Annotated in this window: 45 protein-coding genes and 4 pseudogenes (2 of these 49 running past the window's edge); 25 read left to right on the top strand and 24 right to left on the bottom strand. The window is 69.9% G+C overall.

The window, feature by feature from the left end; translation table 11 throughout:
* The 3 genes in view from ACFT32_RS03265 to ACFT32_RS03275 are tightly spaced (at most 1 nt apart) and all read right to left on the bottom strand, a layout consistent with a single transcriptional unit that may run on beyond the window.
* On the bottom strand, positions 1–185 hold the 5' portion of the coding sequence (locus tag ACFT32_RS03265) for a biotin-dependent carboxyltransferase family protein (protein ID WP_382485231.1). 802 nt of this gene lie to the left of the window's left edge; the window shows 185 of its 987 coding nt (coding positions 1–185); its start codon is at positions 183–185; its stop codon lies beyond the left edge, outside the window.
* Complete coding sequence (locus ACFT32_RS03270) at positions 178–891, bottom strand: allophanate hydrolase subunit 1 (RefSeq protein ID WP_382485234.1); 714 nt, start codon at positions 889–891, stop codon at positions 178–180. The genes ACFT32_RS03265 and ACFT32_RS03270 overlap by 8 nt, the downstream gene beginning before the upstream one ends.
* Before the next feature lies 1 nt (position 892).
* A complete protein-coding gene (locus tag ACFT32_RS03275) occupies positions 893–1675 on the bottom strand; it encodes a LamB/YcsF family protein (protein ID WP_382485236.1) in 783 nt (260 codons plus the stop codon).
* Positions 1676–1931: 256 nt separating this feature from the next.
* Here ACFT32_RS03275 and nac point away from each other — a divergent pair, with 256 nt between their 5' ends.
* A complete protein-coding gene (nac, locus tag ACFT32_RS03280; RefSeq protein WP_382485238.1) occupies positions 1932–2849 on the top strand; it encodes a nitrogen assimilation transcriptional regulator NAC in 918 nt (305 codons plus the stop codon).
* A gap of 91 nt (positions 2850–2940) precedes the next feature.
* Entirely contained in the window at positions 2941–3948 is a 1008-nt protein-coding gene (locus ACFT32_RS03285; RefSeq protein WP_382485240.1) for a 2-hydroxyacid dehydrogenase, read from the top strand.
* Between the two features lie 27 nt (positions 3949–3975).
* Here the strand turns inward: ACFT32_RS03285 and ACFT32_RS03290 are convergent, their stop codons facing one another.
* Entirely contained in the window at positions 3976–5202 is a 1227-nt protein-coding gene (locus ACFT32_RS03290; protein WP_382485242.1) for a DUF418 domain-containing protein, read from the bottom strand.
* 211 nt (positions 5203–5413) lie between these two features.
* Between ACFT32_RS03290 and ACFT32_RS03295 the strand changes: the two genes are divergently transcribed.
* Positions 5414–6085 carry a response regulator gene (locus ACFT32_RS03295; RefSeq protein WP_382485244.1) on the top strand — a complete coding sequence of 224 codons (672 nt, stop codon included), beginning with the start codon at positions 5414–5416 and terminating at the stop codon, positions 6083–6085.
* Complete coding sequence (locus ACFT32_RS03300) at positions 6082–7206, top strand: sensor histidine kinase (protein ID WP_382485246.1); 1125 nt, start codon at positions 6082–6084, stop codon at positions 7204–7206. The genes ACFT32_RS03295 and ACFT32_RS03300 overlap by 4 nt, the downstream gene beginning before the upstream one ends.
* A gap of 25 nt (positions 7207–7231) precedes the next feature.
* Here ACFT32_RS03300 and ACFT32_RS03305 read toward each other — a convergent pair whose 3' ends face one another.
* Together ACFT32_RS03305 and ACFT32_RS03310 are read right to left on the bottom strand one after the other, a co-directional pair.
* Positions 7232–8815 carry a PucR family transcriptional regulator gene (locus tag ACFT32_RS03305; protein ID WP_382485249.1) on the bottom strand — a complete coding sequence of 528 codons (1584 nt, stop codon included), beginning with the start codon at positions 8813–8815 and terminating at the stop codon, positions 7232–7234.
* A gap of 24 nt (positions 8816–8839) precedes the next feature.
* Positions 8840–10189, bottom strand: coding sequence for an MFS transporter (locus ACFT32_RS03310; RefSeq protein WP_382485252.1), 1350 nt, complete (start codon positions 10187–10189; stop codon positions 8840–8842).
* A gap of 168 nt (positions 10190–10357) precedes the next feature.
* Between ACFT32_RS03310 and ACFT32_RS03315 the strand changes: the two genes are divergently transcribed.
* From ACFT32_RS03315 to ACFT32_RS03325, 3 genes are all read left to right on the top strand, one after another.
* Complete coding sequence (locus tag ACFT32_RS03315; protein ID WP_382485254.1) at positions 10358–11017, top strand: SDR family NAD(P)-dependent oxidoreductase; 660 nt, start codon at positions 10358–10360, stop codon at positions 11015–11017.
* A gap of 178 nt (positions 11018–11195) precedes the next feature.
* Positions 11196–11867, top strand: a complete 672-nt coding sequence (locus ACFT32_RS03320; protein WP_382485257.1) for an HAD-IA family hydrolase — start codon at positions 11196–11198, stop codon at positions 11865–11867.
* 8 nt (positions 11868–11875) lie between these two features.
* Entirely contained in the window at positions 11876–13279 is a 1404-nt protein-coding gene (locus ACFT32_RS03325; protein WP_382485259.1) for an NAD(P)/FAD-dependent oxidoreductase, read from the top strand.
* Between the two features lie 17 nt (positions 13280–13296).
* On the opposite strand, the gene ACFT32_RS03330 is transcribed toward ACFT32_RS03325, so the two are convergent.
* Positions 13297–15531: an alpha-L-fucosidase gene (locus ACFT32_RS03330; protein ID WP_382485261.1), complete on the bottom strand. Its 2235-nt coding sequence runs from the start codon at positions 15529–15531 to the stop codon at positions 13297–13299.
* Positions 15532–15731: 200 nt separating this feature from the next.
* Here ACFT32_RS03330 and ACFT32_RS03335 point away from each other — a divergent pair, with 200 nt between their 5' ends.
* Positions 15732–16436 (top strand): FadR/GntR family transcriptional regulator, encoded by a 705-nt coding sequence (locus ACFT32_RS03335; protein WP_382485263.1) that lies wholly within the window; start codon positions 15732–15734, stop codon positions 16434–16436.
* Between the two features lie 9 nt (positions 16437–16445).
* On the opposite strand, the gene ACFT32_RS03340 is transcribed toward ACFT32_RS03335, so the two are convergent.
* The gene (locus tag ACFT32_RS03340; RefSeq protein WP_382485266.1) at positions 16446–17018 is read right to left on the bottom strand and encodes a helix-turn-helix domain-containing protein; all 573 of its coding nucleotides are present in this window, start codon (positions 17016–17018) and stop codon (positions 16446–16448) included.
* 120 nt (positions 17019–17138) lie between these two features.
* Here ACFT32_RS03340 and ACFT32_RS03345 point away from each other — a divergent pair.
* Both ACFT32_RS03345 and ACFT32_RS03350 read left to right on the top strand, forming a co-directional pair.
* Positions 17139–17566, top strand: a pseudogene (locus ACFT32_RS03345) (EamA family transporter); the annotation flags it as partial.
* Between the two features lie 76 nt (positions 17567–17642).
* A complete protein-coding gene (locus ACFT32_RS03350) occupies positions 17643–18350 on the top strand; it encodes a B3/4 domain-containing protein (RefSeq protein WP_382485269.1) in 708 nt (235 codons plus the stop codon).
* An 11-nt stretch (positions 18351–18361) separates the two neighbouring features.
* On the opposite strand, the gene ACFT32_RS03355 is transcribed toward ACFT32_RS03350, so the two are convergent.
* Entirely contained in the window at positions 18362–19042 is a 681-nt protein-coding gene (locus ACFT32_RS03355) for a TetR family transcriptional regulator (RefSeq protein ID WP_382485271.1), read from the bottom strand.
* A gap of 279 nt (positions 19043–19321) precedes the next feature.
* Here ACFT32_RS03355 and ACFT32_RS03360 point away from each other — a divergent pair, with 279 nt between their 5' ends.
* From ACFT32_RS03360 to ACFT32_RS03370, 3 genes are all read left to right on the top strand, one after another.
* On the top strand, positions 19322–20644 hold the full coding sequence (locus ACFT32_RS03360; RefSeq protein WP_382485273.1) for a UDP-glucose dehydrogenase family protein: 1323 nt from the start codon (positions 19322–19324) through the stop codon (positions 20642–20644).
* 93 nt (positions 20645–20737) lie between these two features.
* Positions 20738–21946, top strand: a complete 1209-nt coding sequence (locus ACFT32_RS03365) for a glycosyltransferase (RefSeq protein ID WP_382485275.1) — start codon at positions 20738–20740, stop codon at positions 21944–21946.
* 76 nt (positions 21947–22022) lie between these two features.
* Positions 22023–23639 (top strand): MDR family MFS transporter, encoded by a 1617-nt coding sequence (locus ACFT32_RS03370; protein ID WP_382485277.1) that lies wholly within the window; start codon positions 22023–22025, stop codon positions 23637–23639.
* A 31-nt stretch (positions 23640–23670) separates the two neighbouring features.
* Here ACFT32_RS03370 and ACFT32_RS03375 read toward each other — a convergent pair whose 3' ends face one another.
* Positions 23671–24045, bottom strand: coding sequence for a hypothetical protein (locus ACFT32_RS03375; RefSeq protein WP_382485279.1), 375 nt, complete (start codon positions 24043–24045; stop codon positions 23671–23673).
* 104 nt (positions 24046–24149) lie between these two features.
* Between ACFT32_RS03375 and sigJ the strand changes: the two genes are divergently transcribed.
* Positions 24150–25067: an RNA polymerase sigma factor SigJ gene (gene sigJ, locus ACFT32_RS03380; protein WP_382485282.1), complete on the top strand. Its 918-nt coding sequence runs from the start codon at positions 24150–24152 to the stop codon at positions 25065–25067.
* Here sigJ and ACFT32_RS03385 read toward each other — a convergent pair.
* From ACFT32_RS03385 to ACFT32_RS03395, 3 genes are all read right to left on the bottom strand, one after another.
* The gene (locus ACFT32_RS03385) at positions 25064–26434 is read right to left on the bottom strand and encodes an MFS transporter (protein ID WP_382485284.1); all 1371 of its coding nucleotides are present in this window, start codon (positions 26432–26434) and stop codon (positions 25064–25066) included. The genes sigJ and ACFT32_RS03385 overlap by 4 nt on opposite strands.
* A gap of 213 nt (positions 26435–26647) precedes the next feature.
* The gene (locus tag ACFT32_RS03390; RefSeq protein WP_106434236.1) at positions 26648–26737 is read right to left on the bottom strand and encodes a putative leader peptide; all 90 of its coding nucleotides are present in this window, start codon (positions 26735–26737) and stop codon (positions 26648–26650) included.
* A gap of 37 nt (positions 26738–26774) precedes the next feature.
* Positions 26775–27674: a dihydrodipicolinate synthase family protein gene (locus ACFT32_RS03395; protein WP_382485287.1), complete on the bottom strand. Its 900-nt coding sequence runs from the start codon at positions 27672–27674 to the stop codon at positions 26775–26777.
* 174 nt (positions 27675–27848) lie between these two features.
* Here ACFT32_RS03395 and ACFT32_RS03400 point away from each other — a divergent pair, with 174 nt between their 5' ends.
* The gene (locus tag ACFT32_RS03400; RefSeq protein ID WP_382485289.1) at positions 27849–28076 is read left to right on the top strand and encodes a hypothetical protein; all 228 of its coding nucleotides are present in this window, start codon (positions 27849–27851) and stop codon (positions 28074–28076) included.
* Here the strand turns inward: ACFT32_RS03400 and ACFT32_RS03405 are convergent.
* The gene (locus ACFT32_RS03405) at positions 28054–28602 is read right to left on the bottom strand and encodes a GNAT family N-acetyltransferase (RefSeq protein WP_382485291.1); all 549 of its coding nucleotides are present in this window, start codon (positions 28600–28602) and stop codon (positions 28054–28056) included. The two genes, ACFT32_RS03400 and ACFT32_RS03405, sit on opposite strands and share 23 nt — an antisense overlap.
* Before the next feature lie 81 nt (positions 28603–28683).
* On the opposite strand from ACFT32_RS03405, the gene ACFT32_RS03410 reads away from it, so the two are divergent.
* Both ACFT32_RS03410 and ACFT32_RS03415 read left to right on the top strand, forming a co-directional pair.
* On the top strand, positions 28684–29118 hold the full coding sequence (locus ACFT32_RS03410; protein ID WP_382485294.1) for a VOC family protein: 435 nt from the start codon (positions 28684–28686) through the stop codon (positions 29116–29118).
* Between the two features lie 228 nt (positions 29119–29346).
* On the top strand, positions 29347–30531 hold the full coding sequence (locus ACFT32_RS03415) for a type III polyketide synthase (RefSeq protein WP_382485297.1): 1185 nt from the start codon (positions 29347–29349) through the stop codon (positions 30529–30531).
* An 82-nt stretch (positions 30532–30613) separates the two neighbouring features.
* Here ACFT32_RS03415 and ACFT32_RS03420 read toward each other — a convergent pair whose 3' ends face one another.
* A complete protein-coding gene (locus ACFT32_RS03420) occupies positions 30614–32785 on the bottom strand; it encodes a SpoIIE family protein phosphatase (protein ID WP_382485299.1) in 2172 nt (723 codons plus the stop codon).
* Positions 32786–32961: 176 nt separating this feature from the next.
* Positions 32962–33198 carry a hypothetical protein gene (locus ACFT32_RS03425; protein WP_382485300.1) on the bottom strand — a complete coding sequence of 79 codons (237 nt, stop codon included), beginning with the start codon at positions 33196–33198 and terminating at the stop codon, positions 32962–32964.
* 392 nt (positions 33199–33590) lie between these two features.
* Here ACFT32_RS03425 and ACFT32_RS03430 point away from each other — a divergent pair, with 392 nt between their 5' ends.
* Positions 33591–34088 carry a DUF4396 domain-containing protein gene (locus ACFT32_RS03430; protein ID WP_382485303.1) on the top strand — a complete coding sequence of 166 codons (498 nt, stop codon included), beginning with the start codon at positions 33591–33593 and terminating at the stop codon, positions 34086–34088.
* Between the two features lie 44 nt (positions 34089–34132).
* Here the strand turns inward: ACFT32_RS03430 and ACFT32_RS03435 are convergent.
* Positions 34133–35025 (bottom strand): annotated as a pseudogene (locus tag ACFT32_RS03435) (aminoglycoside phosphotransferase family protein).
* A gap of 222 nt (positions 35026–35247) precedes the next feature.
* On the opposite strand from ACFT32_RS03435, the gene ACFT32_RS03440 reads away from it, so the two are divergent.
* The 3 genes from ACFT32_RS03440 to ACFT32_RS03450 all read left to right on the top strand — a co-directional run bounded on the left by ACFT32_RS03440 (position 35248) and on the right by ACFT32_RS03450 (position 37999).
* Positions 35248–36159 (top strand): MerR family transcriptional regulator, encoded by a 912-nt coding sequence (locus ACFT32_RS03440; protein WP_382485305.1) that lies wholly within the window; start codon positions 35248–35250, stop codon positions 36157–36159.
* A 170-nt stretch (positions 36160–36329) separates the two neighbouring features.
* The gene (locus ACFT32_RS03445) at positions 36330–36968 is read left to right on the top strand and encodes an RNA polymerase sigma factor (RefSeq protein WP_382485308.1); all 639 of its coding nucleotides are present in this window, start codon (positions 36330–36332) and stop codon (positions 36966–36968) included.
* Positions 36965–37999, top strand: coding sequence for a CU044_5270 family protein (locus ACFT32_RS03450; RefSeq protein ID WP_382485311.1), 1035 nt, complete (start codon positions 36965–36967; stop codon positions 37997–37999). The genes ACFT32_RS03445 and ACFT32_RS03450 overlap by 4 nt, the downstream gene beginning before the upstream one ends.
* Before the next feature lie 306 nt (positions 38000–38305).
* On the opposite strand, the pseudogene ACFT32_RS03455 reads toward ACFT32_RS03450, so the two are convergent.
* A pseudogene (locus ACFT32_RS03455) lies at positions 38306–38470 on the bottom strand (pirin family protein); the annotation flags it as partial.
* 264 nt (positions 38471–38734) lie between these two features.
* Here ACFT32_RS03455 and ACFT32_RS03460 point away from each other — a divergent pair.
* From ACFT32_RS03460 to ACFT32_RS03470, 3 genes are all read left to right on the top strand, one after another.
* Positions 38735–39718, top strand: a complete 984-nt coding sequence (locus tag ACFT32_RS03460) for a tyrosine-type recombinase/integrase (RefSeq protein ID WP_382485313.1) — start codon at positions 38735–38737, stop codon at positions 39716–39718.
* An 873-nt stretch (positions 39719–40591) separates the two neighbouring features.
* Complete coding sequence (locus tag ACFT32_RS03465) at positions 40592–45991, top strand: hypothetical protein (protein ID WP_382485315.1); 5400 nt, start codon at positions 40592–40594, stop codon at positions 45989–45991.
* Positions 45992–46350: 359 nt separating this feature from the next.
* Positions 46351–46668, top strand: coding sequence for a hypothetical protein (locus tag ACFT32_RS03470; RefSeq protein ID WP_382485317.1), 318 nt, complete (start codon positions 46351–46353; stop codon positions 46666–46668).
* A 763-nt stretch (positions 46669–47431) separates the two neighbouring features.
* Here ACFT32_RS03470 and ACFT32_RS03475 read toward each other — a convergent pair.
* The 4 genes from ACFT32_RS03475 to ACFT32_RS03490 all read right to left on the bottom strand — a co-directional run bounded on the left by ACFT32_RS03475 (position 47432) and on the right by ACFT32_RS03490 (position 53343).
* The gene (locus ACFT32_RS03475) at positions 47432–50995 is read right to left on the bottom strand and encodes a CHAT domain-containing protein (RefSeq protein ID WP_382485320.1); all 3564 of its coding nucleotides are present in this window, start codon (positions 50993–50995) and stop codon (positions 47432–47434) included.
* A gap of 25 nt (positions 50996–51020) precedes the next feature.
* The gene (locus tag ACFT32_RS03480) at positions 51021–51563 is read right to left on the bottom strand and encodes a hypothetical protein (protein ID WP_382485323.1); all 543 of its coding nucleotides are present in this window, start codon (positions 51561–51563) and stop codon (positions 51021–51023) included.
* A gap of 381 nt (positions 51564–51944) precedes the next feature.
* The gene (locus tag ACFT32_RS03485; RefSeq protein ID WP_382485325.1) at positions 51945–52928 is read right to left on the bottom strand and encodes a tyrosine-type recombinase/integrase; all 984 of its coding nucleotides are present in this window, start codon (positions 52926–52928) and stop codon (positions 51945–51947) included.
* 241 nt (positions 52929–53169) lie between these two features.
* Positions 53170–53343 carry a helix-turn-helix domain-containing protein gene (locus ACFT32_RS03490; RefSeq protein ID WP_382487019.1) on the bottom strand — a complete coding sequence of 58 codons (174 nt, stop codon included), beginning with the start codon at positions 53341–53343 and terminating at the stop codon, positions 53170–53172.
* A 1321-nt stretch (positions 53344–54664) separates the two neighbouring features.
* On the opposite strand from ACFT32_RS03490, the pseudogene ACFT32_RS03495 reads away from it, so the two are divergent.
* Positions 54665–54778: pseudogene (locus ACFT32_RS03495) on the top strand (IS5/IS1182 family transposase); the annotation flags it as partial.
* Positions 54779–54846: 68 nt separating this feature from the next.
* Here ACFT32_RS03495 and ACFT32_RS03500 read toward each other — a convergent pair.
* Positions 54847–56055: a glycosyltransferase gene (locus ACFT32_RS03500; protein WP_382485328.1), complete on the bottom strand. Its 1209-nt coding sequence runs from the start codon at positions 56053–56055 to the stop codon at positions 54847–54849.
* On the bottom strand, positions 56052–57671 hold the 3' portion of the coding sequence (locus tag ACFT32_RS03505) for a B12-binding domain-containing radical SAM protein (protein ID WP_382485331.1). 570 nt of this gene lie beyond the right edge of the window; the window shows 1620 of its 2190 coding nt (coding positions 571–2190); its start codon lies off the right edge, out of view — the gene reads right to left on this strand; it ends in the stop codon at positions 56052–56054. Before ACFT32_RS03505 ends, ACFT32_RS03500 begins: the two co-directional genes overlap by 4 nt.

Genomic DNA, 57671 nt, shown 5'->3' on the forward strand with positions numbered 1-57671 from the left:
AAGTCGAGTGCCGTGATCTCCAGCAGCGGGGCGCGGTCGTCGTTGCCGCACAGGACGTTGGCGACGCGCGCCGAGTGCTGGTCGGCGGCTCCGCCGGCGGGCAGACCGTAGCGGGAGCGGCCGACCCGGCCGAGGTCCTGCACGGTGACGATGCCGGGGGTGCGGATCGTGAGGGTGTCAGCCATGGCAGGCCGCCAGGGAGGTGCCGGCGTGGTCGTCCCACTCGTCGGGGGTGATGGGGACGAAGCGGAAGGTGTCCCCGGGCCGGTAGGCGGTGATCGGGTCGCTGCGGAGGTCGAGGACGCGCACGGGGGTGCGTCCGAGGAGGGGCCAGCCGCCGGGCGAGGGCATCGGGCAGATGACGGCCTGCCGTCCGGCGACGGCGATCGAACCGGGATCGACGTGAGTGCGGGGCGACGCCAGCCGCGGCACGGGTTTCGGGAAGGGCGGGCCGTCCGTCATCGGCGCCCCGGCGGGCGCGCCGAGGCAGCGCACGGTGAGGTCGCTCCCGGAGTGGAGGGCGACGACCTCGCCCTCGGTCAGGCCGAGTTGACGGGCGACCTCGGGCAGGTCGGGCCCGTGCTCGCCGCCGTAGACGACGGGCACGACGAAGCGTCGTGGCGGCGTGGCCGGCGCGGGGTCCGGCCCGAGGCGGGCGGCTTCGTGCGCCACGATCCGCCGGACGGTGTCGTGGTCGGTGCCGGTGCTGTCGAACTCCACGAGCAGGGCGTCGTAGGTGGGCACCACGTCGTGGACTCCGGTGAGCCGGACCGCGTCCAGGGCGTCGGCCAGGGCGTGGACGAGCCGCCAGGCGTCCTCGGCGTCCAGGCCCACGGCCCTGGCGGTCAGGGCGGAGTCACCGCAGTCCGTGATCGTGATGTTGCCGTTCATGTCAGGCGCCCGTCCCGCTCAGCACCTTGTCGAGAGAGGTGATCTCGACACCGGCGGCGAGGAGTTCCGCGCGGATGCGGCCGGCCAGCGCGATGGCGCCGGGGCTGTCGCCGTGCAGCAGTACGGTGTCGCAGGCGACCGGGATGTCCTTGCCGCCGGCGCTGCGGATCACTCCCTCGGTGACCATGCGCAGGGTCCGCCGGGCCACCTCGTCCGGGTCGTGGATGACCGCACCGGGCTCTGAGCGGGGGACGAGGGTGCCGTCATCGCGGTAGGCGCGGTCGGCGATGCCGACGATGCCCACGCGCAGTCCGCGGGCCCGGGCGGCGTCGGCGAGTTCACCGTCCTGTGCGAGGACGATCAGCGACTGGTCGAGGGAGGCGACGGCGTCCACGACGGCACGGGCGTAGTCGGCGCGTACGGCGACCAGGTTGCCCAGGCGTCCGTGCGGGGCGACGTGCTGCACCCGGGTGCCGTGCGCGACGGCGAACGCCTGGAGGGCGCCGATCTGGTACAGCATGTCCGTGCGGACCTCCTCGGGCGTGAGGTCCATCGCGCGGCGGCCGAAGCCGACCAGGTCGGGGAAGCTCGGGTGGGCGCCCACGGCCACCCGGTTCGCCACACAGGTCCGGACGGTGGCGTCCATGATGCGCGGGTCACCGGCGTGGAATCCGCAGGCGACATTCGCGGACGTCAGCATTTCCAGGAGGGCTTTGTCGTCGCCCATTGTGTAGGCACCGAATCCCTCGCCGAGATCGGCGACGAGATCAACCATGGGGGTCATGACGTCCTCCGGGAGAATATGAGGAAGGACAATGCGAGGAAGGGAATGCGATCACGTGTCGGTGATTTCCCGAAATGCATCCTGGCTGGATGTTCCGCTCAACTTAATCCCCTGCTCGCTCGACCGCCAATATGCGTTCGATCTGGCGTTATCGCGAACCGTTATGACCTGCCTCACACCCCCGGCCTCTCTCGGGGGTGTGTTTCGAGGTGGGCCCTCCCTACGATGAGGCTCCGCTCCCCGTGGAAGGCCCCGCATGGACACCAGGCGTCTGTACTCGTTCATCAAGATCATTGACGCGGGGAGCATCACGCGCGCGGCCGACATCCTGCACATCGCCCAGCCCGCGCTCAGCCAGCAGCTGTCCGCGCTGGAGGCGCAGTTCGGGCAGCAGCTGCTGATCCGCAGCAAACGCGGGGTGGCCCCGACCGAGGCGGGCCGGGCGCTGTACCGGCACGCCCAGCTGATCCTCAGGCAGGTGGACCTCGCGCACGCCGCCGTGGAGGTCTCCGGCCGGGCCCCCGCCGGCAGCGTGTCCGTGGGCCTCGCGCCGTACAGCCTGGGCGCGGCGCTCGCGCTGCCCCTGCTGAAGAGCGTGCGCGAGCGCTACCCGGACATCCTGCTGCACGTCAACGAGAACTTCGGCGGGGTGATCAGCGAGGCCATCATGACCGGACGGATGGACATGGCCTTCATCTACGGGGCCGGCCCGCTGCGGGGTGTGCAGTTCGAGCCGTTGCGGACGGAGGATCTGTTCCTGATCGGCGCCCCCGGGGACACGGCCCCGCGCGGGGCGGGCGAGGTGGACCTGGACGAGCTCAAGGACGTGCCGCTGCTGCTGCCCAGCCGCATCCACACGATCCGGCAGGTGGTGGACGCCGCCTTCCAGCAGGCCTCGCTCCTGCCGAACGTGGCGGGCGAGGTCGAGTCCGCGCTGACGCTCGTCAACGCCGTCGACGCGGGCCTCGGCGCCACCGTCCTGCCCTGGTCGGCCGCGCGCGCCATCCTCGACGTGCGCTCCCTGTCGGTGCGCCGCATCGTGCATCCCGTGATCCAGGTGAAGCTGTCCTTGGTGACCTCGGACAACCAGCCCCTCTCGGAACCCGCGCTGGCGGTGCACGACCTGTTCCTCGATCTCATCACGGCCTTTGACGAGACACCGCACGAAGAATAAGAAACCGCAATAGCGTCACACGAAACCACTATTTGTTTCCGGTGGCAGTCACAGCTAGTTTCCTGCGAAAACCGCTGCCCTGGAGACATGAATGAAGAAGCGTGTGCTCACCACCCGTGAAAACCTGCCCGGCAACGGCCTGGACCGTTTGGCCGGGGCAGCGGATTCGGTGGCCTGGCCCGGCGACGGCAAGCCCGGCCCCTCGGACCTCGCGGCGCTCGCACCCGGAGTCAGCGGAATCCTCGCCCTGGGCAACGACCCGGTGGACGGCGCGCTGATGGACGCCGCCGGCCCCTCCCTGCGGGTCATCGCACTGGCGAGCATGGGCTTCGACAACGTCGACCGGGCCGCCGCCGCCGAGCGCGGCATCGTCGTCACCCACACCCCGCGTGTGCTCGCGGAGACCACCGCCGACCTCACCTTCGCCCTGATCCTCGCCGCCCGCCGGCGCATCGGCGCCGCCGGGGCGAGCCTGGCGTCGGGCACCTGGGGTCTGTTCCGGATGCACGACTACCTCGGTCTGGACATCCACGGCGCCACGCTCGGACTGGTCGGCTACGGCCAGATCGGCCGCGCGGTGGCCCGCCGGGCCCACGGCTTCGGCATGCGCGTGCTCCACCACGACCCCTACGCGCCCGACGACGATCTGTCGGCCTCGGTGGGACTGTCCACACTGCTGGCCGAGTCCGACATCGTGTCGCTGCACGTGCCGCTCACCGAGGAGACACGGCATCTGATCTCCGCCCGCGAACTGGCCGCGATGAAGCCCACGGCCACGCTGGTCAGCACCTCCCGCGGTGGTGTCGTCGACGAGGAGGCCCTGCTGCACGCCGTCCGGGAGGGGCGACTGCACTCCGCCGGACTCGACGTCTTCGAACGCGAGCCGATGGGAACGGAGTTGTCACCGCTGGTCGCCGAGCCGAACGTGGTCACGCTCCCCCACATCGGCTCGGCCACCGAGGCCACCCGGGCCGCCATGGTCGACCTGGCGGTCGACAACATCCTCGACGTCCTGGCCGACCGCCCCGCCCGAACGCCGCTGCCGGGGAGCGCGGCGGTGCCCGGCGCCCCGGCCGGCAGCGCCGGGGTTCGCGTTTGAGACGCCCTCCCACGTTTGCCGGCCGGCTCAGCGGACCAGTTCGGCCGGCTTGGTGGTCTTGCCGAGCAGCCACTCCAAGGGGCCTCGCCGGAAGAACCGGGACCACAGCGTCGCGAGCACGGTCACGGCGGCGATGAAGCCGAGCAGCACGTGCGGCGGTGAGCCGGGGAGTTCCCCGATGCCGAGGAACCGGATGCCGACGATGTGGAAGACGTACGCGGTCAGGGACATCGTGCCGACCGCGATCACCGGTCGGGCGAGCCGGTGGAAGCGCGGGAACGCATCCACGGCCGCGAGGCAGCCGACGAGGACCGCGATCGCCACACCGGCGTTGGCGATGACCGAGAGGGTGGTCTCACTGTGCGGGGAGGCCACCAGGAGGGCGGCCGGGGTGTCGCCGCTCGGGTAGCCCCAGGTGTCGGACCACCAGGCGGACGCGGCCGAACCGCCCTCGCCCCAGGCGGAGGCGCTGATCGCCGGCAGGATTCCGGGCACCAGGTGCAGGGCCAGCCAGGAGCCGCCGTACCCGAGCAGGGCCAGCGCGACGCCGGTGACGGCCAGGCGTATGCGTACGGCGGTGGCGGCCAGGTCCAGGCGGGCGACGGCCATGCCGGCGATGACGAAGGGGATCCAGGTCAGGGCGGGGTAAGTGCCGGTGAACAGCAGCGAGACGATGCCGTCGGCGTCCGCGGGCCAGGCCCAGATGCCGACGGGACCTTCGTTCTCGCCGGAGTTCAGGGCGCCTTGGACGACGTACAGCACCTGGGGAAGGACCAGGGCACCGGCGGCGGCGATGATCGCCAGCGGGCGGGCGCTCAGCCGGTACAGCGGCAGGACCAGCAGGAAGTACAGGCCGTAGAAGGCGAGGATCACCTCGACCGGCGTATCGGTGAGCGTGAGCGCGGTGCCCAGGACCAGCAGCACCAGCGCCCGGATCACGACCTTGGCGACCGCCTGACGGCCCGCCCGGCCCCTCTTCGGGGTGCGGCGGCCGGTGATCAGCATGATCGAGAAGCCCGCCAGGAAGGCGAACAGCGCGGAGGCGCGGCCGTGCGTCAGCTCCATGAGGAAGCCGGTCGCTCCGCCCTCGGAGGGGTCGGGGCCGACGTGGGCCGCGTACATCCCGAAGACCGCGAGCCCCCGGGCGAGGTCCACTCCGATGAGGCGTCCCGCCGAGGCGCCTCCGCTCTCGGTGGTTTCCAACCGGGCGGCGGGCGGCGCCGCGAGGGCCGTGTCGTCTGCGTTCTGGGTCATGTTTCCAGGCTCTGGAGCGGCCTGGGCCGGGACTATCCCGCACCTGTCCGGTCCGCCACCCCGGTCGGCGGGTCTGCGTCCCCCGAGTGGCGGGAGCGTCCGGCCGAACCTCCGCACGCGGCATTTCTCGTTCTACGGTGGGTCCGGTGTGCCGATCGGCACCGCCGTGCGGCCGGAGGCGTACGCACAGGGACGACGAGGCGGAGCACGCGTGATCCGGGTAGTGGTGGTGGACGACGAGGCGCTGGTGCGGTCCGGCTTCAAGCTGATCCTGGGCGCCGCGGACGACATCGAGGTCGTCGCGGCCACGGCGGGCGCGGAGGCCGTCGACAGCGTCCGGCGGGAGCGGCCGGACGTCGTACTGCTGGACATCCGGATGCCCGACGTCGACGGACTGACGGTGCTGCGGGAGGTGCGCGCCCTGCCGAAGCCGCCGGTGGTGGCGATGCTGACGACGTTCGACGCGGACGAGTACGTCCTCACGGCGCTGCGCTCCGGAGCGGCCGGATTCCTGCTCAAGGACACCGAGCCCGACCAACTCGCCCAGCTGGTGAGGACCCTGGCCGCGGGCGGCGTCGTGATGTCGCCGAAGGCGTCCCGCGCCGTGTGGCAGAGCCATCCCGGGACCACCGGGGTCGACGACGCCGAGGCAGCACGCGTGGGACGGCTCACCGAGCGCGAGCGCGAGGTGCTCGTCCTGATCGCGGAGGGACTGTCCAACACCGAGATCGGTGCCCGCGTCCACCTCAGCGCGGGCACGGTGAAGGATCACGTCAGCGCGATCCTCACCAAGCTGCGGGTCGGCAGCCGGGTGCAGGCGGCGCTGCTCGCGCAGCGGGCGGGGCTGCTCGACGGGCGACGGCCTTCGGGGTCCGGGCGATGACGACTCGCCGTGCGTGGTGGGTGCGCGTCCCCGAACCGGTCCTCGACGTCGTCATCGTCGCGATCGCGGCCGGGGACGTCTGGTTCAACTTGGACGAGGGCTCCCGCCTCGCGACGGCGGTGGCCGCCGCGGGCTGTGCCGCGCTCGTGTTCCGCCGCCGCTTCCCGCTCACGGTGTTCGCGTGCACGCTTCCGGCCAGCCTGATGCTGGACATCGTCTTCGCCCCGTTCGCCGCCCTGTTCACGCTGGCCGAACGGTCCCGCGACCGCCGTCTGCTCGTCGTGTGCGCGGTGCTGTTCGCGCTGGCGTCGGCCGCGCCCTGGCCCCTGGACGATTTCTCCTCGCTCGACCACACCTGGACCCTCGTCTACTTCTTCTACACGCTCGCCACTGCCGCCGCGCCCGTGCTGCTGGGCCAACTCGTCCAGGCGCGCCGGGATCTGGCCCGTCGTCTCGTCGAGATCGAGGAGGCACGCGAGCACGAGCGGCTGCTGCACTCCCAGGCCGTCCTCGCCCGCGAGCGCGCCCAGCTCGCCCGCGAGATGCACGACGTCGTCTCCCACCAGGTCAGCCTGATCGCCGTGCAGGCCGGTGCCCTCCAGGTCGCCGCCACGGAACCGGACTTCAAGGAGGGCGCCCGCACCATCCGCTCCCTCAGCGTGGACACCCTCGACGAACTGCGCCACATGGTCACCCTGCTCAGGGCCTCGGGCGGGCACGCCACCGCACTCACCCCGCAGCCCACCCTCGCCGACCTGCGCAAGCTCGTGACGACGAGCGGCATCGGCACCGAGCTGCAAGGCGAACTCCCGCCCGACGTAAGCACGCCCGCCCAGCGCGCCGTGTACCGCACCGTGCAGGAAGCCCTCACCAATGTGCGCAAGCACGCACCCGGCGCCACCGCGACCGTACGGCTCTGGTCTGCCGACGAAGGCGAGGCCTTCGGTGTGACCGTCACCAACACACCCCCCACCCGGCCCTCCCTGCCGCTGCCCGGGTCCCGTCAGGGCCTCGTCGGCCTGAAGGAGCGCGCCGAACTCCTAGGCGGCACCTTCGCGTCGAGCCCTACCTCCGACGGGGGGTACGAGGTGAGTCTGCGGATCCCGGCCGACCCGGGCTGACGGCCCAGGACGCGGCCCTTGAAGATCACGCCCGGCCCGGGCGGTGTCGTGCCCGTTGAGCGTCCAGGGCCGCGATCGCGACATGCAGCTGCGCCCGGCAGTCGCCGGACTCGAGGTCCGCGCGCAGGATGTCCTCGATGAGATGCAGGCGTTGGTAGAGCGCCTGCCGTGACAGGTGGCTCCGCCGGGCCGCGATCGACTTGTTGCCCGCGGACGCGAGGTAGTGGCGCAGGGTGGTCAGCAGGTCCGTGCCGTGGTCCTGGTCATGGGCGAGCAGTGCGGCCAGTTGGCGCTCGGCGTAGGCCTGGACCCGTGGGTCGTCGCGCAGCGAGTAGAACAGCTCGGGCAGGCCGATGTCCGCGATGGTGCGGACGGCCGCCGGCCCGACCGGCGGAACGGCGTCGGCGACCTGTTCCGCCTCGGCGGCGGAGCGGGCCACCTCGGACAGTTCGCCCACCTCGGCACCGACGTAGACGGGCGCACCGGCCAGTTCGCTGATGTCGGTGGCCAGCGGGCGCCAGCCGCCCGGCTCCCGGTAGGCCAGGAGCACGCCGATTCCGCGCTCTCCAAGGTCTCCCACGAGGGCGCTGCCCTCAAGCCGTGCGCGCAGCTTGTCGAGCAGCGCGTCACGGTCGGCGGCGCAGACCAGTACGACGGCGAGTCTGCGCCCCTGGGTCGGCACCCCGAGCGCGGTGATCTTCGTCCGGGTGTCGCGCCAGGACAGATGCCGCTGTTCCAGGACGTCGAGCAGCGCGTCCCGTTGGGCCTGTTCCTCCCAGCGCGTCTCATGGGTGAGCCGGGACAGGGTGAGTGCGATGGCCGCCCGCTCCAGGACCATCACATGGTCGGTGTGGAACCGCTGCTGGGCGGTGTTGCCCGGCAGCATGGCCAGCCGTCCCCAGCGCTGCCCGCGGAACTCCACCGAGGTGACCAGCCAGCCCTCCTGTCCGCAGACCTCGGTGCGTTCGGTGGGCGAGGGAGTGACCCGGGAGCGCTCCTCCCACCGGTTGAGCGCGTCCTCCACCATGGCTTCGCCGGGGGCGCAGATCAGGGCCTGGTGGGCCAGGTTCTCCAGTACGACGGCTCGGCCGGTCATCGTCGCGGCGGCCCGGACGACCTCGTCGGCTCCCGCTCCGCGCAGGGAGAGCGCGGTGAAGGTGTCGTGGACGTGCTGCGCGGCCTTGAGCGTACGGACCTGGCCGGTCAGGATCATCGCGTGCACTTCCTGGGTCACGTCGACGAACTTGATCCCACGCTGCAGCACGATCAGCGGCACGCCCCGCGCACGGCACGCGGCGACGAGTTCATAAGGCGCTTCCTGGAAGCGGCGGCCGAGTTCCAGAACCAGGGCGGCGGCACCGATGTCCGCGAATTCGGCGGCCCACTCCTCCAGCCGGTTGGGAAAGCCGAACCCGGTGGTCAGCACCAGCTCGCCGCCCCGCAGGGCCGAGGCCGGGTGCTCCCACTCGGTGACATGCACCCAGCGCACGGGCCGGTCCAGCCGGTCGTGCCCCGCGAGGATCTTCGGCAGTCCGCGGACCAGCACGGGAAGGGCCAGTACCTCGGCCACCGTCACTGTCCCGCCGTCGCTCACTCTGACAACCTGCATGCTTTCGAGCCACCACGCAATGGGTCACGGCTGCCGGACCGGCACGGCTTCGGTCTTGGTCGTGGAGGTGAGGGGGCGGTCCTTCGTCTCCGGCGCCAGGGCCAGGGAGACCACCAGGCCGACGAGTGTGATGCCCGCTCCGATCAGCAGCGTTCCGGAGTTGCCCACCCCGGCGATGAGCAGCGGCAGACAGAACGTGCCGCCGGCCGATCCGATGCGGCTCATGGCGGAGGCGAAGCCGACGCCGGTCGCCCGCAGATCGGTGGGGAAGAGCTCGCTGGGGTAGAGGAACTGCAGGGCGCTGCCGGCGGCCTCGGCGAAGTGGAACACCAGGAACAGGACGATGACCGGCAGGGCGAGGTGCAGCGGCAGCACCGCCAGGCAGAACAGCGCGACGAAGATCGCGACGAAGCTGCCGATCAGCAGCGGCCTCCTGCCGACGCGGTTGACCAGGAACAGACCGGTCGACACGCCCAGGATCGGGATCAGCATCATGACCGCGGCGCTGGTGGTCGCGTTGCCGACGCCCATCGATGTGAGGATCTGCGGCTGGAAGGTCCGGATCGCGTAGCCCGTCGCCACCTGGCACAGGAAGAACGTCGAGCAGAACACCACCTGCTTCGTGTAGCCGCGGCGGAACACCTCGCCGATGTTGCCGAGGCCCGACCCGGTGCGCCGCGGCACCCTGCTCTCCTCGACGAGTTCGTCGACCCGGACGTCGGGCCCTATGTAGCGCCGTACGATCGCCGTCGCCTCGTCGACCCTGCCCCGGCTGGCCAGCCATCGCGGTGACTCAGGGAGTCCCGCCCGCATGGCCAGGAAGATCGCCGCCGGTACGGCCCCCGAGGCCAGCATCCAGCGCCACGCGTCGTCGCCGACCCCCATCAGGGCCAGCCCGATCCAGTAGCTCACGCCGTAGCCGATCCACCAGGACAGCACCAGCCCGGACAGCGCGCTGCCGCGCAGTTTCCTGGGCACCAGCTCGGCGGTGAGGGCCGAGGCGATCGGATAGTCCGCGCCGACGGCGATCCCGATGATCAGGCGCAGCACGAAGAGCTGCCAGGCCTCGTTCACGAAGAACTGCGGGATCGACGCGGCGACGAACACCACGAGGTTGAGGACGTACATCAACCGTCGCCCGACCCGGTCGGTGATCGCGCCGAAGACCATCGCTCCGACGAACACGCCGATCAGGGCGGAACTGGCGAGCAGTCCGGACCACACGGAACCCAGGTGCAGCTGGGGGGTGATCTGGCTCAGTGCGATGGCGATGATGCCGAGCAGATACCCGTCGCAGAACGGGCCGCCCATCGCCACCGCGACCAGGCGGCGATGGAACCGATTGACGGGAACGTCGTCGAGGGTGGTTGTCATGGTGGTGCGCGCCTTTCGTCGGCAAGGCCGGGTGCAGACACTGTGGGACAGGTCACCCGGGGCCGACAGATACAGAGTGTCAGGTGGTCCCGGGCCCGGTTGACACGACGTTGCGTTCCTCGCCCGCCGGTATCGCGCGGCCTGCCGGCTGCGGTACAGCTGGTCGCCATGGAACAGAGAACCGCGCTGGTCACGGGCGCGAACCGAGGACTGGGTGCCGCCATCGCCGAAGGCCTGGCCGGACAGGGTGTCCGCGTGTGGCGCGGTGTACGAGAGGGCGGAGACACGGCACGCGACGTGCGGCTGGACGTACGGGACGAGGACAGCGTCACCGCGGCGGTGCGGCGGATCATGGACGAGGACGGGCGCATCGACATCCTCGTCAACAACGCCGGCATCACCGACGGCAAGCAGGCGCCCGCGACGGCCGACCTCGCCGTCGCGGCCCGGGTGTGGGACACCAACGTGCTCGGCGCCTGGCGGTGCGCCCAGGCGGTCGTCCCGGGCATGGTCGCCGCCGGTTACGGCCGCATCGTGAACATCGGCAGCACGCTCGGCTCCCTCGCCCTCATGGACCGCCCGACCGAACCCGGCTACCGCGTCTCCAAGGCCGCGCTGAACGCGCTGACCCGGCTGCTCGCCGCGGAGCTCGCCGGCAGCGGGGTCCTGGTCAACGCCGCGTCGCCCGGCTGGGTGCGCACCGGCATGAGCCCGACCGCGACCCGCGGCCCGGCCGAGGGGGCCGACACCCCGGTCTGGCTGGCGACCCTGCCCGACGACGGCCCCACGGGCGGCTTCTTCCGGGACCGGGAACCGCTCGCCTGGTGAGCGTACGCGCTGCTCAGAGGGCTCACCGGCCCGCGTCGACGCGACGCTGTGTCAAGCGGAACGGCGATGCGCTGACACTCTGTTCCTGTCTTGCCGCGACGCCCCGGCGCAGAGTGAGGACATCAGAGCGAAGACCACGTCCCGCCGCTCGCACGCGGCACGACACTGAGGAACGCCCATGGCTCCGAGGCCCGTCGTCTCCTTCGACTGCTACCGCACCCTGATCGACTTCGACCTCAACCGCGCCACCCTGCCCATCGTCCGGGACCGCCTCGACGAGGTCGGCGTCGACCACGAGGTCTTCCTCGACAACCTGCGCGTCATGCGTTTCCAGGGCGTCGTCCAGCCCTACCGCCGCTACCGCGAGATCGTGCGGGACAGCCTCGAGAACTGCATGCTGCTGCACGGCATCGAGTACCGCGACGAGGACTACGACCGGCTGATCGCCGCCGCCGAGAGGTTCCCGGTCTTCCCCGACGTTCCCGACGCGCTCCGCAGGCTCAAGGAGCGCTACGACATCGCCATCCTGACCAACAGCGACGACGATCTGATCCCGTATCACCTGGAGACCATCGGCGTCCCCTTCGACCATGTGGTCACCGCCCAGCAGGCAGGCGCCTACAAGCCCCGCCGCCAGGCCTTCGAGAAGCTCTTCGAGGTGCTGCCGCAGAGCAGGGACCAGATCACCCATGCCGCGCAGGGCTGGGACTACGACATCATGCCCACCAAGGACCTGGGCATCGCCCGGCGGGTCTGGGTGAACCGCTACGACCTCAAGGGCAGCGACGCCTACCAGCCCTACGACGAGATCCGCGACCTGTCCGAACTCCCCGCGCTGCTGGGGATGTGAGCACGGTCATGGACGCTGTCACCACGCCACGGGCGGATCCCGTCAACGGACACGTCTCGTTCTGGTTCGAGGCCATCGGAGGCCGGCCTCCGCTGCGCCCCGCTCTCCCCGGGGACACCACTGCCGACGTGTGCATCGTCGGCGCCGGTTTCACCGGACTGTGGACCGCCTACTACCTCAAGAAGGCCGACCCCTCTCTCCAGATCGTCGTCCTGGAGCGGGAGTTCGCGGGCTACGGCGCCTCCGGGCGCAACGGCGGCTGGGCCTCCGGGCTGCTCGCCGGCTCCCGGGACAGGTTCGCGGAGCTGTACGGCGTCGACGCGACCAAGGCGCAGCAGCGGCTGATGCACGAGGCCGTGGACGAGATCGTCGCCGTCGGCGCGGCCGAGGGCATCGAGGCCGATGTCGTCAAGGGCGGGACCCTCCGCATCGCCTGTTCCCCGTCACAGGTGCGGCGGCTGACCTCCGGGGTCACCGAGGACCACAGGTGGGGCGTCACCGAGTCCCGCCTGCTGGACGACGGCGAACTGCGTGAGCGCCTCCGCATCCCGGAGGCGCTCAAGGCCGCCTACACCCCGCACTGCGCCCGGATGCAGCCGGCCCGCTACGTCCGCGGCCTGGCCGACATCGTCGAGTCGCTCGGCGTCACGATCCGGGAGTCGACCGCCGTCACCCGGATCGAGAGCGGCCGGGCGCACACCGACCGGGGTGTCGTACGGGCACCCGTCATCCTGCGGGCGACCGAGGGCTACACCGCGTCGCTGGCCGGGGAACGGCGCACCTGGCTCCCGATGAACAGCTCGATGATCGTCACCGAGCCCCTGCCGCGGTCCGTGTGGGACGAGATCGGCTGGGGCGGGGGCGAGACCCTCGGCGACAAGTGCTACTCCCACATGTACGGCCAGCGCACGGCCGACGGCCGGATCGCGATCGGCGGACGGGGCATCCCCTACCGCTTCGGTTCGGCCACCGACCGCGACGGCGCCACGCAGGAGGCGACCATCCGGTCCCTCACCTCGATCCTGCACCGCAGGTTCCCCGCCACGCGCGGCCACCGGGTGGAACACGCCTGGTGCGGTGTCCTCGGCGTGCCCCGGGACTGGTGCTCCAGCGCGGTCTTCGACCCGGCCACCGGACTCGGGCACGCCGGCGGGTACGTCGGCCAGGGGCTCACCACCACCAACCTGGCCGGCCGTACCCTGCGCGACCTGGTCCTCGGCCATGACACCGAACTCACCCGGCTTCCCTGGGTGGGCCACACCTCGGGCAAGTGGGAAGTCGAGCCGCTGCGGTGGCTGGGGGTGCGGTCCATGTATCTGGCCTACAGCCGTGCGGACCGCAAGGAACTCGCCGGTCGTCAGCGCGAGTCCCGTCTGGCGAGGCTGGCCGATGTCATCAGCCGCCGCCCCTGACGGCGCACGGGCAGCGGTCAGAGGGCCGTGAACGTCCACAGCAGGTTGGTGCTGCTGTTGTACGTCCACTGCTTGGTGACCGAGCCCGAGGGCACGTTGCCGCCGCCGTCGAGGACCAGGCCGGTGCTCCGGTTGGCGAGGGAGTAGCGGCCGTCGCCCCGGTGGGTGATCGTCCACTGCTGGTTGTTTCCGCCGTTCCAGGCGGCCTGCCGGGCGGCGGAACCGTCGGTAGTGGCTCCCCAGCCGTCGGCGACCATGCCGTTGGCGCGGTTGACCAGCTTGTAGTGGCCGCCTCCGACCTCCACCGCCTGCCAGTGCAGATTGGGGCTGCCGTCCCAGGTCCACTGCTTGAGGTCGGCCCCGGAGGCGACGTCGCCGCCGCTGTCGAGGGCCAGTCCGTCGGTGACATTGGTGATGCGGAAGTACGTCGAGGGCCTGAACTGGACCTTGAGCGAGGTGACCCGGTCGTTGCCGCCGGTGACCCGGAGGTCGGCGTTGTCGGCGGTGAACGTCCAGGAAGTGCCGGTGAAGTGGTCGCCGGACCAGCCGATGACCTGGTAGCCGGGGGCCAATCGCAGGGAGGAGAGAGAGCGGGTGCCCAGTCCGGCAGCGGTCAGTTCGTCCGCGGTGTAGTCGCCGACGGGAAGCACGGCGGCGACGCCGGAGTGGTTCACATCCCGGTAGCCGACGGCACCGGCCAGGGGGCGCAGGCCGGGGATCGGGCCGGAGAACGCGAGCTTCAGGACGTAGGCGTCGGCGCTGTAGGGCGCCGAGGACGGCAGGGTGACCGTCAGCCCCGATGCGTTCTGTGCCGGCTTCGGCAGGTCGGTGTAGGAACCGGCCGTGGAGCCGAGCAGCTTCACCGAGGTCAGCGACGAGAGGTCGATCCGGTTCGCGCTCAGCGTCTTGACGGTCAGTGAGCTGCCGGGCCAGCCGAGCACGGTGGCGTAGAGGACTGTGTTCGCCTTGTTCCGTGTGAAGCGGATGTCCTGTGCGGTGCCGGCCGTGGGCCGGGTGAAGGAGCCGCCGCCCATCTTCGTCGGACCCTCGCCGTACGCCGTCCACGCGCGGGTCGAGTAGAGCGACTCTCCGAAGCGCTTCAGGTGGTCCCCGATGCCCAGCAGGATGTCCTTCTGTACCTGGGGGACGGTGCCGTCGGCCATCGGCGCGATGTTCAGCAGCATGTTGCCGTTCTTGCTGACCCGGTCGATGAAGGAGTGCAGCATCTGCCGCGTGCTGTAGTAGCCGATGTTCTGGGTGTAGCACCAGCTGTTGCTCGAGATGCTGTCGTCGGTGAGCCAGTACGGGGCGGTGAGGTCGGCCGGGCCGCCGCGTTCGTAGTCGAAGACCTCGCCCTTGCCGTTCAGGCCGTCCTTGTACGTGGCGACGACCTCGCGGCCCCAGCCGATGGCCTCGTTGTAGTAGTACGCGAGGAAGTTCAGCCGCTGCGCCTCGTCGACGGCGTCCAGCTTGAAGTCCTGCCAGAGGATGTCGGGTTCGGCCCGGTCGATGACCTCCTTGAGCTTGTCGTACCAGAGCTGGTTCTCCTCCGTCGCGCTCAACTGCCCGTAGAGCTTCTTGAGGCTGGGGTCCGTCTGGGCGGGCGCGTGCTCGAAGTAGCCGTTGTAGTTGTACGCGTGGTGCATCGCCACCAGCAGCTTGAGGCCCTTGGCGCGGATGGCCGTGGTGAAGATCCGCAGCAGGTCCAGCCCCGGGCCCTTGTCCACCGAGTTCCACTCGTTGACGTGGCTGTCCCACATGGAGAAGCCGTCATGGTGCTCCGCCACGGGGCCGGCGAACCTGGCGCCCGCGTCGACGAACAGCTGCGCCCACTCGTCGGGGTCGAAGTTCCCGCCCGCCGACTTCAGCTTCGGCGCGAACTTCACATTGTTGCCCGCCAGGTCCTGCGCGCCGTCGATGAAGTTGTGGAACGGCCATTGGGAGGGCTGACCGTAGGTCGCGATGTGGTGCTTGTTCGCGTTGCTGCCGCCCGCGTACATGTTGCGCGGGTACCACTCGCTGTCGTAGGCCGGAACGCTGAAGGCGCCCCAGTGGAAGTAGACGCCGAACTTGGCGTCCTGGAACCATTCCGGGGCCGGCGGGTGCCGGTCCACCGAACCCCAGTCGGGCGTGTACCTCCGGGGCGCCGCCTGCGCGCCGCCTGCACCGAACACACCTCCGGCGCCGGCCGCCGCGGCCACGCAGGTGGCACTGGCGAGGAACTGGCGTCTGTTGATCGAAGACCTCGGCATGAAGACATCCCTGGTATGAGGGGGGCAGGAGACGTTATGCACGAAGATCGACCCTGAGTCATGGGATGTCAACGGGTATGACGTGATGAATGGCGCCAGTAAACCGTGCACTTAGCCTGGCATTTCGTCACTTACCGGGCTTAGCGATGGGTCAGACATGGTATGTTTCCCCGCACCATCCGGCCGGTGAGGAGTGCGCGTTGTCTCTGACGGACAAGGCCATCGAGCAGATTCGCGAGCTGATCAGGACCGGCGCCCTGCCACCCGGTTCGAAGCTCCCTCCGGAGGCGGACCTGGCCGCCCAGTTGGGCCTGTCCCGCAATCTGGCGCGCGAAGCCGTCAAGGCACTGGCCGTCGCGCGGGTCCTGGAGGTGCGGCGGGGCGACGGCACGTATGTGACCAGCCTTCAGCCGAGCCTGCTCCTCGGAGGCCTCGGGGGTGCGGTGGAACTGCTGCAGGGCGACTCGGCCGCACTCCAGGACCTCATGGAGGTACGGCGGCTCCTCGAACCGGTCGCCACGGCACTGGCCGCCACCCGGATCTCCGACGCCCAACTGGGCGAGGTGGAGCGGCACTTGGATGCCATGCGCGAGGCCCGTGACGATGTGGAACTGCTCAACGCCCATGACGCCGCCTTCCATCGCGCCGTCGTCTCGGCCACGGGCAACGAGAGCCTCCTCACCCTGCTGGAGGGCATCTCCGGCCGCACCCTTCGTGCCCGGATCTGGCGCGGACTGGTCGACGCCCAGGCCGCGGGGCGGACCCTCGCCGAGCACGAGGCGATCTTCAAGGCCCTGGCCGCCCGTGACTCCGCCCTCAGTCAGGCGGCCGCACTGCTGCATGTGAGCAACACGGAGCAGTGGCTGCGGGGGCACCTGGGCTCGGGTGCGGCTCTTCCGAGCTGAGGCCGCGGTTCAGGGCGCCGGGGGCAGGTGGACCGTCATGATCAGGTCGCAGGGTTCCGTGCCGGAGCCGCGGTAGGTGTGCGAGGCATCGCCGTCGAAGGTGGCGGTCTGCCCGGCTTCCAGCGTGTGTTCCTTGCCGTCGACGATCAGGGTCATGCGGCCCGAGGTGACGCTGACGGTTTCCACGACTCCGGCCTGGTGGGGGTGGCTGGGGTATTCCTCGTCCGGCTCCAGGCGCCAGCGCCAGACCTCGACGGGGGCCGGGCCCGAGGTCGTCAGCATGAGGCGGGCCTCGCTGCCCCGCTCACCGGCCCACAGGGGTGCCACGGCGTCGGCGGCCACGACACGGACGCGACCTTCGGGCGGCCCCTGCATCAGAGCGGAGACCGAGATGCCGAGGGTGTCGGCCAGTCGGACCAGGGTGGCCAGATTGGGGTTGCCCTGGGCTTTCTCCAGTGCGACCAGGGCCCCCTTGCTCACCTGGGCCCGGCGGCCGAGCTCCTCCAGGGACAGGCCAGCCCGGGTGCGTGCCGCCCGGACGTTGTGCGCGACCGTCCGCAGGGCCGCGGCTGTCTCGACCATGTGATCTCCCTCTTGGCCATCGACCATTCCAATGCGCCGCGCGGTCGTTTGGTTGACATCGACCGGTCGTTGCGTTGTACGGTCTGGTCGTTCCACTGGATGGTAAGGGATGTGCTGTGATCGCTCGTGGTCGAGCTGCTGCTCTGGCCGGTGCTCGGCGCCTCGTTCGGCACCGGCGCCCTCGGCTGGGGTGCCGCGTCCGGGGTCGCCTCGGCAGCCGCGTTCGTCCTGCTCTACCGCACGCCGGCGACCGGCCCGATGAACGTCCTGTCGCCCTGCACCGGGCACCGTCCGACAGCGGGGTTGCCCAGCTGATCATCGGCCGGGCGGTGTCCTCGGCCGCCGGCGTGCTCGACTCGGTGGCGAACCTGCTGTTCCTGCGCGCCGCTCGCGGCGGGGACCTCGCCGTGGTCGCCGTGGTCGTCGCCCTCTACCCGGCCGGCACGGTCCTGCTCGCGCGCGGTGTACCCGCCGAGCGCATCCACCGCGGTCAGCTCGTCGGCCTGGGCACCGCCGCCATCGCCGTCAGCCTCCTCGCGCCGACCTGACCAGCCTGGATCGCGTCGGCACGTGGAAGCCCTGACGCCCTCCCCCTCCCCCTACGCAGGAAACGGAAGCCCGACCATGACCTCCTTCCACCTCTCCCCCGCCGTCGCGGACGCCTTCCCCGGCACCCTCATCGCCCTGGTCACCGCCACCGGCCTGCGCGGCCGCGAGCCCTGGCCGCACACCAGCGCGGCGCTGGAGGAGCTGGAGCAGCAGGTCGCCGCCGGCGTCTGGCGTCCGGCCGACGAGACCGACCCCCGTATCGAGGCCTGGCACACCGCCTACCGCTCCTTCGGCACCAACCCCCGCCGCATCCGCCCCAGCGTCGACGCGCTCGGCCGCCGCTTCGCCAAGAAGGGAACCCTGCCGCGCATCAACCCGGCCGTCGACTCCTACAACGCCGTCTCCGTGCGCCACGGTCTGCCCGCCGGCGCCTTCGACCTCGACCAGGTCGCCGGCGACATCGGCATCCACCACGCGGACGGCACCGAGTCCTTCACCCCGCTCGGCGAACCCGACACCGTCGAGCACCCCAAGCCCGGTGAGATCATCTACGCGGACGCCGCCGGGGTCCTGACGCGGCACTGGAACCACCGCGACTCCCACCGCACCCGCGTCACCGAGAACTCCACCCGCGTGGCCTTCGTCCTGGAAACCCTCCACGCCGAGCGCGACGGCGACCTCCTCAAGCTCGCGGCCGACCAACTGCTGGACCTGCTCGCCCCGCACGCCACGCGGACCGCCGGGTACTACCTCACCCCGGCCCGGCCCCAGGCCACCGTCTGAGGTCCCATGTCTCACCCGGCATCGGGGCAGTTGTCGCCGACGCAGGGACCTTCGTCTCCGGCTTCGGTCGTCCCCACGCCGTCCCCCGGCCCCGGGCCCAGCAGCACCTCGATGCCCGCTCGGAGGTAGCGCTCCAGTGTGGCGTCCGGCGCCGAGGCCAAGGCGGGCGGGCGGATCTCCGTTCGCATCAGGCTGGTGCCGAGCATCCAGGCCGCCAGGAGTTCCGCCCGCAGAGCCGCGTCGGGGCCGCCCAGCCGGGCGGCCAGGCGCTGGGAGAACACTTCCGTGAAGTCCGCCCGCAGCCGCGCCACCGCCTCGTCCCGGCCGGATGAGCGCAGCACGGACAGCACCGGATGCGGGAAGTCGCCCTCCCGCGGCGGGCCCATGAGCAGCGCGCAGAACCAGTCGGGTATCGCCTCGACCGGCTCGTCCAGCAGCGGCTCGAATATCTTGCCCGTACCCGACACGTCGTTGAACAGCGCTTCTTTCGAGCCGAAGTAGCGGTAGACGAGGGCGGCGTCCACACCGACGTCGCCCGCGATGTCGCGCACGCTGGTGCCCTCGTAGCCGTACTTGCCGAAGCGGAAGGCCGCGGCGGCGCGCAGCGCGGTACGCGTTCCCGACGCCGAGCGTTTGTGGGCGCGCCGGCAGACCTCCGCCTTCGACGTCTCGCCCTTGTGTGCTCCGGTCACGTACCGCACCTCCGTGGTTCCACGGCCCCTCGGCCATCCGCCCATGTTCCAGTCTGCAGCGGCTGTCTCAAAGTCACCGACCGATGTCATCAATCGTTGACTTACGTTCTCGCCGCATGACATACCTGACTCAGGTCAACGATTGGTGACTTGAGTCCTCGCTGTTCCCGGGCCGTACGACGGAGTCGGCCCTTCCAGGTCCGCCCGCAGGACGCGACGGCGCACGGCTCGAAGCCGTCGCACGCGGGCACCCCCACCGACCGGAAAAGGTGATCTTCTGTGCCTGCTCGACGCGTCGCCGTCATCGGAACCGGCTACGTCGGACTGACAACCGGCGCCTGTCTGGCCTCTCTCGGGCACTTCGTGGTGTGCGCGGACGCCGACCCGCACAAGGTCGAGCGGCTGCGCGAGGCCCGGGTGGACATCCTGGAGCCCGGTCTGGCCGAGACCGTCCGGGACGCCCTGGACGCGGCCCGGCTCGAATTCACGGGCGACACCGCGGCCGCCGTCGCCAAGGCGGAGGTGGTGTTCCTGTGCCTGCCCACGCCCATGGGGGCGGGCGGCGCGGCCGATCTCGCCGCGGTGGAGGCCGTGGCCGCGCAGATCCGCGACGTCCTGCCGCCCGGCTGTGTCGTCGTCAACAAGTCGACGGTGCCCGTCGGTACGTGCGAGCGGGTGGCCGCGCTGCTCGGCCGGGACGACGTGGCCGTGGTGAGCAACCCGGAGTTCCTGCGCGAGGGCCGCGCCGTCCAGGACTTCCTGCACCCCGACCGGATCGTCATCGGCGCCGACGACCGGGACACCGCCCGGCGCGTGGCCGAGCTGTACGCCGAACTGGACGCGCCGCTGGTGCTCACCGACGCCGCCAGCGCCGAACTCACCAAGTACGCGGCGAACTTCTTCCTGGCGATGAAGCTTTCCTTCGCCAACAACCTCGCCACCGTCTGCGAACGCTTCGGTGCCGACATCGCCGATGTCACCGAGGGCATAGGCCGGGACCCGCGGATCGGCTCCGCGTTCCTGCGGCCCGGGCCCGGCTGGGGCGGTTCCTGTCTGCCCAAGGACACCCACGCCCTGCTGACCGTGTGCGAGCTGGCCGGGGTCGACTTCCCCCTGCTGCGCGCCACCATCGAGACCAACGTCGCCCATCAGCGGCAGCTCGTCGACCGGGTCGCCGCCGCCTGCGGGCGCGCCGAGGACGGCTCGCTGCACGGCGTACGGCTCGTCCTGTACGGGCTGACCTTCAAGGCCGGCACGTCCGACCTGCGCGACTCGCCCGCGCTCTCCATCGCCCGGCTGCTGCGCGAGCGGGGCGCCGAACTCACGGCATACGACCCGGCGTTGCGCGATGAGCGGCCCGACCTGAGCGATCTGCTCGAGCTCTCCGACGACCCGGTGCGGGCGGCGGAGGGGGCGGCGGCCTGTCTCGTCCTCACCGAGTGGCCTGAGCTGCGCGACCTCGACTGGGCGGCGATCGCCGCGCGCATGACCGGCCACGAGGTCCACGACTTCCGCAACCTGCTGGACGCGGACCGCCTCGCGCGGGCCGGACTGAGCCGGCGGGGCATCGGGCGCGCCGACGCGCCGACGCGAGTGGCGTGACACCCGGGCGGGGCGGCCGGCACCGCCCCCTTGCCCACTCCTCCCTGCCACTCCCTGCCACCGAACCAATCCCGAGAGAAAGGCTCACCCCCCATGCGGGTTCTGTGCACCACGCTCGGCAGTCCCTCCCACGGCCGTGCTCAACTGCCCCTGCTGCGCGCCCTCTCCAAGGCCGGGCATCAGGTGCTGGTGGTCACCACCGAAGCCCTCGCGCCCGTCTTCCGTGACGACGACGTCCAAGTGAACGCCGCTCTGCCGGAGTTCGATCCGCTCGCCGCGATGGGTCCGTACCTCGCCGAACTCCAGGAGACCGCCGACCTCACGGAGCCGACGGACGCACTGACCCGGCTGCTGATGCAGCACGTGGCGGGGTCGGGAGTCAAGCCGCACCTCGACATCCTGCTGCCCCTCGCCAAGGACTTCCGGCCGGATGTGATCCTGCGGGACGGCATGGACATGGGCGCGGTGCTGACCGCCGAGCTGCTGGGCGTACCGCAGTTGCCCACGCCCTCGGGGTTCAGCAACATCCTGGACCCCGGCGAGGTGCTGCCGCAGCTCAACGAGCGGCGCGAGGAGCTGGGGCTGCCCGTGCGGGACGACCCGCTGTCCCTCGTTCCGCACGGCCGCGTGGACTACGTACCGTCCGACTTCTCCTTCGCCCGGCATCTGCGCAAGGCGTGGGCTTACCGGCAGACGGTGGACGTCGAGCGGGGCGCCGTGCTGCCGGACTGGCTCGCCCGGCTGCCCACGGACCGGCCGCTGGTGTACGCGGCGATCGGCACCGCCCTGCCGGTGATGCGGGAGCGCATGGCGGACCGGGAGACGTCTCTGCCCGTGAAGCTGCCGGACCCCACCGAGAGCCTGGAGGCGATCGTGGGCGCGGCGGCCGAGCTGGACGACTGCACGGTGGTCGTGTCGACGTCCGGGATTCCGGTGGACACCGAGGGCCTTCCCGGGCACGTCCATGTCACCGAGCGGGTGCCGCAGCCGCTGCTGCTGGAGTCGGTCGACGTGTTCGTCACCCACGGCGGCTTCAACAGCATCCGCGAGGCCATGCGCACCGGCACACCGCTGGCGGTGCTGCCGCACTTCGGGGACCAGCCCGCCAACGCGGACCGGGTGGCCGAGCTGGGGCTCGGCCGGCACATCACGGACCGCGGCGCGGCCGGCATCGCCGACGCGTGCCGGGGGCTCCTCGCCGACCCCGGGCCCCGGGCGCGGGCCCGGTCGGCCCAGCTGGCGATGCTGACGCTGCCCGAGGTCGATCAGGCGGTCGGTGACCTGGCGAAGATCGCCGGCTGACCGCCCGGTTCCCCGGGTACGGGCCGCTCCGGAACCCCCGGGCGGCCCGTACCCGCCCCCACCCCAAGGACGACACGTGACCTTCTCCGACACCCAAGAACAGGGCGCGTCCGGGGACATACCCCCGCGGCTCAGTCACCGGCAGATCACCACCGTCATGTCCGGGCTGGTCCTCGGCATGTTCCTGGGGGCGCTGGACCAGACGGTGGTCTCGTCCGCGCTGCGGACCATCGCCGACGACCTGCACGGGCTGACGGCCCAGGCGTGGGTGACGACCGCGTATCTCATCTCCGCCACGCTCGCGACGCCGCTCTACGGCAAGCTCTCCGACATCCACGGCCGCAGGCCCGTCTACCTCGCCGCGATCGCCCTGTTCACCGTCGGCTCACTGCTGTGCGGCTGTGCCACGTCCATCTATGAACTCGCGGCGTTCCGCGCGGTTCAGGGTCTCGGCGGCGGCGGGCTGATGTCGCTGGCGATGACGATCATCGCGGACATCACCTCCCCGCGGGAAAGGGGCCGCTACCAGGGCTACTTCATGGCCGTGTTCGGCGGCGCCAGCATCGTCGGCCCGTTGGTGGGCGGTGCCTTCGCGGACCGGGCCGAGCTGCTCGGCATCGCCGGCTGGCGCTGGATCTTCCTGATCAACGTGCCGCTCGCCGCCGCGGCCGCGGTGACGATCATGCGGGTACTGCGCTTCCCGCACCGGCGGGTGCGGCACCGGCTCGACTACGCCGGGGCGCTCGCCCTGGCCGTGGGCATCGTGCCGCTGCTGACCGTCGCGGAGCAGGGCCGTACCTGGGGGTGGGACTCGCCCCTGGCCCTGTCGATGTACGCGATCGGAGTGGCGGGTCTGGCCGTGTTCCTGGTGGTCGAGCGGCGGACGGGCGACGCCGCGCTGCTGCCGCCCCGGCTGTTCCGCATCCGGACCTTCCGGCTGGGTGTCGGGCTGCACTTCGTCGTCGGCATCGGCATGTTCGGCGCGATGACGACGCTGCCGCTCTACCTGCAGCTGGTCCGCGGCATGAGTCCCATCGCGGCGGGCCTGGCCACCCTGCCCACGGTCGCCGCGAACCTCGCGGTGACACTGCTGACGGGCCGGATGATCGCCCGGACCGGCCGGTTCAAGGTCCATCTCGTCGCCGGTGTCGGCTCGTTCACCGCGGCGATGCTCGTCTTCGCGACGCTGCGGGCGGACAGCCCGCTGTGGCACCCGGCGCTCGGCATGGCCTTGATGGGCGCGGGGCTCGGTGCGTCGATGCAGACGCTCACCACGCTCGCGCAGTGCGAGGTGCCCCGTACGGACATGGGCGCGGCGACGGCATCGGTCAACTTCTTCCGCTCCAACGGCGGCACGGTGGGCACCGCCGCGTTCCTGTCGGTCCTGTTCACCACGGCGGCCGGCAGCATCGCCGACCGGCTGGCCGAGGCCCGCCACAACCCGGCCTACCGCCGGCTGCTGGCCCAGCCGGACAACGCGCACGCCCTGACGGGAGTGCTCCGCCCCGACGGCGGCGTCGACCTGGAGGACTCCGCGTTCCTGCGCGCCCTCGACCCGAGCGCGGCCCTGCCGTTCCTGGAGGGCTATGTCGCCTCCATGCGCCTCGTCTTCCTCACGGGTGCCGCGGTGTCCCTGGTCGCCTTCGTGATCGCGGCCTGGCGGGTTCCCGACCTCACGTTGTCCGATGAGTAGCCGGTGACCGGGTGCCGCCCCGCGCCGGACGTCAGCGCCGGGCCAGCGCCAGCAGGCTCAGCCCGAACATCAGGACGCCCAGGGGGAGATGGACCGACGGGACGTGCGCGATGCCGACCACGACCTGTATCGAGGCGAGTACGAGGAAGCCCGTGGCGTGCAGCACGGGCCGGGGCGTGCCGCCGCCCGGCTTCCACGCCAGCACCGCCGCGAGCAGGTACAGCATCGACGCCCCGTACATCACCCGCGCTCCGACATCATGCAGCATCGCCCCGTAGGACGAGGTCAGCAGCAGTCCCGCCGAGACCGCCTGGAGGAAGATCGTCAGGGTCTGCAGGGCGATCGCGATCCGCAGGAACGAGGAAGTGCGCCGGGCGTTCGCCGCTGCCGTCACCTGAGTGGCCATGTCACAGTCCCCTTTTCCCGCCGTCGGGCGGCAGATCGATAAGGTCTCACCGGCTCGACGACGCGGGCCCGCGAAAGGTAAGGCGAGGGGGGGCGGCCGGAGCCATGGGGAGTGTCGGGACGAGGACGGCTGAAGTGGCCGGCGAGCGACGCCGACTGATCAACGTCGCTTACCGGTTGCTGGGTTCGGTGACCGAGGCGGAGGACGCCGTACAGGACGCCTACGCGCGCTGGTACGGGCTGTCACAGAGCCGGCAGGAGGAGATCCTGTCCCCCGGCGCCTGGCTGACGACGGTGACCGGCCGCATCTGCCTGGACCTGCTCGGCTCGGCGCGGGCCCGCCGTGAACGCTATGTCGGCGCGTGGCTGCCCGAGCCGCTGCCCGACCGCACCGAGTGGGACCGCGCGGGCGGCGCCGACGCCACCGGCCCCGCGGACCCCGCCGACCAGATCGTCCTGGACGAGTCGGTCGCCATGGCCTTCCTCGTCGTCCTGGAGTCGATGACGCCCGCCGAGCGGGTGGCGTTCGTCCTGCACGACGTCTTCCGCTACCCGTTCGCCGAGATCGCCGACGTTCTCGGCCGTACCCCCGCGGCCTGCAAGCAGCTGGCCGCCTCCGCCCGCCGGCGGGTGGACGTCACACGTGCTCCGGTGCCGGCCACCGGCCGGGCCGACGTGGTGCGGCACGTCAGAGAGGCATGGGAGACGAAGGACATCGCGGCCCTCGTCGGACTCCTCGACCCGGCCGCCGTGATGACCGCCGACGGCGGCGGCATGGTCGGCACCGTCCTGCACCCGGTCGAGGGCGGTGCGCGCATCGCCCGGTACATGGTCGCCATCGCCGACAAGGCTCCCGGGCTCGAACTCCTGGAGCGGTTGGTCAACGGTGTGCCGGGCCTGGTGGCCCGGCGCGCCGGCGTCGTCATGACCGTGGCCGCGTTCGACGTCTCCGACGGACGCGTCACCCGCATCTGGGCGATCCGCAACCCCGAGAAGCTAGGGCCCTGGGCACAGGAGGACTAGGCGGCCCTCGCTCCCCCTGTGGCCGATGACTGCGTCAGGGACGCCGGTCCGGTCGGGACATGCAGGTCCTCGTCCCGCAGCCGGCCGGTCGCCCACACGCTGATCAGGCCGGTCAGCGCCAGATAGCCACAGGCCCACCACGGACTGCCCGAACCGAGTGCCAGCAGGGCGGTCATGATCAGCGGGGTGATGCCGGAGGCGAAGATGCCGGACACCTGGTAGACGAAGGACATGCCCGTGTACCGCACCGGGGTGGCGAAGAGGGCGGCGAACAGGGTGCCCTGGGCGCCGTAGAACCAGGCGTGCACGATCCCGAGTGTCACGATCAGCGCCGCCGCGAAGGCCCAGGTCCCGCCGGTGCCGAAGAGCCAGAACGCCGGGAAGACCGAGACGGAGAAGGCGGCCATGCCGGTGAGGTAGACCCGGCGGGCTCCGTGGTGGTCGGCCGCCGCCCCGGACACGGGTATCAGCACGGCCATCACCAGCGCCGCCGCGGTGACCGCGAGCAGCACCGGCGTACGGTCCAGCTTCAGCGTTCCGGTGGCGTAGGTGATGGCGAAGACGGCCCAGGTGTTGAAGGCGGCCCCCTCGCCCCACCGGGCGAGCATCCCGAGCAGGACGTGCCGGCGGGCCCGCGGCGCACGTGTCAGCTCCACCAGCGGCGCGGAACGCGGCAGTTCCTGAAGGCGGCGTACGGCACGGAAGGCCGGCGTCTCGTCGATCTTCAGCCGCACGGCCAGTCCGACCACGACCAGCACCAGGCTGACGAGGAAGGCGATCCGCCATCCGTAGGCGAGGAACGCCTCGTCGCTGAGCGCGTCGCTCAGCAGCGCGAACACGCCGGTCCCCAGGGCCAGTCCGAGGGCCAGCCCGATCTGCGGGCAGCTGCCGAACCGGCCCTTGCGGCCGTCGGGCCCGTATTCCACGGCCAGCAGCACCGCCCCGGCCCATTCCCCGCCCAGCGCCACGCCCTGTGCGACCCGCAGGACCAGCAGCAGCGCGGGGGCGAGGATGCCGACCTGCTGATACGTGGGCAGCAGACCGATCAGGGCGGTGGAGACGCCCATCAGCCCCATGGTGAAGGCGAGGGTGTGCTTACGGCCGATCCGGTCCCCGATGTGCCCGAAGAGCAGACCGCCCACGGGTCGGGCGACGAAGCCCACGGCGAACGTCGCGAAGGACAGCATCGTGCCGACCGTGCCGTTGGACGTCGGGAAGAACAGCTTGTCGAAGACGAGCCCGGCGGCGGTGCTGTAGAGGAAGAAGTCGTACCACTCCACGGTGGTGCCCAGCAGACTGGCGAGTACTACGGTCCTGAGCCGGGAGGGGGCGGGGGCGTCCTGTAGGGACAAGGCATGCGCGGACATGTGACTCCGAGTGGGGTGCGGAGACGGCGTGCGGCATGCCGACGCGGAGACCACGTCCGGGGACGCGGACGCGTCGGAGCGCGCAAAGGGCGCGTGAAAAAGGGATTGGCCGCAGCCCTGGCCGGTGCGCATGGTGCTGTGGGGGACGCGGACGCGCCGAGGCCGACGACCCGGTGGCCCTACGCCGCCGGGGAACTCATGGGCTCTTGGTCGTCAGCCGCGACAGGTCGCGCTGGACTGGCGGCACAGATCGACGTGCAGTCGTCCCACGAGGATGTCGGCGGCAGCGGTCATGCCTGGCATTGTGCGTGAGTCACCCCGCCGAGCTCAAGTAGGCCGGTCACGCGCTCGCATCCAGGGCGAGGTCCTCCAGGACGGTGACGAGTCGGCGTCGGGCGTCGGAGGGCAGGCCCCGCAGGGGCAGCGGGAGATTCGGCTCGGTCACGAGGCCCAGCCGCGAGGCGGCCGCCGACATCACGCGCAGGCCGCCGTACTGGCGGAAGAGCTCCCAGAGGGGCTCCAGCCGCTCGGAGTGAGCCGTGGCCCCCGCGGCGTCACCGGCCTGGGCGGCGCGGGTGAGGGCGAGGGCGGTGGCCGGGAACAGGCCGCCGGCGACCGAGTACCACGCGTCGCACCCGGCGTTCAGTCCGGCCGCCGCCGCCCAGTCGCCGCTCACACCGACGCCCACCGTGTCCGGGAGCAGCGCCCGCAACGTCGCGACCCGCTGTCGCGCGGCCGCCGGGTCCTCGGGCACCGGCGGGATCTTGACCGCGGCCACGTTCGGCAACTCGGCGATACGGCCGTGGAGTTCGTCGGTGAAGTGGACATGAGTGGTGCGCGGGTTGTCGTACACGCACAGCGGCACCGACAGCTCACGGGTGACGCTCTCGTACAGGCCGAACACCTCGTCGTCGGTGAGGGGCTGATACGTCATCGGGGCGAGCAGGACCGCGGACACGCCCGCCTGCTGCGCGTCCTCGGCGAAGGCGAGTACCTGCGAGGTGCGCAGTGCCCCGATGCCGGCCATGACCGGCACACCGTCGGCGGCCCGGACCGCGAGCCTCGCCACGCGGGCGCGCTCCTCGCGGGTGAGGTAGGCGTAGCCGCCGGTGGAGCCGAGGGCGCCGATGGAGTCGACGCCCGCGGCGGCGAGGCGGGAGACGAGGGCGCTGAACGCCCGCTCGTCGATGCCGTCTTCCGTCGTGGGCGTGAGGGGGAAGGCGCTGAGGCCGCGGAACATGGAAGGACTCCTCGGTGTGTGTCGGCTGTCGGCGAGGCTTGTCGGGGCGGGGGCTGGGGCGGGCAGAACAGGTGAGGTGGAGAGCAAGCCGGGAGAACATGACGCCATGGGCGTCGGCGTGGACGAGGCTCGGATGTCGACCCTGTTCGCCGCGGTGAAGCCGGTGTGTACGCCGTGGACGACCAGGGTACGGTGATCGCCTGCAACCGGTGGGCCGAGCATCTGCTGGGCTACGACAACGGCATGACCCGCCTGCGCCAGCACGTCACCGCCACCGTCACCTGCCGCTGCCCGAGCTGTGCGCGAAACTCGCCGAGGAGCTCGGTGAACCCCCGCGACGACATCACCCTGATCGCCGCGCGCACTCCCAACACCGCGATCAGGCAGGAACCTCAAAGATGAGTTCGAGGCCGTCTTCGTCGTCCCATTGCTCTCCGACCTCCACGAAGCCGAACCCGGCGATCGTGGCCAGGGACGCCGTGTTGTCGGGACTGATCGTCGCCCGCACGATCCTGACGCGGGCTTCGGCAGCGGCCCGCTCCAGCAGCGCGGTGAGTATCGCCCTGGCGTAGCCCTGACGACGGTGGGCGGGGACCACCGTGTAACCGAGCTCCACCATGCCCGCGTCGTCCGGCGGACCGTGGAACCCGGCATACCCCACGACGGCCCCCTCCGGCTCGGCCACCACGGCCTGCGTGAGCCACCCCGCGCAACCCGGGTCCGCGTCCAGCTGACCGACTCGATACCGCCACACCCACTTCGCCCTGTCGGTGAGGAAGAACTCGGGGAGGGCGACACCGGCTTCGGCACCGGCCTGAGCCAAGTCGTCCTTCAGCAGGGCGTTCATGGCCGTGCTCGACAACTCGACGAATCGCACGGACTTGGTGCTCGGGGGGACTGAGGTACGGCGCTCGGCTTTGTCTGTCACAGCGCGAATGGTCATGGAGAGCGCATGGCATGTCCAACGAATTAAGCGGCGGCCGGGCCGGTAAAACGCTATGGTGCGCCGATGTCATCGATCAAGCAGTTCCAAGTCACCTTCGACTGTGCGGAACCCGAGCGCGTCGCTCGCTTCTGGTGCGAGGTGCTGGGGTACGTCGTACCGCCGCCCCCGGAGGGGTTCGCCACTTGGGATGAATTCAACCGCTCTCTGCCTCCTGCGGATCAGGGTGCGTGGTTCGCATGCGTCGATCCCTCAGGTGTGGGACCGCGACTGTTCTTCCAGCGCGTTCCCGAAGGCAAGGTCGTCAAGAATCGGGTGCATCTCGACGTGCGGGCCGGCACCGGACTCGTGGGGGAAGAGCGCCTGGCCACGCTTGAGGCCGAATGCGCACGACTGGTAGCGCTCGGCGCGGTACGCGTGCAGCTCCTGCCCGCCGACGACGACAACGAGTCCTGCATCGCGATGCAGGACATCGAGGGCAACGAGTTCTGTCTCGACTGAGGGACCTTCGGGGGGCGAGCAGCGGAGTGTGCGCCATGTCACGCATGGCAAAAACGACCTAAGTTGCCCAGATCACAGCGCAAATGTCCAATTAGCGTCCATTCTCGGAACGGCTACCGAAGCCCGAAGTGGAGCGCACCGAAATGGACTTGGACACACCGCGCCCAAGTGATCCATGACACAGCGTTCGTGATGCTCCACCTCGCTCCCCCGAGAAAGGTGCCCATCATGGCCGCTTACCTGTGCCCGCCCGCCGTGATCCACGGCGAGCACACCGTGAAGACCAGCCAGATCGTGACGGAGGTACGCGGCCGGCACCCGCACACGGCGTGGGCGCCGCGGATCGACGCCATCGCGGCCAGTACGGGCATCGAGAACCGCGGGTGGATGCTGCCGCTGGAGACCGCCGTCGCGCCCGGCAACGGGAGCGGCCTGCCGGCTGCCGGCATCGGGCCGGCCCGCGAGGCGCTGGCCGGAGACGGGTTCACCGAACAGGACGTGGATCGCGTGATCGCCGCCCTCGAGGCGATACCCGCGCCGCAGACCGTCCAGGAGCGCACCGCGCCCGCCTGGGCGGCCGTGCGGTCCTGTGGGGAGCGTGCGGCGCGCGGGGCCCTGCAGATCGCCGGGCTGGACGCCGCGGACGTCGACTGCTTGATCACCAGCCACTCCACCACCCCGGCGCTGCCGGGGCTGGACGTCGCCCTGGCCAACGACCTTCCGCTCCGGGGCGATGTGATGCTGCTGCCGGCCACACAGTGGGCCTGCGTCGCCGGGACCCGCTCCCTGGCGCTGGCGGCGGATCTCGTGGCCGCGGACCCCGACCGGGTGGTCCTGGTCGTGATCGCGGAGGCACTGAGCACGACCTACCAGCCCGCGGACGACACCCTGGAGTCCTTGATCGTCCGGTTGCTGTTCGCCGACACCGCGGTCGCCGCGGTGGTCACGGGCCGTCCGAGGCCCGAGTCGGTGCTGCGGCTGGACGCCGCCTGGCACCACACCCTGCCCGGCACCCAGGATCTGCACCGCCTGGAGACCCGGGAGGACGGCACCCACTTCGTGATGGACCGGCGCGGGCCGCGCGCCGTACAGGAGACGGTCACCGCGATGTGGGAGTGGCTGCGCGTCCGCTACCAGGACGACCCCGGCTCCTGGCACCCCGACGTTCTGCTCGCGCACCCCGGCGGGACGCGCGTGCTGGAATACATGGAGCAGACGATGCCCGACGGGTGGCCGTCGGGGCTGCTGGACTACAGCCGGGAGAGCTACACCAGCGGCAACCGCGGAGGCGCCGCCGTGTTCGACATCCTGCGCAGAGCGCACGACGCCGGGCAGGAACGCGGCAGTCGTGCCGTCCTGTACGCGGCGGCCCCGGGCCTCACGGCCACCGCTCTGCAAGGAGAGTGGCTGTAACCCGTACCGGCGGTCGGGCCGCCCGTACCCGCCGGTGGCGCCGCCCGACGAGCGCACGTCACCCGGCCCCTCCGCAGCCGTGTCACCTCGCGGCTGTCGCCACGGACGCCCAGACCACCTTTCCGGTGTCGGTCCACCGCACCCCCCACCGGGTGGTGAGCCCATGCACGATGTGCAGGCCTCGGCCACCGTCGTCGAGGAGCGCGCCCCGGCCCAGCCGGGGCCTGCCGTTGCCGGTGTCGCCCACCTCGCACAGCAGCCCGTGACCGGCCCTGATCAGCCGTATCGTGATGGGTCCTTCGGCGAAGCGGACCGCGTTGGCGACCAGTTCACTGACCACCAGCAGCACGCTGTCCCGGGTGTCGGCTCGGGTGCGCCATTGCGCCAGCAGCGCGGAGACCAGCTCACGGGCCCGGGCGGCCGCGTCGCCGCGGGCGGGCAGCCGCCAGGTCGCGGTGTCCCCCTTGCGGTAGCCGATCATGCGCGCGAGCAGCAGGGTCACGTCGTCGCGCCGGCGCACCGGCGCCAGCTCGGAGACCACGCGCCGCGCGGCCTGCGGCAGGGCGTCCCAGGGGTGCACGGTGGACACGACGTCCGCCAGCCTGCCGATGCCCTCGTCGATCGACAGGGCGGGGTCCTCCACCAGGCCGTCGGTGTAGAGGGCGAGCAGCGAGCCCGGGGGGACGTTGAACATGTGCACGTCGAACGGCTCCCGCAGCGCGAACTCGGCGCCCAGCCCGGGGTGCGGGCGTACCGCGACAGAGCCGGCGGTCCCCTCCGGGGGCACCAGGACCGGGGGGAGGTGGCCGGCGCTGGACAGCGCCACCTGGTGGCTGACCGGGTCGTAGACGGCGATGCAGCAGGTCGACCCGAGGGCGCTGTAACCGGCCACCAGCCCGGACTCCGTGTCGTCCAGCAGCGTCACGGTCTCGTCCAGGTGCTCCAGCACCTCGTTGGGCGCCAGCCCCGCGGACAGCAGCGCGCGGGCCTCCATGCTCAGCTGTCCCATGGTCGCCGCCGCTCCCAGGCCGTGCCCGACGACATCACCGACCACCAGCGCGGTACGGCCGTCCGGCAGCGGAAAGCTGTTCACCCAGTCACCGCCGACGCCCGCGCTGTCGGGAGTGGCGGGCTGGTAGACGCTGGCGGTCTCGATGGTGTCGCCGCCGGACCGTGGCAGCAGTCGGCGCTGCAACGCCAGGACCTGCGTGTGCTCGCGCTGGTGCTGACGGGCCAGGTCGACGTGATGAGAGGTCCTGGCAACCAGCTCCTGGAGGTCGAGCAGCTCGCTGTCGTGGAAGGGGCGGTCCGCCCGCCGCCAGACCTCGGCCACACCGAGAACGACGGGCGGCGCTCCGTTCAGAACCAACGGTATGTACGCCACACCGGCCGCCCGGTCGCTGGGCACCAGGGCACGGACCAGTCGCGCACTGCCGAGCGCCCGCTCGATCGCTTCCCGGTCGGGTATGACGATGGCCTGCGCGGCATCGTCACGCCGTATCGCCTGCGACAGCAAGCGGCTCGCGTCGCTGGGAAGATCGTCGCCCGGGGTCACGTAGCCGTCGGGCCATGCCCGGTCCGGCACCAGGGCGGCTCGCCGCAGCCGGATGCGCCGCTGCGGCTGCTCGGTGACCACCTCGCCCGTCCATACGGCGAGGTCGAGGTCGATGGCGGCCACGTCTCCCCAGGCCAGCAGCGACTCCGCCAGCGACTGCGCGGTCTCGCCGATGTCCAGCGAGGTGCCGATCGCGGTCTCGGCGGCGTACAGGTGCAGCCTCCTGGCCATGGCGATCAGGGAGACGGTCAGGCCCTCCTGAGGCGCCGCGGCGGCCAGGATGCTCATCGACACCACCAGCTCCGAACCGTCGCCGCGCCGCAGGCGCTGGACCCGCGCGACGTGCGGCTCACCGGTCTCGAGGACCTGCCGCAACCGCCGTGTGACCGTCGGTACGTCCCAGGGAGGCAGGAGGTCGACGAAAGAGCTCCCGATCACGGCCTCCACCCCCGCGAAGACGGGGGCGCCCAGATTGCAGCGGGTGATTCTCAGCTCCCGGTCCAGATTGACCGCGCCGAGGATCTGCTCCTGACGGCCGGGGGCCGGATGGGCGGGTACGCGTGGGCGAGCGGCGCTGTCGCCCTGCGGGTCGGCAGAAGCGGCGGCCGCTGCCGCCCCGCCCCGTGGGATGTACTGCCCCAAGGCGCCGCTGACCATGTCGAACGGCGACGCGGACGAGGGGGAGGGGGTGGAGTCCATGCGGATCTCTCAGCTCGCTCGCCAACCCCGGCACAGCGCCGGGGCCGTGCCAGAACCCGGGCGACAGGGCCCCGAGATTCCTGACCGCACACCTCATTCAATAACACCCGGGGCCGCTTCGCCCACACCAGCGGATCGCAGGGCGAGCACGGACGGTGAGGGAAGGCGACGTTCGGTCAGCGAGCCGGCCAGGGCACGCACGGCCGACGGGCAGTCCGGCTGTCCTCGATGTGGGTGCCGTAGGTGCTGAAGACCGTGTGGGGGAAGACCAGCAGCGCGTAGAGCTGGATGATCGCGGCTTCCAGGTCGGGGATGACCAGCCGTCCCTGGTCCGCGAGCGTGCGCAGGGCGCCGGCCACAGCCGACCTGCGGATGTTCACCCGGCGTCCGGTGTTCGCAGGCGCATTCCTCATACTCATCGCCACCGCGCTGCTGATCGCGTACTTCTTCCTCGGCTCGGTCTACCTCCAGCACGTCCGCGGCTTCACTCCACTGAAGACCGGCCTCGTGTTCCTTCCGGCAGCCGTGGCCACCGGCCTCGGCGCAGGGCATCGAGTCCCGCTCCGCCGGCGGCTTCACCGACGCCTGCACGGTCTGCGCCATCGCGGCGGCGGCGAGTGCCGTGGTGGCCCTGGGGCTGGTACCGCGCGGCAAGCCGCGGCTGAGCGGAGGGCCGCAGGTGCACTGACGCGGTATGCGCGGTGGGCGTCCAGAAGCCCTGGCGATATACCCCAGGGGGGTATATGGTTCCTGGCTGTGGGGCTCAGGGAATGGGCCGCACTCAACGGGAATGGGGAAGAAGGCCATGGACCACACCGCTCACCACGCCGGCGACGTGCACGGCCACGCGGGCCATGACGGCCACGCCGGAGTGTCCTGGGGAATGGCGCTCAAGGCGACGCTGCACTGCCTGACCGGTTGCGCCATCGGCGAGATCCTCGGCATGGTCATCGGCACAGCCCTGATGTGGGGCAACGTGCCCACCATGATCCTGGCGATCACGCTCGCGTTCCTCTTCGGCTACTCCTTCACGCTGTTCGCGGTCCGTCGCGCAGGCCTGGACTTCAAGACCGCGATCAAAGTCGCGCTCGCCGCCGACACCGTCTCCATCGCCGTGATGGAGATCGTCGACAACGGCATCATCGCCCTCACGCCCGGCGCGATGGACGCCCATCTGTCCGACGGGCTGTTCTGGGCGGCGCTGCTCGGCGGCTTCGTGGTCGCCTTCGTGATCACAACGCCGGTCAACAAGTGGATGATCGGCCGAGGCAAGGGCCACGCGGTCGTCCACGCCTATCACTGACAGTCAGCGAGTGCATGACCGGGCTCAGTCGATCCTCGCCGGCGTCAAAGGCCCTTCAGGACACGATCAAGTGCGGACCGGCCTGCGGGCCCCCAGTTCGGCTTGCCGCCGGGCAGGCGTCGGTCCCCGTTCTGGCCCATCAACATCAGGAACAGGCTCTTCATCGCGGCCAGTCCGCGAGCCCGTAGTACCGCTGCCTCGTCCGCCTGTGCGTAGCGGTTGAAAAACCGCGGGGCGCCGCCCGCGGGGAGCAGCAGCCAGGCGGCCGCGAGGTCCCACGCCGGGTCGCCGGCGACGAGTGCGCCGAAGTCGACGATGCCCGCCAGTGTCCCGTCCGCGACGACGACGTTCGCGGGATGCAGGTCGCCGTGTACCCACACCGGTGGGCCCTCCCATCCCGGGGCCGCCACGGCCTCGCCCCAGACTTCACGGATCTCGTCGGCGAGGTCGGTAGGGGCAACGGCCTGGAAGAAGTGCTCGAAGCCCTCCGCGCAGTCAGGTGAGCGCCGAAGTCCGAAGCGGTCGGCGCGTCGGCGGGCGCCTCCACGTGCAGCGCCCTGAGGAAACCCGCCAGCGCCTCAGCCGCGTGGTCGCCGCGAGTGATCGAGCCGTGGTCCAGCGGCGTGCCCTCGACCCATGTCATGACGGTCCAGATCTTGGGGAAGCGCCCGGACGGCGCACCGTCCCGTAGGGGGACAGGGATCGGCAGCGGCAGGCGCGCGGCCAGAGTCGGCAGCCACCGGCGCTCCTTGAGCTGCAGATCGGGGCTCGTGTCCATCCGCTGCATCCGGACGGCCAACTCGTTGCCGAGGCGCCACATTTGGTTTCCCCAGCCGCCCGCCACTTCGCGGATCGGCAGTTCGGCCAGGTCCGGATGCTGTTCCCGAAGCAGGTCGCGGACCAGATCCTCGCTGATCTCATTCTCGGATTCGATCACGCCGAGAAACCGTACTTGAGGTGGGCGGAGGCCACCTTGCACTTTGGGAGATTTTGCTCTCCGGCTGGATTTCCCGAGATTCCCGAAGAACCCGCAGGCAGCTCGGGCTCCGCCGACGGTCGCCTCGTACGGCGTGCAACTCGTCCCCGAGTGGCGCGAGACACGCGGCCGGGCATCGGCAGACTTGAGTTTCCAGCGGCTGGAAGGTCCAGGATCTCGCCCATGGACGACGAACGCCCCGACGTGCTCACCATCGGCCGGCTCGCGCACCGCACCGGACTTCCGGTGCGTACCCTGCGCTTCTGGTCGGACGAGGGAGCGGTGCCGCCCGTGGCCCGCTCCCCCAGCGGCTACCGGCTGTACGACGCCGAGTCCGTGGCCCGCGTCGAGCTGGTGCGCACCCTGCGGGAGCTGGGCCTCGGGCTCGACGACGTATGCCGCGTCCTGAGCGGCCGCACCACGGTCGCCGAGGTCGCCGACGCGCACGTGGCCGCGCTCGACGCGCGGATCCGCTCGCTCAAGGTGAGCCGGGCCGTCCTGTCGACCGTGGCGAAACGGGGTTCGACCGCTGAGGAGACAGCACTGATGAACCGGTTGGCGCGGCTCTCCGCCGCCGAACGCAAGCAGATCATCGACGAGTTCAAGGAGGAGGTGTTCGGCGGTCTCGACGTCGAGCCGCGCCTGCGTGACCGCTTGCACACCTTGAGCATCGAATTGCCCGACGATCCCACACCTGAGCAGGTCGACGCCTGGATCGAACTGGCCGAACTGGTGCAGGACCCCGGGTTTCGCGCCCGGCTGCGCACATGGATGGAACTCAACACGCCCGCACCGGGACAGGGTCGTCCCCCGGGAGCGTCCATCTGGTGGGCCAGGCAGGTCGTGCAGACCGTCGTAGAGGTCAGAAAGCGGGGGGTCGCTCCCGAAGGGCCGGCAGCGGTCGAGGTGCTGTCCGAGCTGTTCGGCAGCGCCGATCGGGCCGCCGTGCTGCGCAGCCTGGAGGCCGGGATCGAGGCAGGCGCGGAGCGCTACCGCAGGCTCGTCGCCCGCGTGCGCGGGCAGGAGTCATCGCCCGACGCGACCGAGGAGCTGGAGTGGCTGGCACAAGCCCTGCGCGCCGCAGATCAGACCTGACCGGCCGTATTTGTGCTTGTGCGCCACCATCGCAGGCCATGCCGGAGGAACGTACACGGGTGCAGGGGGGGGCGGCGGCCCCTCCGAGCGGACCGTGAACCCTTTGCCGTCTGCCGGGCAAGTACGGGTGAACGCTGACCCGCCCACCCACGACACCCCACGGACCGTCCATGACTGATGCACCGTGTCGCCCCTCACCAGGGGACGGCGCCCCCGGAAGCGATACCGCGGACGGCGACGCCGCTCTGATCGCGGCGTCCATCGAGGAACCCGAGCTCTTCGCCGTGTTCTTCGACCGGCACGCGCCCGCCATCCACCGGTACGTCGCCCGGCGGCTCGGGCAGGACGCGGCCGATGACGTCACAGCGGAGACGTTTCTGACGGCCTTCCGGATACGCGAGCGCTTCGACGCGCAGCGGGCCGGTGTCCGGCCCTGGCTGCACGGGATCGCCGCCAAGCAGATCAGCCGGCACCGCCGCGAGGAGGTCAGGGCTCTGAAGGTCCTGGCCCGCACCGGCAGCGACCCGGTCGCCGAGAGCTGGACCGACTCCGCGGACGACCGCCTCGCCGCGCAGGCCGCGTCCCGCCCCCTGGCCGAGGCGCTGGCCAGGCTGTCCGCAGGTGACCGTCACGTCCTGCTGCTGTTCGCCTGGGCCGACTTCACCTACCAGGAGATAGCCCAGGCCCTCGACATCCCCGTGGGAACCGTACGGTCCCGGCTCAACCGGGCCCGCAGGAAGCTGCGCGCCGTGACGGAGGCGCACGGCCCGGTCCTCGAACCCCGTGTACACGAAGGTGGCCCCGCATGAACGAGCTGACCGCGCTCCGTGAACTGCGCGCCGAAGCCCCTCTGTCCGACAGTGACCGCCTCGCCCCCGCGCGGGCCCGGCTCACCGAGGCGTTCCGGGAGGAAACCCCGGGCGGCGTGCGGCATGTCCTCGCGCGTCGCCGGGTCGTCCTGGTGGGCGTCGCTGCGACCGCGGCCCTCTCCGTGACCGGCGGCATCGTCGCGACCCTCCCCGACGACACCCCCACAGACACCCCCGCCGGCCGTCAGCTCCTGTCGGCGAGGGCCTCCGCCGCCGCCCTCGAACTGGCCGCGGCCACCGTGGAGAAGACGCCGGTCGTCGAACCCGAGCCGAAGCAGTGGGTGTACGAAAAGACCACGGTCTTCGTCCAGGGCAAACCGCAGAGCGCGGAGTCATGGACCCGCTGGGACGGCACAGGCCACGCCAGACTGCCGGGCATTCCTCCGTCGGGCCCCGTCTCGGACTTCGACCCGAACGAGCTTCAGGTCTGGTACGGGCCCAACCAGGAGGAGAAATGGAAGAAGGAGGGCTACGACGACCGGTCCCAGCGGCAGTTCTGGCGCTTCCTCGTCACCCTGCCCGGCGACCCGGACCGCATGATGCGGCGCATCCGTGAGGAGCACGCCATCGGCGACATCGCGGGCGAGACACCCGCGGAACGCGACTGGCGGGAGATCCACGTCCTCTACCGTTCCGTGCTCATCCCGTCCAACGTCCAGGCGGGGCTGTTCCGGGCACTGGCGAAGATCCCGGACGCCCGCGTGACGAAGGGCGTCAAGGATCCCCTCGGCCGTGCGGCGATCAGCGTCAGCGTCCACTTCGCCAAGCGCACGGCGTCGGGCGCCCAGGGCACACAGGAGATCCTCTTCGACCCGGAGACCTACGCCTACCTCGGCGAGGCCGAACACGCCGCTCCGATCGAGCCGCCCAAGGGACAGAGGCCGTCCCGCCCCTCCGGATACGACTCCGCCACGATGGTCAGCGCCCGCGCCACCTGGGGCGTGGTGAACAAACCGGGTGCACGCCCCTAGCGGGCGCACTGCGCGGAACGGGCGCCCGGCATCGCGCCGGGCGCCTCTGAGCTATACCCGCTTGCCTACCGTCAGCCGAACAAGTGGCTGATGCCGCCTTGGCCGTCCGCTCCGTTCCAAACCACAGCCCCCAACCAGAACGGGAACCAGAACACCTGCGCCGGTAGGACGGGAGCGGCGATGAACCAGACGACGGGCAGGACAGCGAACAGCAGGCAGGCGGTACTCACAATTCGCGCATGAGTACCCGTACTTACGCGCTTCGCGGAGCAGGACGCCACGACGGCCGGGGCACAGATAAACAGGTCAACGCACCCGGCCCCGCGGCTTCAGCGCCACCGCCGGCAGTTCAGGGGCCGGCAGCGGAGCCCCGTCGTAGCCCTTCACCTCCCCGAACCGCGTGCCCTCCATCCAGTCACGACGCGCCTGCTCGATCTCCGCCTGAGTCCGGCCGATCCAGTTCCAGAACATAGCGGATCCTGCGCACATCAGTGCAGGTCAGCGGCATTCCGAACCGGTGAGGGTCAGCAAGTTGCCAGCATCGGTCGTGGAGGAGCAGCAACCATGGGGTCCGCTGTCCTGGTTCGTGGGATGGGGTCGTTTTTCAAGGAGTGTGAGCATCCGCGGTCGCGGTGGTCGAAGTGCCCTCACCCGTACAAGATCCGGTATCGGTCGGCGGCGGGGCGGCAGTTGGAGGAGTCCGGGTTCGCGACCCAGGACGCGGCCGTCGAGCGTTTGACGGAAATCTACAAGGCGAAGAAGGCGGCCCCGCGGGGCCATGCGAAGGCGGAGAGGATCGCCCGGTACGGCGCGATGCGGTTCGAGGAGTACGCTGGCGAGTGGAAGGCCGGCCAGCGGGATCTGGGGCCGGCCTCCGTGGTGCACCTGGAGTCGCTGCTGAACATCCATCTGCTGCCGCTGCTGGGCAGCCGGCGGATGAACACATTCGACCACAAGGTCGTCGAGGGCTTCCTGCAGACCCTGGAGCGCAACGGCATCGGCCTCGCCGCTCAGGCGAACGCCTTCGACAAGCTGAAGGCGATCCTGCTGGACGCGAATCGGCTCGGGCTGTTCGATGACAACCCGGTAGATGGTGTGAAGCCGCCGCAGTACGACCCCAAGCGGGTGGTGATTCCCTCACCGGAGCAGCTGCGGCAGATACGCACCGCCGGCGACGACAGCTTCCTGCTGGTCGCCGATCTGATGAGCGGGTGCGGCATGCGCAACGGCGAGGCGTTCGCGGTCAACCTCAACAACATCGTCGCCGACGACGTCTACCGCATCACCGAGCAGGTCAACCGGACCACCTGTCAGTACGAGCGGCTCAAGCACCGCAAGGTGGGCGAGTACCGGGACGTGCCCCTGCCCGCGCGGGTGCGGCAGACCATCGAGTGGTACGCCGACAAGCACGGCACCGTCGACGGCTACCTGCTGCGCCACCCCAGCGACCCCTCCCGGACCTTCCCGCACTACCACATCGCCAACCAGTGGCAGCGGATCAAGAAGGCCGGCCAGGTCGACATCCCCGAAGGGATGGTCGTCTACGGCATGCGGCACTTCTTCGCCTCCAACTGCCTCACCCACGGCATCCCCATCACCGACGTCGCCGAGTGGATGGGCCACAAGACCATCGAGATCACCTTCAAGATCTACCGCCACCTCATGCCCGGCTCCATCAGCACAGCCGCCAAAACCCTCAACCACCACCTCGCCGCATGAGGCTAGAAATTCAACCTGTAGGAGCCCTCGATGCTTGCCCCACGTATTGGTCCGATGAACCTGATCTTCAGACAATGTTTGTCCCTGGAGCAGGGCGAGGTCTGCTCGACGACGTAGGAGCTTGCCCGGGCCTTTGAGGTTCGGGGTGTCCTTACGGAAGGTCACCGCCTGGATGCGGCGGCGCAGCTCACCGCGCACGGTCTTCATGATGTGCGCTTGTCGCACGAAAGGCGCTCAGGCCGCCGTCGGGGCTGCCGGGCTCGTCCGGCGACGGGACGGACAGCCGCGGCCGCTTTTTGGCGCGCACGTGGGGCAGCCAGCGCGCGAGTCCAGTCGAGCTCGCCGGCCGCGTTGAGCTCGGCGAGCAGGATCTGCTGCAGTTGCTCGAAAGACTCCGGCGACCTGCCAGCGGTCCGGGCGCCGTGAGTAGGGCTGCCCCGTGTATGACTCCGTGCGCTGCTCGCCGTCATGGACGGCCTCGAACTCCAGTTGCTGCTCGACCCGAACATGGATCTGGTGGGTAGTTTCAACCGGTACCTCGACCACGCTTTGACCTGCTGGCGGGCCGGCACGCGACCGACACTCTGAAGAAGCGTACAGCCCGGTTGCGGGCCGAAGAAGAGATTTCCGGGTCCTGCTCGGCGTGAGTGCTGCATATCGAATGAGACCGCCTTGGTAGTGGACGCGACCCAACGCTGTTGTGGCGGTGGCTTGGCCCAGCGGGGCCCTGCCTGGGCAGCTCTGATGGGCCATCCGCGCTCAGGGGCCCAAGGGGCCGGGGTCCGGAGAAGGCGCGCAGACCCACCGTATTTCACAACCGCACATACGGTTCGGATGTCCAGACTGTTTGGACATCGAGGGTATGGTGGCGGTGTGACGTCAACCGGCGACCTGTTCCGCGGCACGCTGGGCGAGAACGCGTACAGGGCCTTGGAGGCCTTGGCCGAGACGGCCACACCTATGTCCGGCCGGATGGTCGCGAAGGCTCTGGACGTGTCTCCGACTACGGCGACAGCGGCGCTGGACAAGCTCCGAGAGGTCGGCTTCGCCACCGCAAGCCAGGTCGGGCGTGCCAAGCAGTGGCGCCTCAACACCGATAACGACGTGCTGCGCACGTGGCTGGGGGAGACTCGGGTGAGCGCCGCCGAAGCTCCGGCTCCAACCGGGATGAGCCCGTACGCGACAGGGGGCGGCGGCGTCACCTTCGAGCGCAAGGTCGCCGTCCAATACCTCGCCCATCTCCTCCTCGGCAATGGCGCGTCCGAGCTGGGCGACAGCCGGTCATTCGTCAGCGTGGCCTTTCAGAAGGCACCGGAACACTCGGTTGACGACCTTGTCATCCACGCGGCCTGTGCCGACGAGCCGGAGCCGTCCCTGGTGCTCGCCCTCGCCGTACGCCGCGCACCTGACCTCGTGCAGAGCAACGAGTCGAGCGCCAAGCTCATCTGCACGTTCGTGCAGGAGGTCCTCAACCCACCCACAGACGGGCCTGAACACCGGGCGGCTCTGGTCGTCGCCGGTCCGCAAGAGCACGCGGAGCAGCTGGCGGTACTCGCCGCCGAGGCAGTCACACAAAAGGATGCGCCCAACTTCTTCGGCCTCCTCCGGACGCACCGGAAGTTCCCCGCCAGCGTTCGCACGCGACTCACGCACATCGAAGAACTCGTCAAACTCGCACTGGCCACGCTCGGCACCGCCGACCCCAGCACACAACTCGTCGAACAGCGAACTTGGGAGTTGCTGTCACGGCTGACCGTGCTCATGCCCCGACTCGAGACACCGGACGAACTGGACTGGGCCCGAGTAACGAACTCCCTGATCTCCGTGGCCCGCGGCATGGACCTCTACGGGGCTACGCGGTTGCTGGAACGGCTCGTTGCCCTGGCTGACGAGTACTCGCCGAAGGCAGCCACCGTCGACCTGAGTCTTCTGCGGCGCGATGCGCACCAGGTCCTCGACTCGGCCACGCGTTACCACCGGCAGGGATGGAGGGCACTCAGCCACCTTCACGAACGCGCGCTGGCGTCGGTGCGCGACGAGATCGCTGCCGAGGACAGTCGCACGGTGCATCTTGACCGGAGCGATACGGCAAGTCAGCTGCTCCAGCTCGTGGAGTCCCCGCCGGGGGTTGTCGCGCACGGTGACTCCGGCGTGGGCAAGAGCGCCCTGGTCGTCCGCACGCTCACCGCCGCCGCACAGGACCCTGATTCCAGGCAGGTGGCGTGTATCAACCTGCGGCACCTCCCCCCGACCACTGTGGAATTGGAGTCCGTACTCGGCACCTCGCTCACCGCGCTTCTCGGCGAGCTGAGCGCCCCCCGGCGCCTCCTTGTCATCGACGGCGCCGACGCGCTCGCCGAGGGCATGCTGGACCCCTTCCTCTATCTGATCGACGCGGCTGTTCAGGCCGACGTCAAAGTTGTCGCCGTCACAGCGAACGACGCCCAACAAGTGGTCCGTGACACGATCAACGATCGTTGCGTCGGGGAGGTTGCCAGCTTTGAGGTACCCCTGCTGACCGATGCCCAGGTAGCCGAAATCGTCGCAGTCTTCGACGAATTGTCGGCCCTCGCGGCGGACTCGCGGTCACGTGAACTGCTGCGCAGACCCGTGGTGGTGGACCTGCTCGTCCGAGGAGGCGTGAAGACCACACCCCTCAGCGACGCCGATGCCATGCAGCAAGTGTGGTCGGGACTGGTGCTCCGCCAGCGTCCTGAACGCGGCACCCCGGACGCCCGGGACCTCGCGCTTCTCCGCCTGGCCGCCCTTGAACTCGGCCAAGGGGACCCCCTGGAGGTCATCGGAGCGATCGATCCCACAGCGCTGGCCGGACTCCGCCAGGACGGGGTACTGCGCACGCACACGGACGACCCGTTCGCCATCGGCCCGCAGTTCGCCCACGATGAAGTGCGCCGGTATGCGATCGCCCGGCTCCTTCTCTCGGCCGGCCACCCCACGGCGAGATTGGTCGAGGCCGGCGTGCCGCGTTGGGCGCTCAGTGCTGCACGCCTTGCCTGCCAGGCACTGCTTGCCGCTCCCGACACTCCGCGAGCCCCTCTGCGCGGCAGGTTCGCCCGCCTGCAGCAGGCCTTCGACGACCTGGTCGCGGCAGGCCATGGGGACCGCTGGGGAGACGTGCCCGGTGAAGCGCTCCTGACACTCGGAGCGCCCGACCCGATCCTGCGCGAGGCCTGGCTGACGCTGCGCGCCGAGCCCGGCACCGGCCTGCGGCGACTCATCCGTCTTGTGCACCAGCGGCTGCACAACGAAGCGGGACTGGTGCGGATCGCCGCAGCCGAGCCGCTCATCGCCCTGCTCCTCGACGACGACGAACCCTGGCGACAAGGCAAGCACGTGCAGGACATATTGCGGGACTGGCTCCACGCAGTCATCATCGCGGACACACCTGCCGGATATCCGCTCCGGGTCAGGCTGCACGACCGCCTGCTCGCCGCCTGCGCCGCTGCCGACCGCCGACTCAACGACGAGCAGGCAGCCGCGGCTGCGGCCAAAGCGGCCCTGTCACCGGATGAAGCCGAAGCCGAGCGCCAGTACCTGGCGAGGCAGCGGCTGCTCTCCATGGGAGACAGTCGTCAGCGCGAGCGCCGTCGTCGACGGCTTCAGCTCCCCCGTGAGATCACCGACGAACTCATGGTTGAACTGCTGGCACTGCTCGGCCCGGATCTCGGTGAGGACGGCGAGGCCGTGTTGCATCGCGTCGCGCGCGATGCGCCGGCATGGGCCGGTCCCGCCGTCGAGGAGGTACTGACCGGCCGGGCGCTGGCCATGTACCGGCGCGGTTTCCTTGCCGAGCTGACCGAGGCCTACTACATCAATGAGGACCAAGACGGGGCAAGACTCCACCAGTACGGCATCCGGCGCCATAGCGCTCGCAGGCTCGGAGTGGGCCCTCTTGCGGCCTGGTACCGCGGCCCGTTCATGCCGCTGTTCCGCTGGGACTTCCGCAACGGCGTCTCGGTACTGAACCGCATGCTCAACCACGCCGCATTGGCGCGCGCTCGCACCCTCGCAGGCGGTCACCGCCACGACAGTGTTCGGATCGACGACCACGACCTCGACGCTTACCGCATCAACCTCGACGTCGCCGGGGCGCGCCGGACCTACGTCGGAGACGAGCATGTCTGGCTCTGGTACCGGGGGACCGGTGTCGGTCCCTATCCCTGCATGAGCGCCCTGCAGGCGCTGGAGCAGATGTGTGACCAACTGGTCGAGGCGGACGTCCCCCTGGCCGCGCTGGTCGCCATCCTGCTCGAGGACTGCGAGAATCTGGCGATGCTCGGCCTGGTCGTCGGGCTGCTGGTTCGTCACCTGGAACACACCGACCGTCTGCTGGACCGCTATCTCACCGAGCCGGAGATCTGGCACCTGGAGTTCGCACGTGTCGTCCAGGAAGCGAACGGCTTGCGGGCAGCCGCTGATGGACTGGTGGCACCCGAGCGCCGGCAATGGTCAATGCGGGAAGCAGCCATGATGATGGTGCTGCGCGCCGACGATCGGCGAACGGACGAGTTGCGATTGATCGGACAACGGCTTGTCACAACGGCCAGGCGGCTGGCGGAGGAGGAACTCGGCGAGCTCGACGAGGTAGCCGTCCAGGAACAGCTCGCACCTGTGCGTGCCTGGGCCAGCATCCTCGACCGCAGCACCTACCAGGCGCAGCAAGTGGAAGGAGGCCTGCAGATCCAGAGCACGCCGCCCCAAGACGTCGCTGGAGCGCTGCAGGCACGGAACGTCGAAACTGAACGTGCCCACGAGGCCATTCGGCTCAGCGTCCGCTACTACATCGATCCCATGAACGGCAAGGACGAGGCCGTCGGCGCGGACGACTTGGTCTCCGACCTGGCTGTGGCCCAACAACTCCTCGAGAACCCGTCTGGCCTCGACCCCAGCGATCAGTGGGACGCACCCGCCGCGGTGGCCGCGACGGCACTCACCACAGCCATCGTGGACGGCGTCGACCTGCCCGTCGATGCACTGCGCTTCGCCGTCGACACACTCCTGCGCATCGGGGAGGGCGCGGCATCACCACGTCGATTCGAATCCGAGGAGTCATACTTCGAGCAGGGAGCGGACCGCATTGCTGCACGGGCACTGCCGCTCCTTCTTCTGCCCGCTGCCGCGGAGCTCCGCGCCCAGCTTGATGGCAAGGACGGCTTGACGACGTACCGTCAGACCGCTGCCGCAGCAGGCAAGCTGGCGCGTTCCATCGTCAACGAGGTTCGTGTACACCTGGCCCGTGGCCTCGACTGCGTTTGGCAGGCGGCGTGCCCAGCCGGAAACAGCACCTGCCATCACGAAACAGCCTTCCATCTGACGGTCGAGACGATGCGCGACTGCGTCCTCGGCGACTGGGATTCGGAGACCGGCCGGCTGAAGGTCGTCGCACTCGACGATCCCGTCGCGCACTCGCTCGCCGAAGCCACCGCCGACTCCATCTATGTAGACCGCCTCGATGCGGCGATCAGGGCCCTCGGCCCGGCAGCGACGGCGTCGATTTGCGTCTCGGCCCCCGCCCGCGAACTCCTTGCGGTACTCCTCGCAGCGCACCGCCGCGCGTTGCTTGCTGCCGAACACGACATGGACAGTCGCGGCACCCACGCCCTGATCGCGGCGCGGGCACTGCTTACGGTGGCAAGCACGGGCGAGGACGCACCCGTCTTCCAGCACCTCGACGCCTATGCCGACGACGCGACGCCCCTGGAAAGTTTCCTGTGCGCGCTGTCTTCCGCGGCCGAGGAGTCGGCGGACAGGGCAGCCACCGCACGACGGATGTGGCCGACGGTTGTCGCCCGTGTGATCGCGCTGCAGGCCTCCGGGCACACGCCCTTCGCAGGGCGGAGCGACTACCACTCGGCCCTGGCTTCGCTCCTTCCCAACCCTGCCCCCGAAACCGCTTACCTCTACCGGGAACTTCAGGGCGAGCCCATCGTCTGGTGGGATCCGCTGGCCTGGCAGGACACCGTCGCCCACTGGTTGCCCATAGCTCAGGGCCACGTCGCATGCGTGGATCAGCTCATCGCCTTTATCAAGCCCCTACCGGCCGAGGATCAGGTGCGCGTCGGCCTTCCGTGGGTGGCGAACCTTGCCCTCGCCGATCCCAGCCATGTCGCGAACCGCACTTATCTGCTCACGTCATGGCTGATTGAACTGCGCCAGGCTGTCGCCGATGCGGGCATGACAGCCGACTGGCAACGGGTAGTTGATGCACTCGTAGTTGCTGGGGTGTCACGACTCGCACCGTACTCTGAGTAACTGCGCCTGGAGCTCCGGCGCCTGTATGTGATGCGCCGTTGTGGTGTCGCAGGTAGGGCGTCGATGATGATGGGGGAGCCGAAGTGGGGAGCCCGGGCCCATGGACGGCCGTGATTACTGGCGGCTGTCAGGATCTGCAGCCATGGGTAAACGACGCAGTACTACCGAGGTGATGCTGTTCGGACTCGGCTGAAAGCCGAGTTTGTGTGCAGTTTCTCCAGCCCCGTCATGCGTTGGAAGATATGCGACTGTCCGATCGCTGCCAATGACGCTGCTCGGCGGAAGGACGCGTCCTGCCTCGACAGACGTGGCGTGTGACGGTAAGGGCGTACTGGTGTCCTAATGAGGCGAACGGCCCTGTGGCGTCGATGATCTCCGAAACGGAGCTCCCCAATGATCCGCCCGACGCGGTGTTCGCCGTCGCGTCCTTTCCCGGAGGCGCCCATCTCGTATACGACAGGCTTGGCCACGCCTACGCCGACGCGCCGCAGCACGCCATCGGCTTCTGGCCGGACGGCCCGGTGCTGTGTCTCGTCACCGGCCCCACAGAACCGACCATCCGTCACCTCGCCGGCGGGGGCACGGAGCCCGAGGTGATCCACCGTCCGGACAGCAACGAGCTGAAGGGTCTGCTGGTGCAGACCGGGGCGGACTCCCGACGATCCTTGCCCGATTGAGCCGTCGACGTGACGCTCGGAGGGGTTGTAGTTGGTGCGTGGGGTGGCGAGGTAGGCGGGGCTCAGGCACAGACCGCCCGTCGCGGCGTGCACACAGAGCCGCTCCTCGTTCAGCCAGTCGATGCCCCGTACCTCGCAGCCGAGCGCGATCCGGTGCAGCACCGTACCGGTGTCCGCGCGGAACAGGATGAGGCTCCGGTCGGAGGTGACGGTGGGCTGACCTGGTGTGTCGTTGGTTTGTTGAGTGCCGTTGCAGATGGCATTGACTGCGTTTGGCGGATGAGTCAGGTGAGGAATCCGATGCGGCCAGCGGTGCGTTTGGTGCAGGTGGGAAGTGTGGCGGGGGAGGCGCCTTTGTGGGTGGGTGAGGCGAGGTGGTTTTCGATACCGACTCCGAAGTCGGCGGTCAGGGCAGCTCAAGCCTCCGTGGCCCGCACTGCGAGTCTGTACGTGCAGCGGCCAGGGCGAAGGCCTCCTGCTGGAGACCGCCACCGACCACCTCGACCGCCTGCAGATCATCATGACCGACAACGACTCGCCGCCCATCGGCGGCATCCACCGACCCCTGGAGCTGTCGGACGTAGATCGATTCGTGCCGACAGAATCGCCGAACGACCGACCAGAAGGCGAGGAAGCCGAGCCCGACCGCGACGCTAGCCCTCCATTGTGATCCATTCAGGCTGCAGTACCTCCTCGTCCGAGATTCGAGTGGGTCGGTGCGCGTCCAGGAGGGGGCAGCGAAGCCCTGAAGGTCTGTGGAGCGTCAGCATCCCTGAAGCACGAACCCCGCCCAGTACTCCGGTCCCGCGTACGGCCGGGTCAGTCGGCTCCGCAGCGGTTGGCGCACCGGGCGGGTGGGATGGCCGGGGTCCTGCCGTTCTGGTCCGCGTAGCAGCCCGCCGCCGCGCCGGGCCTTGAGGGCCGGGCGCTCGGCCACATAGCGCCGGGCGCCCGTCCGGGTCAGCGTCCGCATCCACTGCTGAGTGTGTGCCAGTGCCCGGGCCGGGTCCTGACGAGGGTCGGTGGTGAGCAGTTCGTAGAAGCGGGAGACGAACAGTACGGTCGGCGCGTCGGGGATCGGCCAGAGTGTCGCCAGCACACCCGCGGCACCGGCGTGCATGAAGCCCAGGGCGAGCGCGGGGGTCTCCTCGGGCTGCCAGAACAAGTTCATCGCCCCGGACACGCATGCGGCGACCACGACCAGACGCGTGTCGTGGGCGGTGAGCCGGCGGATCCGGGTCAGACTCAGCTCCTCACCTTCCGCCAGCAGGAGCGAGGCGTTGTCCGGCGTGTCATAGCGGATCCTGCCGTGGCAGCCCAGATACAGATGCGTGGCCCGCGGCAGTTCCCTCAGCAGGAACGCACTTGTGGCCTCATCGTCGTAGGCCGTACTGCTGTCGGACCCGAACAGCTCGGCCACGTACTGGAGTTCGGACCGGGTACCGGGCAGTCGCGGCCGGGACCGGGCAGGGTCTGCGAGGCCCACCAGACGCCGGTGGCGCCCATCCAGGCGGGCCGCGCGTGCCCTCGCGGCCATCCACACGCCGGCTGACGGTGCGTAGGACACCGAGTCGAGCTCCTGCCCCAACGAGGTTGGCCGACGTCCCTCGCACCAGGAGGCCGCGTGCCAGGCGAAGACCGGCAACCGGCCACAGGGGACGAGTACCACGTCGGTCACCCCCGCTTGCTTCAGCGCCCGTGCCAGCGGACGGGCCACGTGTGTCCCGAGCTCGGCGAGCACCTTCGGCAGCGTCAGCCGGAAGCCGGCGAAGTGGAAGCCGTCAGAGCTGACCAGGAGCCCCTCCGCGGGGCGTGGCCGCCCCGGGGTGAGCCCGTCCAGCGTGCCGTCCGGCCCCATGCCGAAACCGAACGTGAGCGTCATCAGCCGGGCCCCCCGCAGCCCCGGAAGGTCGACGGCGAGTACGGCGGGCCGTCCAGGTGCTTCGGCGGTGATCGCAAGTGCACAGCACCCCTCCGGGTGTGCGATGAGGAAGACCATGGCCTGGCCGGGGTCCAGCGCTGCCCGGATGTCGGCGACGGCCGGTGCCCGCCCCTGGGCGAAGCCCTCGAACGTCGGCATGCTGCGGATGGCGGTGAGCAGTGCGTCGAGCTCCGCGCCGGGATCCGGCGTGCCTGGGCCTTCGCCGGCAGGGGACGGTCCGCCGACGTCCCCCGACGGCCCGGCCCCGTCCGCCGACGGAGCGTCGCCGGCCGCGGCGAACGAGGCCTCGCGTGCCCGGCGCACGGCGGACAGATAGGACTCGGCCAGCCCGGCATCGACGGCACGTAACCGCTCCAGTTCGCCGACGTCGGCCCCGGATGCGGCGCGTAGCGCGGTGGCCCGGCCCAGCTCAAGCAGTGTGACTGCCTCTTCGAGTAGGGACTGCACCTGGTCACTGCCTGGGTCGGCCCCGTCACGTACCTCCTCACACGCGGCCCGGAACAGCGCGTACGCGGTAAAGCGGTACCGTGGCTCGTTCTCCAGATGCGTCAGCGTCTCGTCCTGCGCGTCCGGACCTCTCGGCGGCCCGCCGCGGCCCGCGATGTCGCCGCCGGAGGCGAGCCAGGCCGCCAGGGCGACCAGGCCTGCCCGGCTCGCGCCACGCCAGTCACCCAGTCGCACACAGAGCCGCTCGGCATCGTCCGCCGTCGCCATGCACTCCGCCGGGTCGCTGTCGGGCCCCAGTGCCTCCATCGCCGTGAACAGCAGGTCCTGCCCCTCCTCAAGAACCGGCGACGGCTCGCGGTCGTCCGCCGCGGCCGTGATCAGCACCCGGGCGAGCAGCCGCCGCGCGAAGGCGAGTTCACGGAGGTGGCCATGAGCCTGATGCACGGCCACGGCTCCCCGCGCGGATGCTTCCGCCCGCTCCAGGTACTCGTCCCGCGCCTCCGGGCGGCGGTCGGCGGCTTCGAGCAGCGCGCCGGTGAGGTTGTAGTGGATACGCCCCAGCAGGGCCGGCTGGGCGTCGGGCGGGAGGGCGTCCAGGGCCTCAGTGTAGGCCTGTTCGGCCTGGGACATGTGCGACTCGTCGGACGCGGCCAGCCGGCTGTGGGCGAGTCCCTTGTTGGCCAGGGTGAACGCGTAGTCGACCGCGTCGCGTTCACGCGACCGGTGGCGCAGCGCCGCCTCGCACTCGGCGAGCGCGCGCCGGGCGCTGTCCAGCGGGTCCGTGAACCGGTCCAGCAGTGCCACCGCCAGGTTGGTCCGGGCCAGCGCCGCGCTATCCGGGTCGGTCACGCTCTCCCAAAACGGCACCAGTTCCTCAAGCAGTTCGACGCAGCGCTCGATCGACGCGACACGGTCCCGCGGGCGTTCGTGGAGCGCACCGGCCAGATTGGTCCGGACGGCCGCCGCTCCGAGCGGATCGCCCGCCTCCTCGTACAGCTCAACGGCTCTGCCGAGTGCGGACAACGCCCCCTCGATGTCGTCGGCACTCGACAGCCGGGGGTCGAGCAGCATAGTGCCTCGGTAGTGCCACAGCCGGCCGGCGAGGTGGACGTCCAGTTCCGTGGCCCGCTGGGCCAGCCGGGCGCAGTGGTCCGCCAGTTCCCGGCTTACCATCCCGCTCTGCAGCTCCGCCAGCAGCGCATCGACCTCCCCTTCGAGCTCGGCCAGGTAACCGGAGATCGCCGTGCCCACTCGTTCCGTGTGCCGCTGCCAGGCATCCTCGGGGCCCAGCCGCGCAAGGTCGCCGAGCAGGTCCTCACCCAGCCGGTCCATCCCCTGTTCGCCGGGTGTACGTTCCGTACCGTCTTCCGACGGCCCGTGCTCCCGCCACTCGGTGACCGCGCCGGGAGTCAGCAGCACAGGATGGCGCGCGGCGGCGCCGGACAGTTGCTCCCGGCTCTGCGCGGTGACCGCCTCCGTCACCGCTGTCCGTAGGTTCCCGGCCGCGACAGCTTCGGCGACTGACCTCGTGCAGGGCTCGTCGGCTCCCTCAGCCCCATCCCCCTGTGCTAGGGGAGCGGCGTCCTCGCGGGAGATGCGTACGAGAGGGTCGTGCGGCGGCATGGACGCGAACACATACGGCAGCGGGGGCCGCAGCCGACAGGGGCGCGTGACTTCCGGCCGGGCCGGGCCGTCCGCCCGCTCTACCAGCAGCGGTACGCCCGCCCGGGAGCCGATGACGAGCAGTGGAGGCTGCTGCGGGGCTTCGGCCGCGCAGGCGGGACACCTGGCGGACAAGGCGCCCGATGGCCATACGTCCGGGCGTTGCGTGATGTCGAGGCGCACCCACACCGCCGCGGCGGCATCGGCGGCGCAGCCGGGACAGATCCAGTCGAGCCTTGTGATCAACCCGTTCGGAACGTCGTCGAGCGTGGACATGGCTCCTCCACTCCGCAGCGCTCACTCACGCGGTTCGTCCGGACTGCTCCCGTTCCTCTCGGCGAACGTTCGCGTCAGCTCTGAAAAGGGGTGAGACGAAGCCGATCAGGAGCGTGCCAATGATCAGTGCCGCGGTCCCCAGCTCGCTGCTGTACCAGGACAGGTCCTGAAAGGGTGTGTTCGGCAGCGAGAAACCCCAGAGTGCGAAGGACAACGTGGCGGCCGTCATGTTGAACGCCGTGTGCGTGGGCCACAGCGCAGGACGCAGAGGGATCCTTCCGCGCCTGGCCTTCTCCTGGTAGGCCATCGCGGCCCAGACTCCGAACGGGGCGAGCACGAGGAAGATCCAGAAAGCCAGCCACTGGCGGGCGTGGGAACCGCCGGCCGGTACGTGCAGCAGTCCCAGAACGGCCACGTACGCCGTGACCACCTCGGTCGGGATGTACGTGACCAGGCTCTCTGCCGCGGAGGAGGCCGCGGAGCCCGGCGACTGCCGCTGTACGGAGGGCTGTTCCCCGGACGAGCGGAACCGGGGCTGGATGGCGGCCGTCACCCTCGTCATCGCCATGATGCTCACCACAGGCCCCCGTCCATCCGCCTTCCCTCGGATGACGGATCGTAGCGCCGCCATGGCGGAAAGGAACATCGCACGGAGGGCTGCACGTAGGCGCGTTGATGCACGCGGCAGGGCGCAGGCAAACCATCGAGCGCCTCCCGGGTAGGAGCGCGTGCCGCGCGCCACCGCGACCTCGTGCATCTCAGCCGATGGAGCGTGGCCCGCGGCGGCAGATCAACGGCGCAGTCCCTTCGCTGCCAGCCAGGATCTGCCCGGTCCGCCAGATGATGAAGTTGATGGTCCTCGACGACGCATTCGGCGGGTCTCGGCGATCGCCTGCTGCATGCCCCCTTCCACTGCCAGATCGACCTGCCCAAAGTCCGTTAAGGGTTCCTATGCGGCGAGGTGGTGGTTGAGGGTTTTGGCGGCTGTGCTGATGGAGCCGGGCATGAGGTGGCGGTAGATCTTGAAGGTGATCTCGATGGTCTTGTGGCCCATCCACTCGGCGACGTCGGTGATGGGGATGCCGTGGGTCAGGCAGTTGGAGGCGAAGAAGTGCCGCATGCCGTAGACGACCATCCCTTCGGGGATGTCGACCTGGCCGGCCTTCTTGATCCGCTGCCACTGATTGGCGATGTGGTAGTGCGGGAACGTGCGGGTAGGGTCGCTGGGGTGGCGTAGCAGGTAGCCGTCGACGGTGCCGTGCTTGGAGGCGTACCACTCGATGGTCTGCCGCACCCGGGCGGGCAGGGGCACGTCCCGGTACTCGCCCGCCTTGCGGTGCTTGAGCCGCTCGTACTGGCAGGTGGTCCGGTTGACCTGCTCGGTGATGCGGTAGACGTCGTCGGCGACGATGTTGTTGAGGTTGACCGCGAACGCCTCACCGTTACGCATCCCGCACCCGCTCATCAGATCGGCGACCAGCAGGAAGCTGTCGTCGCCGGCGGTGCGTATCTGCCGCAACTGCTCCAGTGAGGGGATCACCACTCGCTTGGGGTCGTACTGCGGCGGCTTCACCCCGGCCACCGGATTGTCGTCGAACAGCCCCAGCCGATTCGCGTCCACCAGGATCGCCTTCAGCTTGTCGAAGGCGTTCGCCTGAGCGGCCAGGCCGATGCCGTTGCGCTCCAGGGTCTGAAGGAACCCCTCGACGACCTTGTGGTCGAAGGTATTCATCCGCCGGCTGCCCAGCAGCGGCAGCAGATGGATGTTCAGCAGCGACTCCAGGTGCACCACGGAGGCCGGCCCCAGATCCCGCTGGCCGGCCTTCCACCCGCCGGCGTACTCCTCGAACCGCATCGCCCCGTACCGGGCGATCCTCTCCGCCTTCGCCTGACCCCGCGGCGCCGCCTTCTTCGCCTTGTAGATTTCCGTCAAACGCTCGACGGCCGCATCCTGGGTCGCGAACCCGGACTCCTCCAACTGCCGCCCCGCCGCCGACCGATACCGGACCTTGTACGAGTGAGAACACTTCGACCACCGCGACCGCGGATGCTCACACTCCTTGAAAAACGACCCCATCCCACGAACCAATGAACGATTCTGCAAAGTTCGCCACCAACACCATCTACATGCACGACTGCGGGTTCCTGGCATGGGCCAACCAAGACGAGCTCTGTCAGAGAATTTCTCGCTGCTGCTTAACCCAGGCTTCAACCTCTGACACTTTGAATCTAATTTTGGCATTTGACCCCGTTCCGAATCTGTAGTTTGCCAGGCCAGAACGCGCGGAATTCTTATAGAGCCAAGAGGTGGACACGTTCAAATACTCAGCCGTTTCCCTGACATCCATGAAGTGCACCGCCAATTTCCTCCTGAGTTGGCACTGACCATTCAGCACACCGGGCTCCCATTGACGCGTTAACGCTGGACTCTGGCGGCCACATCAATCGTCCGCAGGATCGCCGGTTTGGCTAACCGGCGATCGTCGGCTATGTTGCGCACCCGCGTTCTGACGCCGGAGCGTCGACCCATGTCCAAACCGCAGCCGCAGCGTTCGTGCCGCAAGACGGCCAGACGTGGCTCCTCACTTACGCGATGCTTCCGGCATGCCCCTTATATGTTTGTGCGCGCCGGTGCTGCCCCAGGGACAGATTGCCTGATCCAGCCAGGCGGCCGATCTGTGTTGAGGACACCAGGTCGGTGGCAGCGTCCATCCCATCTGTTCTGTCCAACTGCCGCTGCGCTGCGACGAGGGGTCCTCTCGCAGTCTTTCGCCTCGCCGAGCACGGCGTGCGCTTCGTCGGCGTGCAGCAGCGCGAGGCCCGTCGCGGCTGGGCTGGTGAATCGGGCCGTCTCCGCGGCTTGGGGGGCAGGACCAGACCGCTCCGGGGGCCCTGAGCTCCGTAGAGCGCCACACGTAGCAGGTTCTCAGGAGGGTTCGCCCTTCGAACATATGGTCACGCAGTCGCCGCGCGACTCGGATACTCTCGGCGTAATAGCCACGCGCCGTCGTGTGGTCCCGTCGCAGTGAGGCATCCCAGACGAGTTGGCCCTTGAGTGTGAGGACGTCAACCTGAAGTCCTAGGAGTTCACGCTCCGCTCGCCCGGGCTGGCTCGCCGTGCCGTGTAAGTGATCAAGCTGAGTTGCTCTACGTCCTTCGCCAACAGGCAGGCAGACGGTGCCCGGGCATATCAGGCGGCAAGGTCGTCGAAGGCGTTCCGCAGGCCGGCAGTCGGTCAGGTCCACCTTGGCAGTGTCGGAATACACGACGGTCTCGACCGTCTGCTGGGCGCGCGCTAGTGCTGTGGTCGCATAGGTTCACTGGGTTGGTGAGTGTTTCTGCCTTTCACCGAGCAGGTGCTCGGGAACGCTCATGCAAAGGGAACGTTGCTGGAACACGGAAGGGGCGCTGGTGCTCGGATGAGGCTTGTCGTCGGGAGAGGGCCAGCCTGCGTCGCTTCACTTTGCAGCCCTCGTCACAGCCTCGTCCAGGTTCGCCACCTTCAAGCGGCCTCCGGGCTGCTTGCATTCGTCGCGCTCGTTCTTCAGCAGGAGCACCCGATTGTGTGCGTCGAGAGTGACGCCATTCACGGAAACCGGCCAATGGGGCGGCGAATGGGTCATCACGGTCCTTGTCCTGCGCTGTGCGGTCCCTGGCTCCGGAACGGGGCGGGACGAGCATGCGATTGGCCGGCCGACCCAAGACTGCCGACAGCACGGCGACGGCCTATACCACGCGGTCCAAGCCGTCGCCCACATGCAAGAGAACGCTCTGGCCGCTTGATCAGAACAGCCGTGGTCGAACCCTGACCTGCAGAATCACGGCCCTCTTCAACACGTTTTAAGAGGCCCTTACTTCCTACGGTCCCCGAGCGCGACGTTGAGCAACACCTCGACGAGCCGGGAGGCGGCGTCGGGCTTGCCCAACGAGCGGGCCGCGAGCGCCATGGCGTTCCGGCGCTGCGGATCGGACAGGACTGGTTCCAGGGCGGCCCGCAGCGCGGACGCGCTCACGTCGCTCCCGGTCAATGCCACGGCGGCTCCGGCCTGCTGAAGGTGTAGGGCGTTGTGTTCCTGTTCGTTGCCCGCTGATGAGGCGAGGGGGATGAGGACAGACGGCTTCCCGAGCGCGGTCAGTTCGGAGATGGTTCCTGCCCCGCTGCGGGAGACGACGACGGAGGCGAGTGCGAGTACGTCGGGAAGCTCGGATCCGACGAATCCGTCCACCCAGTATCGTGCGTGCAACTCGGGCGGGAGTCCTTGGGCGGCCTGCCGAGACTTCTCCACCCAGTTCGGTCCGCACTGGTGGATCACGTTGGCAACGGTCAGCAGCCAGGACGGATTTTCGCGGATCATGCCGTTGATCTGTTCGCTGCCCTGCGCGCCGCCGGTGATGTAGACGGTGGGCAGGTTCGGGTTGTACCCGGTCATGCCGAGCGCCGGCACGGCCTTCGCGGGGTTGCCGTTGAGCACGGTGGGCCGGACCGGGTTGCCGGTGACAACGGCGGAGGCGGCCACGGAGTCGGGCAGGAGGCTGAGCGAGTTGTCCGACGACAGGGCGACTGCGGTCGCGGAGCGGGCGAGGACCCGGTTGGCCAGGCCGAGCCGTACGGTCTGTTCGTGGATGACCAGCGGCGTCTTCGTCGCACGGGCGGCGAACCCCACGGGAACGGCGACGTATCCGCCAGTGGAGAGGATCACGTCGGCCTGGAAGCGGCGGGCGATGGTCCGGGCCTCCAGGACGCCCTTGGGCACGCGGCCCATGTCCCGCATGTTCTCGGCGTTGATCATCTTCAGCGGGTTGCTGGACCGGCGGAGCTTGCCCGTCGGCACCGTCTCGAAGGGGATGCCCTCGGCAGGGGCGATGCGGGATTCGAGTCCCGTGGCGGTGCCGACCCACAGGACGTCTACGCTCGCGCCGTGGTGGTGCATGACGGTCTGCATCTCGCGGACCGCAGTCAGGGCGGGATAGGTGTGCCCGCCCGTTCCGCCTCCCGTCACCATCAGCTTGAAGGGCCGGCGGAAGGAGGCGAAACGGGCAGCGAGTGCGTCGACGGTCACGGCGTGACGGCATCCGATCGTGAGGGCTCCGCATCCGACGAGCCGGAGCCGACGGCGGTCATGCGAACTTCCCGGACGATATCAGGCAGTCTGACCTTGGTGAGGAGCCAGCCGAACCCGGCCGCCGTCGAGCCCATCTCCCCCATGTAGGTGCGCAGAGTGGCCCGCTGCCGGTCCGTGAGTACGAAGGTCCGCGCCATCGGCGTCGGCAGGCGGTAGCGGCGTACGTCGGGTGACTCCCGGGCGGCCCGCGCGTCCTCCAGCAGGAGGTCGATGTTGAAGTTGGCGACCTGTTCCAGGACGCCGGGAGGCTGGATGGTGAAGACCTGCGAGAGTTTCAGCCGGTGGTACGCGGCGCCCTCACGTACGAGGCGGGCGACCAGCGAGGAGCTGCCGGTCCGCACGCCCACGCGCTGCAGGACGGCGAGCGCGGCCCGCACGGCGGCGTCGGCCAGGTCCTCCAAGGCCTCGGAGATCATCCGCATCCGGTAGGTGTAGAGCAGGTTGTTGCCCAGCTCGCCTTCGATGTACCGGTCCACGTTCGCCATGGCGTAGCGCATTAGGTCTTGGCGCTCGTCCCACAGTTGCTGATCGGTTTCGGCTAGGAACTCACTGATCACCCGGGTCAGGTTCTCCCCGTGCTCCTGGCTGAGGCACTCCTCCAGCCACGCCATTGGGGAGACTTTGTGGGCGCGGATCACGGCGATGACCGTGCCGAACACGCCGCCGTTGTAGAGCGAGGCGACGAACAGGTCCATCACCCGGCACTGGCGGTACTCCTCGTAGGACAGGTTCGGCAGCTCGACGCACACCTCGTCCAGCTCGGACGCCCGGACTTCCTTGCCGAGGACGGTGTACCGGCCGAAGCACCGCGGAATCACCCGCCACTTCGTGCCCAGGCCCCACCGCTGCCGGTAGGCCGGCGCGTACATCTGGGAGGAGGGCAGCAACGTGAGCTGGAACATGTTGAGCCGGTCGAAGCGGGCGTCCATCAGCCCGCGCAGGGTGTCGAAGTGCTTCTTCTTCGAATCGTCCGGCAGGGCGAGGATCACCTCGCTGTACGACTGGGCTCCGGCCTGCGCCGACTGGAGAGCGATCTCCATCATCTTCTCGGCGGAGATGTTCTTGCGCTGGACGGCGGCCAAGACGTCCGTGTCGAGCGACTGCACCGACCCGGATAGGCTGATGGTGCCCGGCACCTGGGCGACCGCGTCGAGAACCCGTTCTCGCTGGTTCTTGCCGGTGGTCACGTTGACGACGCGCGGCCAGCCGTACAGCTTCTGGCACTCGGACAGGACCTGGCAGGTGTGCTTGTCCTCCGGGAACATCCCGAAGTTGCTGTCGGTGATCAGCAGTTCGTTGCGGGCCGTACCAGCTGCGACCCTCGGGGCCATCCTCCGGCCGATGTAGTGCAGCTCGGCTTCGACATCGGCTCGCGGGCGCTTGGCCACCTTGGAGAAGTAGTGCTGGCCCTCGGTGCAGAAGTCGCAGGAGAACGGGCACCCGCGGGTGGTCGTGATCGTCGGCACGCCCCCGCGGTCGAAGAACTGGTCCAGCATCCCGGCCGTGTACGGCGAGGGAACGTCGGCCAGGTCCCGGATGCGGTTGCGCGGGCG

Source organism: Streptomyces sp. NPDC057002 (assembly GCF_042673825.1).
Lineage (GTDB): Bacteria > Actinomycetota > Actinomycetes > Streptomycetales > Streptomycetaceae > Streptomyces.

Coding starts and splice junctions, on each gene's coding strand:
- ACFT32_RS03270 (WP_382485234.1), bottom strand. CDS start 891: ATGAACGGCAACATCACGATCACGGACTGCGGTGACTCCGCCCTGACC.
- ACFT32_RS03275 (WP_382485236.1), bottom strand. CDS start 1,675: ATGACCCCCATGGTTGATCTCGTCGCCGATCTCGGCGAGGGATTCGGT.
- nac (WP_382485238.1), top strand. CDS start 1,932: ATGGACACCAGGCGTCTGTACTCGTTCATCAAGATCATTGACGCGGGG.
- ACFT32_RS03285 (WP_382485240.1), top strand. CDS start 2,941: ATGAAGAAGCGTGTGCTCACCACCCGTGAAAACCTGCCCGGCAACGGC.
- ACFT32_RS03290 (WP_382485242.1), bottom strand. CDS start 5,202: ATGACCCAGAACGCAGACGACACGGCCCTCGCGGCGCCGCCCGCCGCC.
- ACFT32_RS03300 (WP_382485246.1), top strand. CDS start 6,082: ATGACGACTCGCCGTGCGTGGTGGGTGCGCGTCCCCGAACCGGTCCTC.
- ACFT32_RS03305 (WP_382485249.1), bottom strand. CDS start 8,815: ATGCAGGTTGTCAGAGTGAGCGACGGCGGGACAGTGACGGTGGCCGAG.
- ACFT32_RS03310 (WP_382485252.1), bottom strand. CDS start 10,189: ATGACAACCACCCTCGACGACGTTCCCGTCAATCGGTTCCATCGCCGC.
- ACFT32_RS03315 (WP_382485254.1), top strand. CDS start 10,358: ATGGAACAGAGAACCGCGCTGGTCACGGGCGCGAACCGAGGACTGGGT.
- ACFT32_RS03320 (WP_382485257.1), top strand. CDS start 11,196: ATGGCTCCGAGGCCCGTCGTCTCCTTCGACTGCTACCGCACCCTGATC.
- ACFT32_RS03325 (WP_382485259.1), top strand. CDS start 11,876: ATGGACGCTGTCACCACGCCACGGGCGGATCCCGTCAACGGACACGTC.
- ACFT32_RS03330 (WP_382485261.1), bottom strand. CDS start 15,531: ATGCCGAGGTCTTCGATCAACAGACGCCAGTTCCTCGCCAGTGCCACC.
- ACFT32_RS03340 (WP_382485266.1), bottom strand. CDS start 17,018: ATGGTCGAGACAGCCGCGGCCCTGCGGACGGTCGCGCACAACGTCCGG.
- ACFT32_RS03350 (WP_382485269.1), top strand. CDS start 17,643: ATGACCTCCTTCCACCTCTCCCCCGCCGTCGCGGACGCCTTCCCCGGC.
- ACFT32_RS03365 (WP_382485275.1), top strand. CDS start 20,738: ATGCGGGTTCTGTGCACCACGCTCGGCAGTCCCTCCCACGGCCGTGCT.
- ACFT32_RS03375 (WP_382485279.1), bottom strand. CDS start 24,045: ATGGCCACTCAGGTGACGGCAGCGGCGAACGCCCGGCGCACTTCCTCG.
- sigJ (WP_382485282.1), top strand. CDS start 24,150: ATGGGGAGTGTCGGGACGAGGACGGCTGAAGTGGCCGGCGAGCGACGC.
- ACFT32_RS03385 (WP_382485284.1), bottom strand. CDS start 26,434: ATGTCCGCGCATGCCTTGTCCCTACAGGACGCCCCCGCCCCCTCCCGG.
- ACFT32_RS03390 (WP_106434236.1), bottom strand. CDS start 26,737: ATGCCAGGCATGACCGCTGCCGCCGACATCCTCGTGGGACGACTGCAC.
- ACFT32_RS03395 (WP_382485287.1), bottom strand. CDS start 27,674: ATGTTCCGCGGCCTCAGCGCCTTCCCCCTCACGCCCACGACGGAAGAC.
- ACFT32_RS03410 (WP_382485294.1), top strand. CDS start 28,684: ATGTCATCGATCAAGCAGTTCCAAGTCACCTTCGACTGTGCGGAACCC.
- ACFT32_RS03415 (WP_382485297.1), top strand. CDS start 29,347: ATGGCCGCTTACCTGTGCCCGCCCGCCGTGATCCACGGCGAGCACACC.
- ACFT32_RS03420 (WP_382485299.1), bottom strand. CDS start 32,785: ATGGACTCCACCCCCTCCCCCTCGTCCGCGTCGCCGTTCGACATGGTC.
- ACFT32_RS03425 (WP_382485300.1), bottom strand. CDS start 33,198: ATGAGGAATGCGCCTGCGAACACCGGACGCCGGGTGAACATCCGCAGG.
- ACFT32_RS03430 (WP_382485303.1), top strand. CDS start 33,591: ATGGACCACACCGCTCACCACGCCGGCGACGTGCACGGCCACGCGGGC.
- ACFT32_RS03440 (WP_382485305.1), top strand. CDS start 35,248: ATGGACGACGAACGCCCCGACGTGCTCACCATCGGCCGGCTCGCGCAC.
- ACFT32_RS03445 (WP_382485308.1), top strand. CDS start 36,330: ATGACTGATGCACCGTGTCGCCCCTCACCAGGGGACGGCGCCCCCGGA.
- ACFT32_RS03450 (WP_382485311.1), top strand. CDS start 36,965: ATGAACGAGCTGACCGCGCTCCGTGAACTGCGCGCCGAAGCCCCTCTG.
- ACFT32_RS03475 (WP_382485320.1), bottom strand. CDS start 50,995: ATGTCCACGCTCGACGACGTTCCGAACGGGTTGATCACAAGGCTCGAC.
- ACFT32_RS03480 (WP_382485323.1), bottom strand. CDS start 51,563: ATGGCGATGACGAGGGTGACGGCCGCCATCCAGCCCCGGTTCCGCTCG.
- ACFT32_RS03490 (WP_382487019.1), bottom strand. CDS start 53,343: ATGGATGTCAGGGAAACGGCTGAGTATTTGAACGTGTCCACCTCTTGG.